This is a genomic window from Pseudomonas sp. MYb2, from assembly GCF_002979955.1.
GTDB lineage: Bacteria > Pseudomonadota > Gammaproteobacteria > Pseudomonadales > Pseudomonadaceae > Aquipseudomonas.
In genome coordinates, this window is the sequence record NZ_PCQC01000027.1 from 1 (window position 1) to 55,341 (window position 55,341).

Here is a 55,341-nt window from a genome sequence, read left to right on the forward strand (position 1 = left end):
TGGGCTGCATTACAACCGGCACCGGTATTACGACCCGCGGTTGGGAAGGTATCTGACGCCGGATCCCATCAAGCTGGGCGGTGGGTTGAATCAGTACCAGTACGTGCCGAATCCGACGGGGTGGGTGGATCCGCTGGGGTTGGCTTGTAATCCATGTCCGGGAGCAATACAAGCTGATGGGCCCTATAGTGAGATAGTGCCGGGGGGTGGACTGAGGGCAAATGATTCTCGGGGCGGGCATGTTTACAAAAAACATGTTGAACGCTCTGAGGCGCAGTTAAGAGATAGGTTAAAAGCAGAGCCAAACATACCCATTGCCTCCACATTTCTCACTAGGACCGAAGCCGAATCCGCCATATCACGCGTGATCAAAAACAATCAGAACAAGATAGATAGCTTTCTCAAAGGTAAAGGAAAAAAGTTTGTTATCAATGAACCTACAACTGCCCCGGCAGGCGTAGGTGTTATTCGGCAGAGCGGAAAATTGGAACCACTATTCAGCATTAGATTGATAATCCAGCGTGAAGAAAAAACACCACTCGGCTATTTTATTTTGACAGGATTCGTAAATGACAAATGATGACCTCCCTGAGCTTTTCCAATTCCTCGGCGCATATTTTCATGAAGATTGGATGTGTGAGTCCGCACTGGCAGACGATATTATCAAGTCGTTCATAGCAGATTCCGAGAAGGCGACACTACTCAATGTAGTAAAAGAAATTGAAGCATTATTGGCATTAAACCTTACGGAAAATGACTTACGAAACTTTCTACTGAAAGAAATAGGGTGTTGTTATTGCTACTGGCACGAATGGCCAAATGGGAACGAATGGCTGGAGCACGTTAAGTTTTTACTGGAAAAACAGGAGTAACCGGTTGATCGTTAGCTTCTGTAGGTCCATTCCGACTAAACAACTTTCGAATCACCACTAATTTCTCAAGGGCCTGAAAAACACAGGCCCAGTAGTGGTCGGTTCAGGTCATCAACAGACGTGACCTGAAAGGCATCTGTTCACTGCTCATCCTCATCCTCTTCATACTCCATATCCGCCTCATCCGAATCATTCAACGGCACCGTCGCATCATCCATCAACGACCCCGGATCCTCATTCCCCGGATCATTGATAAACGGCAGTCCGCTCGGGCCTTTTTCTTCCTTGCCTTCGGTTTCGGGAGTCATGGCATACCTCATCATTTCGGGGGAGTGTATTAAGTTCGAAAAGTCCTACGGCCAATCGTTCCTGAGTCTGACCGGCAAAAACGAAAAACCCGGCACGAGGCCGGGTTTCTGCTGAACCGCTTATCAATGATGGCGGTTCTTGTGTTTGTTCTTGTGCTTGTGGCCGCCCGAATGAGATCCGCCATCGTCACCCAGGTTATTGCCGACCGCACCACCCGCCGCGCCGCCCAATCCTGCACCGACCGCCGAACCGGTTGATCCGCCCAAGCTATTGCCGACCACTGAGCCACCTGCGGCGCCGAGGCCACCGCCAATGGCGGCTTCGGTGCGATTATGTTTATTCGCCCCGACCGCACTGCCAGCCGCGCCACCCACCCCGGCACCGACCGCCGCGCCGGTGCTACCGCCCAACTGTCCGCCGACCACGTTGCCCAGCACGCCGCCGAGTCCACCGCCGACGGCTGCCGAGCCATCTCCGGCAGCCATTGCGCCTTGCGCCACCAGCAATCCGAAAAACAGTGCAGATAATGACAATCGCATATGAACCTCACAGTTCCCGAATCGGGACAGTCCGCCCAAACAAGGGCCTATGTGAGATTGGAGGCACCTTTGGGAAAAACGTTCAGCAACGAAAAAGCCCGGCATCGAGCCGGGCTGTTTCTGCGAGACGATCAGTCTCAGTGACGCTTGTGGCCTTTGGACAGGTTGCTGCCGACTGCGCCGCCGGCTGCACCGCCGAGGCCAGCACCAATGGTCGCGCCGGTCTTGCCGCCGAGGCTGTTGCCAATCACCGAACCGCCCGCCGCACCGACACCACCGCCGATGGCCGCTTTGGTACGGCTTCCCTTGCGCGCCGCCAGTGCGCTGCCCGCCGCGCCCGCGACGCCGGCACCCACTGCGGCACCGGTGCTGCCGCCCATTTTCTGACCGAGCACATTACCCAACGCGCCACCCAGGCCACCGCCCAGCGCAGCCGTGCCATCGCCGGCAGCCAATGCACCTTGAGCAACCAGAAGCCCTAGAACCAGAGCAGGCAGAGTTAAACGCATGACAAAAACCTCAAAAAATGGGATGACAAAATGGGCCGGGATTTAATGCGCTCGGCGCACAAAAGTCCAGACGCAAGCACAGGCTCGCGCGCACTCGGCGCCGATTGGACAGCGATTCTGCGAAAGGTTTTATGACAGGCAAAAAAAAGCCCGCTGGGGAGACGGGCTGGAGACTTGCTTTCTAACGGATGGCTTCACCCTACTTTGCCCGACGTGAAAAGTTTGTGAAAAAAAACCAGCAACAGCTCGATCACCTGTAGGACGCTTCCCAATCCATTCGTCAGACACAAAAAACCCCGCTCAAAGACGGGGTTGTTCGCCAAATGCTTACTTTCTGGCTCTCACGGTAACCTTGGGCAGAAATTTCGCTTTCGGTCCCTTCGGTGGCGTCGATTTGATCTTGCCGGTCAGCACTGGATCCTCACCAAAGCCTGCCTGGTATTCGGTCTGGCCGCACCGCACGCAATTGTTGAAGGAAAATTCAGCGCCATCGTCTTCGATATACGGATCAGTCATACCTTCGCCTCTTCGCCACAGGTCGACACCGGCAAAACCTTTCTGCCTGAAAAATATCGACCTCCCAGGCTTTTGAGACTAGTCGGTCATTCCTGGACTTGTTATTCAGATCCGCTGATGCCCGACGAATGGCCTAGGAAAATTAAACACGGACATGGGCCATTGATCCCACAGGGCTAAAGAATTCCACCGACAGGCCGTTGCCCTTTTTCACACAAATGAATCTCAAGGAGAGAACATGCAAATCAACGGATTTTCAAACCTGCCCGTCGTAAAGCTCACGGACGAACAAATCGCAGCCGGCAAAGCCGGGGCGGAAAAACTCAAGGACAAGATCGCTTCCGGTGAAATAACCATCAAACAACCAGGTCCGGATACGCCGGTTCTACAGCCTGGCGTCATTTACCATCCGAGCCAGCCGGTGCAGCCGGTGCAGCCGGGTCAACCCTCCGACACGCCTGCGCTTGTCGCTATCGACACACCGCTGACCTATGACAATAAAGGGCTGGTGATCCTCAAGCCGCGGGGCTGAGCGCCAACCAAAACAGCCCATTCGATTCTGAATGGGCTCACAGGCCTGATAGCAAATCAGCGCAACTTCACCGCCGTGCCGGTCGCAAATACCACAACCATTCCGCCTTTGCCGCCAGGCATGCTGATCTCGAAATCCACCCCGACCACCGCATCTGCCTGCAGAGCCTGGGCTCGCTCGCGGAGTTCTTCCGTCGCCTGAACGCGAGCTTCCTTTAAAGCCCGCTCCAGGGTCTGCGAACGGCCACCGAAAAAGTCGCGCATACCGGCGAACATATCGCGAATCACATTGACGCCCTGCACCGATTCCGCGCTGACGATGTCCAGGTACGCAGTGATCTGACGGCCTTCAATCGCGTGAGTGGTGGAAATGATCATGGCATGTCGTCCCTTTACTGAAAAATAAGCCCGCGATTGTAATCGGTCACAGCAGACATCACTGCGCAGCCAATAAAATCCAGACGCCAGAAACCACAAAACCCCTGACTTCTTTCGAAATCAGGGGTTTTGTGTACTGAATGTGGCGGTGAAGGAGAGATTCGAACTCTCGATACAGTTTCCTGTATACACACTTTCCAGGCGTGCTCCTTAAGCCACTCGGACACTTCACCGTATCTCTTCAAACATGTTCTGTCTGTCGAGGCGCGCTAATGTAGTCGAAAGCTTTTCCGATGGCAAACTTTTTTTCAGAATTTTCATGCGGTTAAGCGAAAAAGTGGTTTTGGCCGCGGACGGGCCATGGCAAACCGGCCAATCTTTGGTAATGGCGCCTCTTCTATATAGAAGGAGAATGGCGTGCTGCGCCGGGCGGGGTTGAAAACGGTGACTGGCGGGTCAGTCACGGCGCTTTACCTGGCTGGCGTCGGTGGGTAACGTCTGCCCATCTTTCTTACAAGGAATAGCGTCATGAGTGAGTTGATTTCCTACCACCTCGAAGACGGTATCGCGACCCTGACCCTGAGCAATGGCAAGGTCAATGCCATTTCCCCGGACGTGATTGCGGCGTTTAACGCGGCGCTGGATCAGGCGGTGACTGATCGTGCCATCGTGATCATTACCGGTCAGCCGGGAATTCTGTCCGGCGGCTATGACCTGAAAGTGATGACCGCCGGCCCTAAAGAAGCGGTGGCGCTGGTGACTGCCGGTTCGACTCTGGCGCGTCGCCTGCTCTCTCACCCGTTCCCGGTAATTGTCGCTTGCCCGGGCCATGCCGTGGCCAAAGGCGCTTTCATCCTGCTGTCCGCCGATTACCGCATCGGCGTCGATGGCCCGTTCAGCATCGGTCTGAACGAAGTGCAGATCGGCATGACCATGCACCACGCCGGTATTGAGCTGGCCCGTGATCGTCTGCGTCGCTCGGCGTTTCACCGCTCGGTGATCAATGGCGAGATGTTCGATCCGCAAAGCGCCGTGGATGCCGGCTTCCTTGACAAGGTGGTTTCCGCCGAGGAGTTGCAAGGTGCCGCCCTTGCCGCTGCGCGCCAGTTGAAGAAGATCAACATGCTCGCGCACAAGAACACCAAGCTGAAGGTGCGCAAAGCGCTGCTGGAAACCCTGGACAATGCGATCGTTCAGGATCAGGAACATCTGGGTTAATCCCCAAAACTCTGCGGCGAAGAACAGCCCGACCATCGTGTCGGGCTTTTTCTTGCACGCTCGATTGAAAATCGCTGTAGCGGCTCTAGGACGGCACTGACGAGCCGCTTGGAAACATGCGCTTAAACATCGCCTATCTCCGCACTCTATAGCGGCAATTGCCGAAAACAGTGCACATCCGTACACTGCGCCACCTTTTGTCCCGGTGGGGCCTGAAAATGCTGTTCGTGTTTCGTATGTTATTGATGGGCCTGCACTTTATCCTGGCAGGCGTACTCGGGGTGATCCTCGGGATCTGCCGCCCGTTCAACCCGGACAACAGCCGTCTGTGCGCCCGCCTCTACGCATTGCCAGCCATGTGCATTTTGCGCCTGCGGGTGAAAACGGACGTCAGCGGCCTGATGAACAAGCCTGACAGCTGCGTGATCATCGCCAACCATCAGTCCAACTACGATCTGTTCGTGTTCGGCAACGTCGTGCCCCGTCGTACTGTGTGTATCGGCAAGAAGAGCCTGAAGTGGGTGCCTCTGTTCGGCCAACTGTTCTGGCTGGCGGGCAATGTGTTGATCGACCGGGGTAATGCGCAAAAGGCACGGCAGTCCATGCTCACGACAACCAACACTCTGCAGAACGAAGACACCTCGATCTGGGTGTTCCCCGAAGGCACGCGCAATCTCGGCGAAGAGCTGTTGCCGTTCAAGAAAGGCGCGTTCCAGATGGCGATTGCCGCTGGCGTGCCGATCGTTCCGGTATGTGTCAGCAGCTACATCAAACATATGCACTTGAATCGCTGGCGCAGTGGGAAAATCCTCATACGCTCGCTGCCGGCAATTCCTACCGCCGGATTGACGATGGACGACATGCCCATGCTCATCGATCAGTGCCGCGAGCAGATGCGCGAGTGCATCGAATCGATGGATCGGCAGTTGCAAGCTGCCTGAAAATGAAACCCGCCCTGTGCGGGTTTTCTTTTGCCCGCTGAACTGTGCAGATTTCACTGACTCTCAAGCAGCGACACGGCTAAGCTGAAGCCTTGCATTCCCTGCCATCTGCCAAGAAGAAGTGAATCACCACCATGGGTCGAGTTGTTGCTGCTGCGGTGTACAGCGAAGGTAAGAAAGTCACCAATATTTCCCTTGATGAAGGCGCGGCCTGGGCCGCAAAAACCGGCCACTTTGTCTGGATCGGCCTGGAAGAGCCCGACGCGCGCGAGCTGTCCAACCTGCAACGTCAGTTCAACTTGCACGAACTGGCCATCGAGGATGCGCTGGAAAAACACAGTCGGCCAAAGCTGGAAACCTTTGGCGACGCTTTGTTTATCGTCACCTACTCGCCCATCCGTGAAAACGGCGTCCTGCAGTTCATTGAAACGCACATCTTCGCTGGCAAGGGCTACATCATTACGGCGCGCAATGGCCACTCGGCGTCCTACGCCCATGTCCGCCAACGGTGTGAGGCCCGTCCGCTGCTGCTGGAGCATGGGGAAGATTTCGTACTGTATGCGTTGCTGGATTTCGTCATCGAGAATTATCAGCCGGTCGGTGAAGCGATCCATGCCGAGATTGATGAGCTGGAGCGTAACGTGCTGTGTAGCGCATTAAACGAGCGTGACATTCAGAAGCTGCACGGTTTGCGCCGCGACGTTGTGCGCCTGCGCCGGTACGCGGCACCGATGGTGGAGATTGGCGAGGAATTGCAGAAGCTGAGCTTCCCGTTTATCGACAAGAACATGCGCCCGTACTTTCGCGACGTGCAGATCCACGTGACACGGCAGATGGAAGACCTGAGCACCTTGGCCGACATTGCCAGCCAGACCATCGAAATTGGTGTGCTGCTTGAGGCGTCACGCCAGAGCGTGGTGCAGCGCAAGTTCGCTGCCTGGGCGGCAATTCTGGCGTTTCCGACGGCGGTGGCGGGGATTTACGGGATGAACTTCCAGAACATGCCGGAGCTGAGCTGGCATTACGGCTATTTCGGTGTGCTGGGGTTTATTACGGTGGGGTGTGTGAGTTTGTGGGCGAGTTTCAAAAAGTCGGGGTGGCTGTAGAGCAGACCGAGTTGTCTGGAACATTCGCGAGCAGGCTCGCTCCCACATTGATCGGTGGCGCACCGAAAATCTAATGTGGGAGCGAGCCTGCTCGCGAAGCTTTTGGCCTTAAACAGTTTCTGGCTTATGCGCCACAAACCGCATCATCCACTCTGCAACCGTGGCGCCGTGATGCTCCTGCTCCAGGCTCGCCACGCCCTTGCTGTAGATCTGCGCACCCAGCGCTTCCTGACGCAAATCCAGCAAGGCCCGGGAGTAATCGTGGATGAATTCCGGGTGTCCCTGAAAGCACAGCACCTGATCGTTGATGTGATACGCCGCAAACGGGCAGAAATCGCTCGAAGCAATGACCGTAGCGTTTTCCGGCAGCGCAGTGACCTGATCCTGATGGCTGATCAACAGCGTCAGTTCTTCACGCACCGGGCTCATCCACGGCGCCTTGGCAGCCAGTTTGTAATTGTGAGTGCCGACGCCCCAGCCCTGAGTCGCACGCTCGCTCTTGCCACCCAGCAGCAACGCCAGCAATTGATGACCGAAGCACACGCCGAGCAGCTTGTCGCCGCGCTCGTAACGGTTCAGCAGGTATTCCTTGAGGGTCTGGATCCACGGATCGGTGCCAAACGAATCGGCCTTGCTGCCGGTGACCAGGTACGCATCGAAGGTTTGATCGTCGCTCGGGTATTCGCCTTGCATCACGTTGTAGACGGTGAACTCGGCGGCGATCGGCTGCTGCGAGAACAGGCGCTGAAACATCTGCCCGTAACCCTGATATTGATCGACCAGTTCCGGACGCAGGATGTCGGTTTCCAGAATGCAGATGCGTAGCGACATAAAAAATACCTGACACGTGATGGGAATAATGCACACCCCAGAGCCTGCCTTGAAACACCCTGGCAAGGCAAGCCCCGAAGTGCTCGCTCCCCGCTCCCCTTAGAACATTTCACCTTTTGCGGCTTTATCCAGCAGCAGCGCCGGCGGTGTGAAGCGCTCGCCATACTGCTCGGCCAGATACTGCGCCCGGGCGACGAAATCCTTCACCCCATACTGATTGATGAATTGCAGCGCACCGCCAGTCCACGCGGCGAAACCGATACCGAAGATTGAGCCGACGTTGGCGTCCGCCGTCGAGGTCAACACGCCCTCCTCCACGCAGCGCACGGTTTCGATGGCTTGTATAAACAGCAAACGATCACGCACATCCTTCGGCGAGATTTGCCCGTCGGCCCTCTCGAAACGCGCCTTCAGTTCCGGCCACAAATGCTTCTGGCCTCCCGCCGGATAATCGTAGAAACCGACACCTGCGGCCTTGCCCGGACGCTTGTATTCGTTGAGCAGCAAGTCAATCACGGCGAAAGCCGGGTGCTCAATCAGGGGTTTCCCTTCCGCCTGTAGGTCCTTGGCCGTTTGCTTGCGGATATGGCTCATCAGACTGAGGGAAACTTCGTCAGAGATCGCCAGAGGCCCGACCGGCATCCCGGCCTTGCGCGCTTCGGTCTCGATCATCGGCGCGCTCACGCCTTCGCCGAGCATCGCGATGCCTTCATTGGTGAAGGTGCCGAATACGCGTGAGGTAAAGAAGCCGCGACTGTCGTTGACCACGATCGGGGTCTTTTTGATTTGCAGGACGAAATCGAAGCCGCGCGCGAGGGTTTCATCGCTGGTCTGCGCGCCTTTGATGATTTCCACCAGGGGCATTTTTTCCACTGGGCTGAAGAAATGCAGACCGATGAATTTGCTTGGATCCGGCACAGCAGTCGCCAATCCAGTGATCGGCAGTGTCGAGGTGTTTGAAGCGATGACCGCTTGCGCGCCGACAATCTGCTGGGCAGCAGAAGAAACCTTGGCCTTGAGTTCGCGATCCTCAAACACCGCTTCGATGATCAGATCGCATCCGGCCAGATCCGCATCGTTCTCGCAGGGTTTGATCCGTGCCAGCACAGTCTCACGCTGTGAGACTGTCATCTGGCCGCGAGCGACTTTCTTGTCCAGCAACGCCGCCGAATGGGCTTTGCCTTTCTCGGCCGCCGCCAGGTTGATGTCCTTGAGCACCACATCGATACCGGCCGAAGCACTGACGAAAGCGATCCCGGCGCCCATCATCCCGGCACCGAGCACGCCGACCTTCTGCGTTTTATACGGTGCAAGGCCCTGCGGGCGCGAGCCACCGGCGTTGATCTCGTTGAGCTGAAACCAGAACGTGCCAATCAGGTTTTTTGAAATCTGCCCGGTGGTCAGTTCGGTGAAATAACGGGTTTCGATCAAGTGCGCGGTGTCGAAATCGACCTGAGCGCCCTCAACCGCCGCACACAGAATCTTCTCCGGCGCGGGCATCGTGCCTTGGGTCTTGCTACGCAGGATCGACGGCGCAATCGCCAGCATTTGCGCGACTTTCGGGTTCGACGGCGTGCCGCCAGGAAGCTGATAGCCCTTCACATCCCAACGTTGTACCGCTGCCGGATTGGCAACAATCCAGGCGCGAGCCTTGGCCAGCAGTTCATCGCGATCCGCCGCCAGCTCATCGATCAAACCAGCCTGCATCGCCTGCTGCGGACGGACCTTCTTGCCTTCGAGCAGATATGGCAGCGCTTTCTCGATGCCGAGCATGCGCACCATGCGCACCACCCCGCCGCCGCCCGGCAACAAGCCAAGGGTCACTTCCGGCAGACCGAGCTGCACCGCTGCATCATCCAAAGCCACGCGGTGATGACAGGCGAGACAGATTTCCCACCCGCCACCCAGTGCTGCGCCGTTGATCGCCGCGACCACCGGTTTGCCGAGGGTTTCCAGAGTGCGCAACTGACCTTTCAGGGTCAGTACCATGTCGTAGAAGGCTTTGGCTTGCGGCTTGCCGACCTTGATCAGTTCATTGAGGTCGCCGCCGGCAAAGAAGGTTTTTTTCGCTGACGTAATGATCACACCAGCAATAGTGTCTTTTTCGGCGACCAGCCGGGCGACACACCCGGCCATGGCCTCGCGGTACACGGCGTTCATGGTGTTGGCGCTCTGGCCCGGCATGTCGATGGTCAGCACGACGATAGCGTCCTGGCCTTTTTCGTAACGAATGGCTTCGCTCATAACAAGGTTCCTTGAATACGGGGCTCAGAGGCGTTCGATGATGGTGGCAATGCCCATGCCGCCGCCGACGCACAGCGTCGCCAGGCCATAGCGCAGGCGCCGCGCGTCCAGTTCATCGAGCAAGGTGCCGAGGATCGCGCAACCGGTGGCGCCCAGCGGGTGGCCCATGGCGATGGAGCCGCCGTTGACGTTGACCTTCTGCGGGTCAACGGCCATGTCCTTGATGAACTTCAACACCACCGAGGCAAACGCTTCGTTGACTTCGAACAGGTCGATGTCTTCCACGCGCAGGCCAGCCTTGGCCAGCGCTTTGCGCGTGGCAGGCGCAGGGCCGGTGAGCATGATGGTCGGATCGGTGCTGGTGACTGCCGTGGCGACAATTCGCGCCCGAGGTTGCAGGCCCAGCGCGCGGCCCTTGGCTTCGGAACCGATCAGCATCAGCGCCGCACCGTCGACAATCCCGGAACTGTTGCCCGGCGTATGCACGTGATTGATCCGTTCGACGTGGCTGTAGACCCGCAGCGCGGTTGCGTCGAAGCCCATCTGGCCGATCATTTCAAAACTCGGCTTGAGCTTGCCCAAGCCCTCAAGCGTCGATTCGGCACGAATGAACTCATCGTGATCGAGCAGAATAATGCCGTTCTGATCCTGCACTGGCACCAGGGATTTGTTGAACGAACCATCGGCCCGCGCCCGTGCGGCTTTCTGTTGCGAATGCAGCGCGTAGGCATCGACATCCTCGCGGCTGAAGCCTTCGAGTGTAGCGATCAAATCCGCACCGACACCCTGCGGGGTGAAGTGGCTGTGCAGGTTGGTCTGCGGATCCAGCGCCCAGGCGCCGCCATCGCTGCCCATCGGTACCCGCGACATCGACTCGACGCCGCCAACCACCACCAGGTCTTCGAAACCGGAGCGCACTTTCATCGCGCCGAGGTTCACCGCTTCCAGCCCCGAGGCGCAGAAGCGGTTGATTTGTACGCCGGCCACGCTGACGTCCCAGTCGGCCACTTGCACGGCGGTTTTGGCGATATCGGAGCCCTGATCGCCAATCGGCGTGACGCAACCAAGGACCACGTCATCGACCTGACTGGTGTCCAGCGCGGTGCGCGCTTGCAGTGCGGTCAGTAAACCGGCAACCAGGTTCACCGGTTTGACACTGTGCAGGGCACCATCGGCCTTGCCTTTGCCGCGCGGCGTGCGTAACGCATCGAATATCAAAGCTTGGGTCATGACGTCCTCGAACCAGTGCGGTGATTGATTTCCTGTCGCTCCACTCTTGCCCCGAGCAGCCATTGATTCAATGACCACAGCGCTCAATGCGCTTGACCCGCACGCTCAGACGGACGGTCATCATGCCTTGGGTGAACCGGTTCAGGTCGGCGAGTTGTCTAGCAAGCGGGCGGCAAAGAAGCTGGCAATACGCCTCATGCCTTTTTAATCGCAAATGACAACGGCTCCATATGAAATGGATCTAAGCCAAGCGTGACGCGGGCCCTAAGGTAGTACTTGTACGTCAGAGTCGTCGGGTTTTGCCGAGGCCGGCGTCCTTCAACAGGAAGTGCAGCGCTTGCCGTCATGGATATGCAGGCAGGCATCAGGAAATAACAATAAAGGCGGTCAAGCCATGTTCAAACAACCGAAAGTTCGTCAAGCAGGGCTCATTCTTTTCGCCACGACGCTGTTGTTGATTTTGCCGAATTTGACCAAGGTAATCGGCTGAATCGAGCGGCAGGTGCTATCTATCGCCACTGAAAATATGACTGGCCCGCTACCCGGGCCAGCGTGGCTGTGCCAACCTTTGCGCACTCCCACGACATGGACGGCGATCATTTGAAAGCGCTCATTGTGTTCGCGGCCATGCTGCTGAGCATGCCCTTGTCTGCCGCCCAGCTGCAATTGCAGTTGGGCGCAAACAGCCGCACCTGGCAGACCGAGGAATTGCTCAAGCATCCTCAGGTGCAAACCCTCACGATTAAAAACGATGTGTCCTACAAGAAGGACATGACCTATCGCGCCGTGCCCATGGCCGCGCTGCTCACCGGAATCAGACCCGACGATCACCTGCAAGCGGTGGCGCTGGACGGCTTCGCCGCAGAACTGGCCGCTGCGCCGCTACTCAACAGCCAAGGCTCGCGAGCCTGGCTGGCAATCGAAGACCCAGCCCAGCCGTGGCCGCCGTTGTCCGAAGGCAAGCACAGCGCCGGGCCGTTCTATCTGGTGTGGACTGACCCGCAAGCCGGCAATATCAGCCCCGAGCAATGGCCGTTCGAAGTGGCGAGCATCAAGCGCATGGCGCCGGTGGCTGAGCGCTTCCCTGCCCTGTTGCCGGATCCTGCGCTGAAGGCGGATGATCCGGTAAATCTAGGGTTTGCGCTGTTTCAGAAGAATTGTCTGGCGTGTCACCGTTTGAACGGTGCGGGGGATGCCCAGTTCGGGCCGGATTTGAATATTCCGTATAGCCCGACTGAGTATTTCGGGGTGGATTTCTTGAAGCGCTACATTCGTGATCCGCAGAGTTTGCGTCAGTGGCCGCAGGCGAAGATGCCGGGGTTTTCGGTAGAGGTGTTGCCGGAGGGGGATTTGCAGATGTTGATCGGGTATTTGCAGCATATGGCCGGGCGCAAGGTTAAGCCCTGAGCACATTTCCTTGTAGGAGTGAGCCTGCTCGCGATAGCGGAGTGTCAGACACTGATAATTCAACTGTCAGACCGCTATCGCGAGCAGGCTCACTCCTACAAAGGTTTTGTGTGAACCCGTTACTGTTGTTGGACGGAGATGATCGGGGTCGGCGAGACGAACACTTTCGCGTGCATCTGCTCACACCCACCGCCCCGGCGCATGCCGCGCACCGGGCAGGCATCCAGATAATCCAGACCCACCGCCAGCTTCAGATGCCGTTCCGGCCGCGCCAGTTCGTTGGTCACATCAAAGCTGTACCAGGCGTCATCCAGCCAGGCTTCTGCCCAGGCGTGGCTGGCCAGATGTTCGCAATCCTCGCTGTACAAGTATCCCGACACGTAACGCGACGGAATCCCGAGACTACGTGCACAAGCCAGAAACGCGTGAGCGTGATCCTGACAAACACCCGCACGCCCGGCGAAGGCCTCAGCGGCGCTGGTATCGACCTCGGTTGACCCCGGCGTGTAAGTCATGTGCTGATTCAAGCCGTGCATCAAATCAATCAGCGCCGTGCGATCCCGTCGCTGCTTGCAGGATTTCTCGGCGAACGATCGCAGCGCTTCATCGGCCTCGGTCAAGCGGGTAAAGCGCAGGAACGGCAGCGCCGACTGACTCTCATGCTCGGCCTCACGCAATTCGTCGATATCGACCTGACCGCGCGCGCCAATGATGATCGCTTCATGGGGCTCGTCCATGGTCAGCACGTGCAGGATGTTGCCGAACGGATCGAGCTGCGCGCGCACCGGACGCGGCAGGTCGAGCTGCCAGCTCAGCACGTGTTGACGCTCGCTGTCGTGGGGTGTCAGCCGCAGGTACTGGATGCTCGCCCGCACCTGATCTTCGTAGTGATAGGTGGTCTCGTGGCTTATGGAAAGTCTCATGCAGCCTCCAGGTAGGAACTATGAATGGCGTTGCCCAATTGGCGCACCAGCGGGATGAATTCAGTCAGCCAGGCGTGCAGGCCTTCTTCGAGGATTTCGTTGATGCCGGTGTAGCGCAGACGTGCGTCCATTTCTGCCGCCAGACGCTGCGCGGGGCGACCGTTGGCGCCGGGCAACTGCGCGAGGATCTGGTCGATCTCTTCGGTGCAGGCCCTCAGCGAACGCGGAACATCGGCACGTAACAGCAGCAACTCGGCGACGTGACGGGCGCCTGGCGCATCACGGTAGATTTCGGTGTAGGCCTCGAATGACGACAGTGCACGTAACAGCGCACTCCACTGGTAATACGCGTGGGCCGTGCCATCGCTGACCGCTTCGGCTTGATCGCCGGCCATTTCATAACGTGCATCGAGCAGTCGTAGCGTGTTGTCCGCGCGCTCGATAAAGGTGCCGAGGCGAATGAAGCGAAAGGCATCATTGCGCATGATCGTGCCGTAGGACGCACCACGGAACAGGTGCGAACGCTCCTTGATCCACTCGCAGAAACGGCTCATGCCGTAGCGACTCAGGCCCTGCTCGGCGATCCCGCGAATCTCCAGCCACGTCGCGTTGATGTTCTCCCACATGTCCGCGGTGATGCGCCCACGCACTGCATGCGCACTGGCCCGCGCGGCGCCGAGGCAGCTGTAGATGCTCGCCGGATTGGCCGCGTCGAGGGCAAAAAAGTGCAGCAGGCGTTCAGCATGTAACGCGCCATGGCGCTCCAGATAATCGTCGAGAGTGCCGGTGATCAGCAGCGGCATGGCCAATTCGTGCAAACCATCGCCGCGACCGTCCTGCGGCATCAGCGACAGCGAATAACTGATGTCGAGCATCCGTGCGAGGTTTTCCGCCCGCTCCAGGTAACGCGACATCCAATACAGATCCGAGGCAGTTCTACTTAACATGGCAAGCTTCCTTCAATCCTCGACCACCCAGGTGTCCTTGGTTCCGCCACCCTGGGAGGAATTCACCACCAAGGAGCCTTCGCGCAACGCGACGCGGGTCAAACCACCGGGCACCACGCGGGTTTCGCGCCCGGACAAGACAAATGGACGCAAGTCGATATGGCGCGGCGCGATGCCGTTTTCGACAAAGGTCGGACAGGTCGACAGTGACAGCGTCGGTTGCGCAATGTACGCGTGCGGCTTGGCTTTGATCCGTTCGCGGAAGGCATCGATTTCCGCCTTCGTCGACGCCGGTCCCACCAACATCCCGTAACCGCCGGAGCCCTGGGTTTCCTTGACCACCAGATCTGGAAGATTGGCCAGCACGTGGGAAAGTTCAGACGGGTTGCGGCATTGCCAGGTCGGCACGTTTTTCAGAATCGGTTCTTCGTCGAGATAAAACCGGATCATGTCGGTGACAAACGGATAGACCGACTTGTCGTCCGCCACGCCGGTGCCGATGGCATTGGCCAGTACCACATTGCCGGAGCGATAGGACGACAACAGCCCCGGCACGCCGAGCATCGAGTCCGGGTTGAACGCCAGCGGGTCGAGGAATGCGTCGTCGAGCCGGCGGTAGATCACGTCTACCGCTTTCGGCCCGTCGGTGGTGCGCATGAAGACTTTGTCGTCACGCACGAACAGATCCGCGCCTTCGACCAGTTCCACGCCCATTTCCCGGGCAAGAAACGCGTGTTCGAAAAACGCACTGTTGAAGCGCCCGGGCGTCAGTACCACCACGCTCGGGTCATCTATCGGGCTGGAGCTTTTCAGGGTGTCGAGCAGCAGGTTGGGGTAGTGATCGATCGGCGCGATACGCTGGGCGGCGAACAGCTCCGGGAACAGACGCATCATCATCTTGCGGTCTTCGAGCATGTAGCTGACGCCGCTCGGCGTGCGCAGATTGTCTTCGAGCACGTAGTAGGTGCCGTCGCCATCGCGCACCAGATCGACGCCAGAGATGTGCGAATAGATATCGCGGTGCAGATCCAGACCTTGCATCGCCAACTGATACTGCTCGTTGGCCAGCACCTGTTCGGCGGGGATGATCCCGGCCTTGATGATGCGCTGCTCGTGATAGAGGTCGGCGAGGAACATGTTCAACGCCTTGACCCGCTGGATGCAGCCGCGCTCGACGATCCGCCATTCGCTGGCGGGGATGCTGCGCGGGATGGTGTCGAAAGGAATCAGGCGCTCGGTGCCCTGCTCGTCGCCATAGAGCGTGAAGGTGATCCCGGCGCGATGGAACAGCAAGTCAGCCTCGCGTCGCCGTTGGGCCAGCAGCTCGTCAGGCGTGTCGGCCAGCCAGCGGGCGAACTCCCGATAATGCGGGCGAACCTGGCCGCCAGCATCGTACATCTCATCAAAATAGGTGCGGATCATGCCGTACTCCTTGTCACCCGGACATACAGGCCTTCGCAAGGCCCGTGCCATCGGCATAAACGCTTTGATTTCAATCGGTTGGATATTCAATTCGCAGGCACCGCACCATTCCTGTGCGGCAAATGCCCCAACCGGATTGCCCCCGCTTCATTGCGACGCACTGCATCGCCTATCACCAGCATAGTCAGAGTTGATTTCACTGCCCGGCACTGCCTGCGGATAATCCGCGCATTCGCTGCACAACTTCGCCGCGCTCAGCGCCGCGAAGTCGCCAGCTCAACTGATCTGGACTGCCCTCGCAGCCCGTCCCGCTGTAACCCTGACCGGTTTCCTCTCCTTATCGGTCTTCCCTTTTAGCCACCCTCTCCGGTGGCTTTTTTTTGCCTTTTGGAAATGTTTTGAAAGCAAAAGCAAAAGATCGCAGCCCCCGACAGCGCCTACACCGATCACCTGTAGGAGCTGCCGAAGGCTGCGATCTTTCGATCTTCTATCTATCGACTCAATTCAACCGGTGGCGGCTACGCACCTCCTGTTTCACCCCCCACCCCTCGATTATCCCGCCCAAGGGCTCGACCACTGCCGAAAAGCCCTGCTCGAAATCGCCAATATCGTCATACGTCGCGTACATCACTTTGCTCAATTCCAGCGCCCACGCACCGTCATCACGCACGCTGACCTGGGCATTGATGGATTCACCGCGAAATTTGCCTGCCGCCCTGCGCGCCCGCTCCTCGTCCGGGAAAATGGCGTAGAACTCGATGGGATGGAACCGGGAAAAATCGAAACCGCCTTCTTTCATGCGGCGCAGAACATTGCTGCTGATGTCTTCTTGATAGGCTGTGCTCATGAATCGTCCCCCTCGCATAGATGGATAGACTTTCCGTATTCCCGCCCCGGGCCTTTGGCCTAAGTACTACGGCAACGTGGTTGCACGCGGGAAACAAGCATGTAGCTGACAAGACCAGACCTTAGCGATCCGTTCGCTGATCTCGCTTGCAGAGTAGCCCCAAGTTAGAGCCGCTGCCAAGGTCTGGTGTGAAAGGTGACAGGAAGAATGTCAGACGGGAGTGATGCTGCGGATTTCGATGCTGTTCTGGGTTTTCAGACTTTTCACGCCAGCATCGGCGGTGCGCCCTTCCAGATCGTTCAGGTCCAGTTCGGCGGCAACGGGCAAAAGCCGTGCCTTGATCAATCGAGCGGCCTCATCGTCGCTGGGGCATTCCGCGCGCTCGAACACCTCATCGACAATTTCACCATGATCGTCCACGAAAGTGACTTTCCACTTTTGCATCGGTGCCTCCTCGATCAAACCCGCAAATGGGCTTACACCTATCTCGACTTATACGCCGGGGGTTGGTTCAAAAGGATTACAGCGGACGAAGATGAAAAAAACGACATCTGTCACTGTAGGAGCTGCCGCAGGCTGCGATCTTTTGATCTTGTTTTTAAGATCAGAATCAAAAGATCGCAGCCTGCGGCAGCTCCTACAGGTTTGATATCAGTCGTTGCTTGGTTTGTTGATCGCCTGCAGCACGTACTGTGGCAAGGCGAACGCGCCGATGTGGATTTCCGGGTTGTAGTAACGGGTGACGATGCCGCTGCCGATGAAGCGCTGTTGCAGGGTTTCACGGCTGAGCTTGCGGTAGGCCGGGTTGGTCGAGCCCCAGGCGAAAGTCATCGAACCGCCGATGTAGGTCGGCACGGCTGCCTGGTAGAAGTGCCAGTCCGGGAACAGGCTATTGAGGCGACCAGCGGTGGTTTTCACTTCGTCGATCTGCATGAACGGCGTGCCGTTCTGGGTCACGAGGATGCCGCCTTCATTCAGGCAGCGATGGCACGCCTGATAGAAGTTCTCCGAGAACAGCACTTCGCCCGGGCCGATCGGGTCGGTGGAGTCGGAGATGATCACGTCGAATTTTTCCGTGGTGGTGGCGACGAAACGCATGCCGTCGTCGATCACCAGGTTCAGACGCGGGTCGTCGTAGGCGCCGCTGGAGTGGTTCGGCAAAAATTCTTTGCACATGTCGACCACGGTGCCGTCGATCTCGACCATGGTGATGTGCTCGACACCAGCATGCTTGGTCACTTCACGAAGCATGCCGCCGTCACCGCCGCCGATGATCAGCACGCGCTTGGCGCTGCCGTGGGCGAGGATCGGCACGTGGGTGAGCATTTCGTGGTAGATGAATTCGTCGGCTTCGGTGGTCTGGATCACGCCGTCCAGCGCCATGACACGGCCCATGCGCGGGTTCTGGAAGATCACCAGGTGCTGGTGTTCGGTGCGCACTTCGTGCAGCAGTTTTTCCATGCGAAAACGCTGGCCGTAGCCTTCGTAGAGGGTTTCCAGGTACTCGCTGGTCTTGGTGACGGTCATGGTGAAGTGCTCCGATGAATGCGCGGGCGTCAATCGTGGGGACGATTGCCCGGGAAAGGCGCGCATTCTACGTTGCCGAAGATGACAGGTCGAACCTCACTTCATCGGCAAACCACAATCCTTGTAGGAGCTGCCGAAGGCTGCGATCGTTTGACGTTTATTTTTTAAAGCAAGATCAAAAGATCGCAGCCTTCGGCAGCTCCTACAGGGGTATTGCGGTGTTAGCTGATTCAGATCCGCACGTTGCCCCGCGGCCCGGCAATTGCCCAGATGATCAGGCCCAGTACCGGCAGGAGGATAATCAGCAGCACCCAGACGATTTTCATCCCGGTGGTGGCGCCGCTTTTCAGCACATTGATGATGGCCCAGATGTCGAGGGCGAGGATGATCAGGCCGATCAGACCGTTGAACGTGGAACCCATGGTGTCGCTCCAGAATAGTGGCATGCACTTTTAGGATAGACGGTCGGGCGCAGGGTTCCCTTTTATTGCGTTCAGACGTGAACGGCGATCTTCAAGGCTTCCAGCGATGGCGCGGCGGCGATGCCGACTTCGGCGCACAGTTCCAGCACGCGTGGCACGTCGTTGCCGTAAACCAGCACCATTTGCAGTTCGTCGTCGAGCAACTGGCTGAAGTTCATCAGCGTGTAGCCGCCGTTTTCCTTGTTCATGCTGCTCATCTGCACCTGGATGCGGTTGAGCGCGGTCAGCGCTTCGGTCTTGGCCAGTTGCTTGGGCTTGAGGTTGAAATCCACGCCAGGGCCGAACGAGGCAACGATCTGTGCAAACAGATCGACGTAGGTGTCGGCCTGGAACAGCACGGTTTCCGGCAAGCTGCCAACCACCACCCACTCGCCCAACGGGATCGGGAAGCTGTCGTCGTAGTTGATGTCCGGATTGGCGGTCAGAAAGGCGTCGGTATCGGCGTAGGCCTGCGCCGCTTCGTCGGCCACGTTCAGGATCTCGTCCTCGCCCATGCAGCCGGAGCTGATTTTGCTGATGAGTTCGACGAGTGCGGCTTTCATGAGGGCAGATCCTGTGGATTTGAATTTTGAGGGCGCGGAGGATAGCGCACAAAGCAAAAGATCGCAGCCTGCGGCAGCTCCTACAAGGGATCAGTGCAGGAGCTGCCGCAGGCTGCGATCTTTTGACCTTATCAGGCCTGGAGTTTTTCCAGTTGAGCGGTGGTATCGACGGCCCCCATGGTGCGCGCCGCATCCAGTGCGGTCACGCCATTGGCGTCCTTGGCCTGCGCATTGGCACCCTTGCTGATCAGGTAATCAACGATTTCAACACGGTTGAACATCGCCGCCATCATCAGCGCAGTCCGGCCATCGAACGACGAGCCTTCAATCTCGGCGCCCGCCTCGACCAGCGCCTTGACCACCGCCAGATCGCCTTTGAACGCCGCACCGGCAATCGGGCTCTGGCCGTTGCCATTGCGCATTTCCGGGTCGGCGTTGTGCTTGAGCAGTACCTGCACCGCATCGACATGGCCATAGTAGCTGGCGAGCATCAGCAGCGTGTCGCCTTTGCTGTTCTTCAAGTTCACCGGCAAACCGGCCGTGACCAGGCGATCGAGCATCTCGGCATCACCGTCACGCGCCTTGTTGAAAACCTGCTCGGTGAATTCAGCAGCTTCCTCAGGGGTCATCTGGCGGCTTTGGTCGGACATGGGGCAACTCCACTTTCGGTCAATCGGAAAGCCGACAGTTTCCCGAGCGCGACGGACGCTGTCACCCCCTTTCTCTCAAGTCCAGCCATAGCCAGAATCAATAACGGTATTTGCCTTGATGAATGTCGGCCAACACTACATCGGTGACCTGCACGTAGGTTTCGCTGCCCGGCAGCCAGGCGAAGATCGGATCATCCCCCGTCTGGCCGGGGTCGAAACCTTCTTTTTTAAGGCGGGTTTTCTGATACTTGAAGGTGCCGGTGGTTTCCATCTTCACCTTGACCCGCAGAAACAACGGCACCGCGTAAGCCGGCATACGCTGGCGCGCAAAACTCAACAATTCCGCAAAATCCAGAGTGGCCAGAGATTCCGCCGGCGTGATCGCGGCCATGCCGGCGCGCCCGTTGGTATTGTGCACTTCCACGCCGTAAGCCACGGCCTCGGAAATGAGCGGGTGTTGCAGCAGCAGGTTTTCCACTTCCGTGGTGGAGACGTTCTCGCCTTTCCAGCGGTAGGTATCGCCAAGGCGATCAACAAATTGCGCATGACCGAAACCAATGTTGCGCAACAGATCGCCGGTGTTGAAGAAACGGTCGCCTTTGCTAAACACGTCGTGAAGGACAACCTTGGCGGTTTTCTGTGGATCGGTGTAGCCATCCAGCGGCGCTTTCTCATCGATCCGCGCCAGCAACAGGCCCTGTTCGCCCTTGCCGACCTTGCGCATGAAGCCGTCCTCGCTGCGCAGCGGCTCGCCGCTGTCGTGATCGTAAGCCACCAGCTCCCAGGCCATCAGCGAGAAACCGATGGTGTTGTCGAAGTTGAGGATGTTGGTGAAACCGATGTTGCCGTCGCTCGCCGCGTACAGCTCACAGATGTGATCCACCGCGAAGCGCGTCTTGAACTGCGCCCACGCACCGGGGCGCAAGCCGTTGCCGATCATCTTGCGCACGTCGTGGCGGTTGTCGTCGGCACTGGCCGGTTGATCGACCAGATACCGGCACAACTCGCCGACGTAGCCGATGGTCGTCGCGCGATAGCGGCGCACGTCGTTCCAGAACTGGCTGGCGCTGAACTTGCGGCGGATCGCGAAGCCCGAAGCGCCGTTAACCGCCGAGCCCCAACACACGCACAGACCGGTGGCGTGATACAGCGGCAAGGTGCAGTAGACGACGTCTTCGGGTCCCATATTGAGGGCGATCATGCCGAAACTGGCGGAACTGCGCATCCAGCGCCCGTGCTTGAATACCCCGGCCTTGGGCAGGCCGGTGGTGCCGGAGGTGTAAATGTAGAAACACGGATCGTCGAAGAAGATCTGCTGGCTGCTCGACGGATTCTCACTGGCTGCGTCGGCGCTGACGCTGATCAGATTGACGTAGCCTTCGGGCGCAATGCCCGGATGACTGTAGGTGTCCTGATCGGCGACAAACCAGGTGCGCGCTGCCGTGATCGCCACTTGATCGCGAATTGCCGCATAAGCCGGAACCAATTCTTCGCCAACGACAATCGCTACCGGCGCCACCAGATTCACACTGTGGATCAATGTGTCGCGGGTTTGTGAGGTATTGAGTAGCGCGCTGACCGCACCGACCTTGGCCAGCGCCAGGATGGTCACCAGCAATTCCGGGCGGTTTTCGATGAACACCGCGACCACATCGCCCTTGCCGATGCCCTGCCCGTTCAGATAGTGGGCGATGCGGTTCGCCCATTGGTTGACCTGCGAATAGGTCAGCGCCACGTCACCGTGCAATAACGCCGGCCCGTCGGGATTGCGCAGCGTCGCTTGCTCGAATGTAAAGCCAAGGCCACAGCTTTGGGTCGGATCCGTGACGTTGGCCACCTTCATGCCCTTGACCACCCGCGGGATGGCCTTGGCAATCATCGGCAGTTTGCGGAGCATCATGCTCCAGGTAATCGTGTCGCTTGGCGCGTGACGCATGGAAGCTCCCCGTTCGACCTTGGCGTGCAGGCCGATGTTTTTATTTTTCGGGCTTTGGCTTGAAGCAACCGACGCATCCGAGCGCAGGTCGAGATCGAAAATACGTCAGCGCTTCTCGGGCTGTACACGCGGTTTTTGCAATGTTTTGTATCCGCCGACCTGCCGGGACTCGCGGTGATCCTCAACAGAACGATTGGTTCCGCAGGATCGACCACAATCCCTCAAAATGCAGGATGCACGATGGCCATTCATGCAGATTGCACGACACCCTGAATTTTAATAGTTTTTAAACCGTTGATTTATAACGATAATTTTATTATCAAATGCTGGCACAATCGCTGCAACCTCCTCTGCATGCTTGCCATTCAAGTGCATACGGAGCTGAAAGACATGAGCCTGATCCAAGAAAAATTTACCTCGCTGTTCTCCAACTTCGACGTCACCACTGCGCCACGTCCCGATGGCGGGATTCTGCTGACTCTGCGCAGCAGCGACGGCAAAGTGTTCAAGCGCGCACTGACTTATCAACAACTGCATGCCGGCGACCAACTGTCGTGGGCGATCAGTGCAATTCGCCGTGACCTGGCTGAACAAGCCAGTGAACTGCCGCAAATTGCCATGCTGCAGAGCCAGCAGCGTTTTGCGCTGCCGACTTATCACTCGCTGTAACGCTTAAACCGCTTTAAACGAAACAGGCCGTGGAGCATGCGCTTCACGGCCTGTTTTTTTGTGCGCGATTTCTATCGTGATCGCAAACTCTTTGCAGGAGCTGCGGAACGCTGCGATCTTTTGATCTTGTTTTTGAAGATCAGGATCAAAAGATCGCAGCGTTCCGCAGCTCCTACCGGGATTGTGTGGGTTAGAAGGCTTCGGGTTCTATGCCGGTGAAGGTGTCGACGGTGATGTGGCTGCCCAGTTCGCCGCCTTCACGGGCGAGGCCGCAGGTTTGCAGGCCGGCTGCTTGCGCGGCGTCGAGTTCTTCGACGATATCCGAGAGGAACAGGATTTTTTCGGGTTCGACGCCAATGGCTTTCTGGATATTGATGTACGACTGCGCCTCACGCTTGGGCCCCGACGTGGTGTCGAAGTAACCGTTGAACAGCGGCGTCAGATCCCCCGCCTCGGAGCAGCCGAAAATCAGCTTCTGCGCCTGAATAGATCCCGACGAATACACAAACAATTGATAACCGGCAGCATGCCAGCGTCGCAGCGCTTCCACGGCATCCGGGTAAACATGCCCTTTCAACTGCCCGGCGTGATAACCCTGGGCCCAGACCATGCCTTGCAAGGCCTTGAGCGGCGTGGCTTTGCGATCTTCCTCGATCCAGCTCAAGAGAATCTCGACGACCCGCTCAACATCGGCCTGCGGCGCATTGCTGTCACGGCGTACGGCGTCGAGTTGCTCGGCAACATCGGTGCGTTCGGCGTTTTGGCGCACGAAGTCCGGCAGGTGTTTGGCCGCATACGGAAACAGCACGTCGAAGACGAAGCTCACCGCGCTGGTGGTGCCTTCGATGTCAGTGACAATGGCTTTGATCGACATCGAATCAGTCCTCCAGACGCGGGAAACGACCGGCGATGTCTTCGCCGGTGAAATTGGCAACCCAGCCTTCAGGGTTGTTGAACAGGCGGATCGCGACGAAGTGCGGATGCTCGCCCATGTCGAACCAGTGCTTGGTGCCGGCCGGTACCGAGATCAAATCGTTCTTCTCGCACAGTACGGCGTAGACGTAATCGTCGATGTGCAGGGTAAACAAGCCACGGCCGGCGACGAAGAATCGTACTTCGTCTTCGCCATGCCGATGTTCTTCGAGAAACTTGGCGCGCAGTTCGGCTTTTTGCGGATGGTCGCTATTAAGGCTGATGACGTCGACGGTGATGTAACCGCGTTCGGTCATCAGTCGGTCGATCTGCTCTTTATAAGCGCTGATCACTTCTTCCTGGGTGGCGCCGGGCTGAATCTTCGCCGTGGCTTGCCAGCGGTCAAAGCGCACGCCCTGCTCGGCCAGGGTCGAGGCGATGTCTTCAAAGTGGGTCAGCACCTTGTTGGGAATATCGGGGCTGGAAACGTGATAGACGGACAGGCTGCTCATTGGGGCAATTCCTCGGTATCGGCCTTGCCGTCCGGTTCTTGCAGACCGGTCGGGCACAGCATTTCATCAGGCAAATGGGCTACTTCTGGTGAAGTCAGCCTTGGCGGTTCATGACGCTGCGGGTTTTCAACTCGCATTCAAACAGAAATTCAAAGGCCTCGATCTGCCGCAACGCGTCGTTCATCTGCGCGCCCCAGGTGTAGAGGCCGTGGCCGCGAATCAGATAACCGACGCAATCAGGGTGGGCGTCGAGCCAAGGCTGCACCTTGGCGGCGAGGCGTGCAATGTCCTGATCGTTGTCGAAAATCGGCACGCGCACCCGCGATTCGTGGGTGGAGATGCCGCTGAAGGCTTTCTGCAGTTCGTAATCTTCGAACTCGATAAAGTCTTCCGGGGTCAGGCGCGACAGCACCGTGGCGTTGACCGAATGGGTGTGCAGCACCGCGCCGATCTCCGGCCGCCAGCTATACAGCTGGGTGTGCAGCAGGGTTTCGGCGGACGGTTTTTTGCCCGGTTCCAGGCTGTTGCCCGACAGATCGGTGGCGAGCACATCGTCCAGGCCCAATTGGCCCTTGTGCTTGCCCGATACGGTCAGCAGCGCTTCACTCGGCGACAGGCGCGTCGAATAGTTGCTGCTGGTGGCCGGCGACCAGCCGCGTCCATACAGAAAACGCCCGGCGTCGACGATTTGCTGGGCGAGTTGTTCACGCGTAAGGCTCATGGCCTGTCCTCTTGCATACGTGTGGCAATGATAACGGCAGCAGCGAGCGCCGCGAGACTGGCAATACTAAAGGTCAATGTCGCGCCGAGGGCATTCCAGCTGTAACCGGAATACAACGCGCCCATGGCGCCGCCGGTGCCGGCCAGTGCTGCATACAAAGCCTGGCCCTGCCCTTGCTGGCGGGCGCCGAAGCTACGTTGCACGAAGGCGATGGCCGCGGCGTGAAAACTGCCGAAGGTCGCCGCGTGCAGCACCTGCGCGAACAACAGCACCCACAGGAACTCGGCGAACGAACCTAGCAGCAACCAGCGCAGCGCCGCCAGCAGAAAACTCGCCATCAACACCCGGCGCAGGGAAAACCGCGCAAGAATCCGGCTCATCGCCATGAACATCAGCACTTCGGCGACGACACCCACGGCCCAGAGCATGCCGATGGTGCCGCGTGTGTAGCCAAGTCGTTCCAGGTGCAAGGTCAGAAAGGTGTAATACGGGCCGTGGCTCATTTGCATCAGCGCGACGCAGCCGTAAAACGCCAGCACGCCGGGATTGCGCAGTTGCTTGAGGAAGCCCTCGCCGGTCGGTCGATTGCCTTGCGGCGGTTGCGCGTTCGGCACCCACAGACTGCTGAGGACGATGCCGGCCATGATCAACACCAGCGCCGCCGGGTAGATGTCGAGGCTGAGCCATTCGAACAGACGACCGAGCGCGACCACGGTGATGATGAAACCGATCGAGCCCCACAAACGAATCTGGCTGTAACGCGAGGTCTGCCCTTGCAAATGCGCCAGCGTAATCACTTCAAATTGCGGCAATACCGCGTGCCAGAAAAACGCGTGCAGCGCCATGACCATCGCCAGCCAGGCATAGGTCTTGCTGACGAAAATCAACGAGAAGGTCAGCAGCGTGCACACCGCGCCGAAGCGCACGATGGCCAGGCGTTTGCCGGTGTAATCACCGAGCCAGCCCCAGATGTTCGGCGCCACGCAGCGCATCAGCATCGGGATCGCGACCAGTTCACCGATCCGCGCCGGAGTGAAGCCGAGATGATCGAAGTACAGCGCCAGAAACGGCGCTGTCGAACCGAGCAAGGCGAAATAGAACAGATAGAAACTGGACAGCCGCCAGTAAGGGAGCGCCGCCACGGTTATGCCGCGACGGCTTCAGGGCCCGCCATCAAAGCTGACCCAGCACCGGGGTGCTCACGCGCACATCGGCGTTCTGGCCACGGTGACGCAGCAGGTGATCCATCAACACGATGGCCATCATCGCTTCGGCAATCGGCGTGGCGCGGATGCCGACGCACGGGTCGTGACGGCCCTTGGTGATGACGTCCACAGGGTTGCCGTGGATGTCGATCGAACGGCCCGGCGTGGTGATGCTCGACGTTGGCTTCAGGGCCAGATGGGCAACGATTGGCTGACCGGACGAGATGCCGCCGAGGATGCCGCCGGCGTTATTGCTGAGGAAACCTTGCGGGGTCATTTCATCGCGGTGTTCGGTGCCGCGCTGGGCAACCGAGGCGAATCCGGCACCGATTTCCACGCCTTTGACCGCGTTGATGCTCATCAGCGCATGGGCCAGTTCGGCGTCGAGGCGGTCAAAAATCGGCTCGCCGAGACCTGGCATCACGCCTTCGGCAACCACGGTGATTTTTGCGCCGACCGAATCTTGGTCGCGACGCAATTGGTCCATGTAGGCTTCCAGCTCAGGGACTTTGTCCGGATCCGGGCTGAAGAAAGCGTTCTCTTCCACCGAGTCCCAGGTCTTGAACGGAATTTCGATCGGGCCGAGCTGGCTCATGTAGCCACGAATGACGATGCCTTGGCTGGCCAGGTATTTCTTGGCGATTGCACCGGCGGCCACGCGCATCGCAGTTTCGCGCGCCGAGCTGCGGCCACCACCACGGTAGTCGCGCTCACCGTATTTGTGGTGGTAGGTGTAGTCGGCGTGGGCCGGGCGGAACAGATCCTTGATCGCCGAGTAGTCCTTGGACTTCTGGTCGGTGTTGCGGATCAGCAGGCCGATCGAGCAACCGGTGGTGCGCCCTTCGAACACGCCGGAGAGGATTTCGACTTCGTCGGCTTCCTGACGCTGGGTGGTGTGGCGGCTGGTGCCGGGCTTGCGGCGATCGAGGTCGCGCTGCAGGTCTTCGAGGGAAATCTCCAGGCCCGGCGGGCAGCCGTCGACAATGGCGACCAACGCCGGACCATGGCTTTCGCCCGCGGTGGTGACAGTGAACAACTTGCCGTAGGTATTGCCGGACATGCAGGACGCTCCGTGAAATCAAACCCAAATTCGTGATGCGCGCCAGTATACGCAGGCTAACCGAGTAGTTCATCCTCGAACCTTAGCGGTGTTGGCGAGTCCAACCGGCACCTTGACCAATGATGGCGTGATGATGCTGCGAGTTTTGCTCTTGAGTCTTACCCTCTTTACGGGCTTTGCCCAAGCGACGGTCCTACAACGCCCGGTAACTTTGGATACCGGCACCGGCGAGCTTTTCGGCTCGCTGTTGCTGCCAAAGTCCGACAACCCGGTGCCGGTTGTCCTGATCATTTCTGGCTCGGGTCCTACGGATCGTGACGGAAACAACCCCGACGGTGGGCGCAACGACAGCCTCAAGCGCCTGGCGTGGGTCTTGGCCAAACACAATATCGCCAGCGTGCGCTACGACAAGCGCGGCGTGGCCGCGAGCCTGGCGGCGACGCCGGATGAGCGCAATTTGTCGGTCGAAGCCTATGTCGCCGATGCGCAGGCCTGGGCGCGCAAGCTCAAGGCTGATCCGCGTTTCGGCAAGTTGATTCTGCTGGGCCACAGCGAAGGCGCGATGATTGCCACGCTGGCGGCACCGACGGCAGATGCGGCAGCAGTGATTTCCCTCTCTGGCAGCGCCCGTCCCGTCGATCAGGTGATCCGCGAACAACTGGCCCGCAGCCTGCCGCCACCCTTGATGCTGCGCAGCAACGAACTGCTCGACAGCCTCAAGGCCGGCCACACCGATGACAATGTGCCGCAACCATTGCAGGTGATTTTCCGCCCGAGTGTGCAGCCGTATCTGATTTCGCTGTTCCGTCAGGATCCGGCCAAGGCTTTCGCGCAACTGAAGATGCCAGCGCTGATTGTTCAAGGCAGTAACGACATTCAGGTCGGCGTGGATGACGCGAAGCTGCTCAAGGCTGCCAAACCGGACGCCGAACTGGTGGTGATCGAAGGCATGAACCATGTCATGCGCATTGTGCACAACGACATGAAGCGGCAACTGGCCTCCTACAAGGATCCGAATTTGCCACTGGCTGCAGAGCTCGGCGCGAAGATCATCGAGTTTATTGACGGACTTCGCACCTGATAAGCGCCGTTTACCCTCTAGTCCTGAAAGAAACGGCCGATAAGCCTTTGTCGCCAGCGCAATGGCTAGCGACAAGCAGGGCTTGGACAGGATCTCGCCGTTATGACTGATACCCAGACTTCACCCGACACCACCGCGGAAAAAGACGCACCGCCAGCGGTCGAGCTGCCGTGGGCGGATGTCCACGTCGAGCACCACAAGATGCTCCGCCTGGCCCCGCTGCAGACCGATCGCAACACGGGCGGGAGGCCGTTGCGCTTCGTCGAATTCGGTTACGCCGAGCGCAACAGCAAAGAAAAAAGCCTGATGCGCATGGCGATCAAACTGCCCGGCCAGCGCGTACGCAAAGAGCAGAATCAGCTGGATGTGTGGGTTGATCACACGACCAAGCGTGTTCACTTCGGCCCCGACAGCGGCTTGCAGATCGAACCGATGAACCGTGGCATCGGCCGCTACATGGCCGCCCAAGGCGTCAATTGGGTGAAAAAGCGTTGGCCGACCTACACCGTCGACGGCATGGACCTGAACAACAAGGACGCGCTGAACGAAGACACCCGTCTGCGTCGCGATCATTTCCTGCGTGTGCATGGTTTTGATGTGGTCTATGCCGATGCCCAGCATTTGAAGGGCAGCGTCAAGGAAGTGCAGGTTGGCGATTTGCTCGGCGACTGGAACAGCGAAAAGCTGCAGATCGTCGAGATTCTTGAAGCGGCGCAAATGCTTCAACAGGCCGAGCAGAATCTGGCCGAGCAGGAAGTGAAGCTGAAGAAGCAGGAAGACAAGGTCAGCAAGTTCAAGCGTGAAGACGCTGGCTTGCGTTTCACCATTACCTGTCTGGTGGCGTTTGCGGTGTTTCAGGCAGGGCTGTTGATCTGGATTGCTACGCACCGGTAGATCAAAAGATCGCAGCCTTCGGCAGCTCCTACATTGGAATGCGGTAATCCCTGTAGGAGCTGCCGAAGGCTGCGATCTTTTGCTTTTAACGGGTCAGACGCGGGAGGCGAACAGGGCTTGGTGGTTGCGGCACTGCTCTGCGGTCAACATGAACACACCATGCCCGCCGCGCTCGAAGTCGAGCCAGGCAAAATCGACTTCCGGGTACAGCGCTTCAACGTGCACCTGGCTGTTGCCCACCTCAACGATCAACAACCCCTTCTCGGTCAAGTGATCCGCCGCTTCGGCAAGCATGCGTCGAACCAGATTCAAACCATCATCGCCACACGCCAGGCCCAGCTCGGGCTCGTGCTGATATTCGTCGGGCATGTCGGCGAAATCTTCCGCATCCACATAAGGCGGGTTCGACACGATCAAATCGAAACGCTGACCCGGCAAGCCATCGAAACCATCGCCCTGCACGGTGTACACGCGCTCATCGACGCCATGACGCTCAATGTTCTGGTTGGCCACTTCCAGCGCTTCGAACGAAAGGTCCGCCAGCACCACTTCGGCGTTCTGGAACTCGTAGGCGCAGGCGATGCCGATGCAGCCGGAACCGGTGCACAGGTCGAGAATCCGCGCCGGTTCGGTGCCGATCCACGGCGCAAAATGGTTTTCGATCAGTTCGCCGATAGGTGAACGCGGAATCAACACGCGCTCATCGACGATGAACGACATGCCGCAGAACCACGCCTCGCCCAACAGGTAAGCGGTCGGAATGCGTTCCTCGATACGACGCTTGAGCAGGCGTTGCAGATTGACCAACTCATCGTCTTCCAGCGCGCAGTCGAGGTAGCTGTCGGCGATTTCCCATGGCAGGTGCAACGCTCCCAGCACGAGCTGCCGGGCTTCGTCCCAGGCGTTGTCGGTGCCATGGCCGAAAAACAGATCCTCCCCATGGAAGCGGCTGACGGCCCAACGGATGTGGTCGCGCAGGGTACGAAGTCGGGAAGTGATCACGGGCAAAACTCCTGAAAAAACGACTGGCGATTCTACCAGCCAAAACGCATGACGACGACGCAGGAAAATCATCCGGGCGACGGTAGGAGTTTTCTGTTTTTTGCACCAGCCGTTGAACAGAACGTGTAACGTGACAAGGCTGCAGGCCAATAACGACGGTGCCTACGATGGTAGCGATTCACAGAACCGCTCAGCCAGAGGACAATGTCGCAAAAGCCCCACCCCAAGGAGCCCCAGAATGTCCGTTCCAAAAACGATGTTTCAACTCAGCGGTCGCGGTTACGCAGCGGCCACACTGAGCCATGCCACCGTGGTCATCATCGATGCCCAGAAAGAATATCTCAGTGGCCCGCTGGCACTGAGCGGCATGGACGCGGCCGTCGCGAACATCAAACAAGTGGTTGCCGCAGCCCGTGCAGCCGGTCGGCCGATCGTGCACGTGCGTCATCTCGGCACCGTCGGTGGCCTGTTCGACCCGCAGGGCGAACGCGGCGAATTCATCCCGGGCCTGGAGCCACAAGGTGATGAAACCATTATCGGCAAACTGCTGCCGAGCGCCTTCCATGGCACCGAATTGCTCGATCGTCTGCAAAACCTTGGCTCGCTGGACCTGATCGTCTGCGGTTTCATGAGCCATTCCAGCGTCAGCACCACCGTGCGTGCGGCGAAGAACCTGGGTTTCCGCTGCACCCTGGTGGAAGACGCCTGCGCCACCCGTGATCTGCCATTCAAGGGCCGCGTGCTCAGCGCCGCCGTGGTGCAGGAAGCCGAAATGGCGATCATGGCGGACAACTTCGCCACCCTCGCGCTGACTCAAGACCTGATCTGATCTGCTTTGATGAGCGGCTCACGGCGCCGCTCATCCGCAAAACCCTCTCATTTGCCGCAAATACCATAGCCTCAGGAACAACCCGGTCAACTCCCGGTCGAAGGGCCGATACCCATTGAGGAAGGTCGGAATGAAGTTATCCGATGGATTTGACGCACGCCGCTTGCGGCCCAAAGGCCAAAGCAACTGGCGTTTTCGATTCGGCGCAGCGATCGCCGCCATTCTGGCGACGTTCGGTGTGCTGCTGGCGATGGCCGGGGCGGCCAGCCTGCTCGGGCGCCCACCGGCACTCGGTGACTTGAACGCCACGCCGATGGGCTCGGCGATCATTCTGGCGGTCGGTTTGCTGTTTCTGTATTTCGGTGTTGCCTTGTGGCGCCGCTGCCGCCGTCGCGCACGGCAATCGCGGGAACTGAACATGTCCCCGCACCTGATGAAAAAACACGACTGACTCACCGGCCTGGCTTTTTGCCGGGCCGTTTTGTTTCGACTTGGGTAAACTGGCCGCCCTTCGCGGAGGCTGACATGCAAGACGACGATTTTTCCCTGTTCAAAAACGAGTTGCGCGGCGTCAAGCCGATCAAACACGACCGCGCCGACACCGGCAAACCCAAGGCTGACCGCGCGCAGATCGCCAAGCTGCGCCAGTCCGCCACCGTGCGCACTGACACCGCTACCGTTGATGGTCTGTCCGATCAGTTTGTGATCGACGTCGGCCCGGAAGACGAGTTGATGTGGGCGCGTGACGGCGTGCAGGAAAGTCAGATGCGCAAGCTCAAGGTCGGCCAGATCCCGTTCGAAGGCAGCCTCGACCTGCATGGCATGAGCGTCGAGAAAGCTCGCGAAACCCTCTGGGCCTTTCTCGCTGAAGCGACCCGATTCGAAATCCGCTGCGTGCGCGTCACCCACGGCAAGGCTGTGCGCCTGGACGGCAAGCGGCCGATGATCAAAAGCCACGTCAACACCTGGCTGCGTCAACATGCGCAGGTCCTGGGTTTCTGCTCGTGCCAGGCCAAACATGGCGGTGCCGGTGCGGTTTACGTGATGCTTAAACGCACGATGATGGAAGGTCGCGACGAATAATCCCGTTACACCGAACTTGCAGGGTTGTGTCCGCCACCGTACCCTTGCCCTTTGCGAAAATCCCCACAGGTAGTTTCATGTCCCTGGAACAGAATTACACCGCGATTCTCGGCCAATTGGGCGAGGACGTGTCCCGCGAGGGCCTGCTCGACACGCCAAAGCGTGCCGCCAAAGCCATGCAGTACCTCTGCCGCGGTTATGAACAGACGCTCGAAGAGGTCACCAACGGTGCCCTGTTCAGCTCCGACAACAGCGAAATGGTGCTGGTCAAGGACATCGAGTTGTACTCGTTGTGCGAACACCACCTGCTGCCGTTTATCGGCAAGGCGCACGTTGCGTACATCCCGAGCGGCAAAGTGCTGGGCCTGTCCAAGGTCGCGCGGATCGTCGACATGTACGCCCGTCGCCTGCAGATTCAGGAAAACCTCAGCCGTCAGATCGCCGACGCTGTGCAACAAGTTACCGGCGCGCTGGGCGTGGCGGTGGTGATCGAGGCCAAGCACATGTGCATGATGATGCGCGGTGTCGAGAAACAGAATTCGTCGATGATCACTTCGGTGATGCTCGGTGAGTTCCGCGAAAATGCCGCGACTCGCAGCGAGTTTCTCAGCCTGATCAAGTAATTTGCTGTACGAAGAAAACCGGCATTCATCGCCGGTTTTTTTTCGTCCGTGAAAAATCGGGTAAGCTGCGCGCCTTTCTTTATTTGCACCGTGAGGCTTTCAACGTGTTCGTCAAAGCGCTTCGTGTCGGCCTCGGCCAACTGGTTATCTTCATCGACTTCATCACCCGTCCGGGCAAGAAAAAACGCTCCGCCGCTGCTCAGGCTCAGGTGGATGCCGCTGCAAAAGACCTGACCTTGTATCAGTTCCACGCCTGCCCGTTCTGCGTGAAAACCCGCCGCACGCTGCGTCGCCTGAATGTGCCGGTGGCGCTGAAGGATGCGAAGAATAACGAGCAGGATCGTCAGGCACTGCTGGAACAGGGTGGCCGGATCAAGGTGCCTTGCTTGCGCATTGACGAGAATGGACAGACCACCTGGATGTATGAGTCGAAGGTGATTATTGATTATCTGGATAAGCGCTTCGCTGCGGTCTGATGATTCTGTATTGGGGCTGATGGCCCCTTCGCGAGCAGGCTCACTCCTACATTTGGAATGCGTTCCCTTGTAGGAGTGAGCCTGCTCGCGATGAGGCCATTCCAGGCACCAAAAATCCCAGACAAAAATAAACCGGCCCTCGAGCCGGTTTATTTGTTTTCAGGCCGCTTTATCGATCTGCGCCTGTCGTATCACTGCCGCCAATCGCTTGAGCCCTTCATCCAGCCGCGCCGGATCGATATGGCTGAAATTCAAGCGCAAATGCCCATGATGATTATCCGGCTCGGGAAAAAACGGCTCCCCCGGCATAAACGCCACATCATTGGCCAACGCTCCATTGAGTAATGTTCGCGTATCCAGCGGTTGCTTCAACGTCAGCCAGAAAAACAGCCCACCCTGGGGCATGTTCCAGTCGGCCAGATCAGCAAAATGCGTTTCCAGCGCCGCTTGAAACGCATCCCGACGCTGCCGATAGAAGCCACGCAATTCGCTCAAGTGCTGCTGATATTTCTCAGTGCCGATCCACTGCAACGCCTGCCACTGACCGATGCGGTTGGTGTGAAGATCCGCTGACTGCTTGAGTTTGAGCAAATGCGGAAACAGGTCCGGGCTGGCGATCAGGTAGCCGACGCGCAAACCCGGCAGCAAGGTTTTCGACACCGTGCCGGTGTAGATCCAGCTGGATTTCTGCAGGCGTCCGGCAATCGGCTTGGCGCTGCCGCCATCGAAAGTCAGTTCGCGGTAAGGCTCGTCTTCGATCAGGGTGACGCCGAATTCATCGAGCAATGCCGCAACGGCGGCGCGTTTGGCTTCGCTGTAGCGCACGGCTGACGGGTTCTGGAACGTCGGGATCAGATAGATAAACGCCGGACGATGCTGCTCCAGACGACTGCGCAACTGCACCAGGTTCGGACCATCGGACTCTTGCGGAACGGTCAGGCAATCGGCGCCGAACAATTGGAAAATTTGCAGGGCGGCGAGATAGGTCGGCGCTTCGAGCAGGATTTCCGTGCCCTTGTCGATGTACAGCTTGGCCGCCAGATCGAGGGTTTGCTGGGAGCCGCTGACCACCAGCACCTGACTCGCCTGACATTCCAGCCCCAGTGCCCTCGCCTCCGCCGCCAGAGCCTCGCGCAATGCCGGCTCGCCTTCGCTCATGCCGTATTGACCGAGCGACAGCGGCATGTCGGCCCACTCAACCTTGGGCAACATGGCTTCAGCAGGCAAGCCACCGGCGAACGACATCACCTCCGGGCGCTGGGCGGCGGCAAGGATTTCACGGATCAAAGAACTTTTAAGGCGCGAGACACGTTCGGAAAAAGCCATGGGGGTCACCGGTAGCGAGGCGGACGAAAAATGAGTCAAACTAGTTGACTGAAATTACGACAGCTTGAGCGAGTACGTCAACATGCTTGACCTTAAAAACCCTGCAAGCCAACAACAGGCGATGGAAGCGTTTTTCTTTGGCTATCAGGCGTTCACCGCCAAGGCTGATGAAATGCTTGAGCGCCGCGGCCTCTCGCGGGTGCATCAGCGCATTGTGTTTTTCATCGCGCGGTATCCGAATTTGAGCGTGAAGGAATTGCTCGGCTTGCTCGGTGTGAGCAAGCAGGCGCTGAACATGCCATTGCGGCAGTTGCAGGAAATGCATCTGGTGGACAGCGTGGCGTCCGAGGCCGACAAGCGTAAACGCCTGCTGGAACTGACGACGGAAGGTGCAAAGTTTGAACAGACGTTGCGCCGTGAGCAGGTGAAATTGCTGGAGCGGGTGTTTGCCGAGGCTGGGGAGGCGGCGGTGAATGGCTGGTTGGCGGTGAATCTGGCGCTGGGGAACAGTCAGGCAGTTCTCGATTGACTGTTCGGGCCTCATCGCTGGCAAGCCAGCTCCCACATGTTTTGTGTACGCCACAGATCAATGTGGGAGCTGGCTTGCCAGCGATGGGGCCCTGAAGGGCGATATATCGCTATCGACGGAACTTCCGTAAACAAAACCAAAAACAATATTTGCTTTATTTGTACACAAAAGCATAATCCACAGCGTGCGAGTTCCTGACCGCATGGTCAACAAATTCGCAAGTGCCTCAAAGGGCCGCTGCCACCCCTCATGGGTCCGGCCCTGGAAATAACAATAAAACTCTTGAGGAGTACTCGCTGTGGAAAGCCGCAAATCCGAAGCATCGCCGCTGGATCTCTCGCCACCGTTACGCAGTGGCTTGCTGGAACGTCTGTTCAAACTCAGCTTGCATGGCACCACGGTGAAGACCGAGCTGATTGCCGGTCTGACAACCTTCATCACCATGGCTTACATCATCTTCGTCAACCCGAACATCATGGCCGATGCCGGGATCGATCACGGTGCAGCCTTCGTCGCCACCTGTATCGCCGCTGCGCTGGGCTGCCTGTTGATGGGTCTGTACGCCAACTGGCCGGTGGGTCTGGCGCCGGGCATGGGCCTCAATGCGTTCTTCACCTACACCGTGGTCGGCACCATGGGCTACAACTGGGAAACCGCGCTCGGTGCGGTGTTTGTGTCCGGTGTGTTGTTCATGATCCTGACCTTCTCGCGGATTCGCGAGTGGCTGCTCAACAGTATTCCCGTCAGCCTGCGTTTTGCGATGGGTGCCGGTGTCGGCCTGTTCCTTGGTCTGATCGGTCTGAAAACTGCGGGCATCGTCGTCGATAGCCCGGCAACCCTGATCAAACTCGGCTCTCTGCGAGAACCCGGCCCGCTGCTCGCCGCCATCTGCTTCCTGATGATTGCGATCCTCAGCTACCACCGCGTGTTCGGCGCGATCCTGATCAGCATCATCACCGTGACGCTGGCGGGTTGGGGCCTCGGCCTCGTTCACTACGAAGGCATCATGTCCGCGCCGCCAAGCCTGGCACCGACCTGGATGGCGATGAACGTGGCCGGCGTATTCAACGTCAGCATGATCAGCGTGGTCCTGGCGTTCCTCTTTGTGCACATGTTCGATACCGCCGGCACCCTGATGGGCGTTGCCCAGCGCGCCAATCTGGTCAACGCTGACGGTCGTATCGAAAACCTTTCCCGCGCGATGAAAGCCGACAGTGCGTCCAGCGTTTTCGGTGCTGTGGTCGGTGTTCCACCTGTCACCAGCTATGTAGAAAGTGCCGCCGGTGTGGCCGCTGGTGGTCGGACTGGTCTTACCGCAGTGACCGTAGGTGTGCTATTTATAGCGGCAATGTTTTTCGCACCGCTGGCCGGCATGATTCCGGCTTACGCCACCGCCGGTGCACTGATCTACGTAGCGATGCTGATGATGGGCGGCATGGCCCACATCGAGTGGGACGAAGCCACTGATGCCATCCCGGCAATCGTCACCGCCATCATGATGCCGCTGACCTTCTCGGTCGCCGACGGTATCGCACTGGGCTTCATCACCTACGTGGCGCTGAAGGCCGGTACGGGCAAGTACAAGGAAATCTCCGTGAGCCTGTGGGTGCTCTGCGCGATCTTCATCGCCAAGTTCATCTTCCTGTAAGCGCTACGCGGTTCAGGCTTCAAAACGGCCTCACCCTCACGGGTGGGGCTTTTGTGCATTTTTCAGTACAACAAAAAGGAGGAAAATGATGAGTCTGGAAACCTGGTTGCTGTTCAGCGGCGCTGCATTGGTGGTGATCCTGATTCCGGGACCACTGTCGCTGCTGATGATCAGCAACAGTCTGAACTTCGGTCTGCGCCGGTCGTACCCGGCGTTTCTCGGTGGCGTGATTGCGTCGATCTGTTTGCTCAGTGCGTCGGCATTGGGGCTTGGCGCCCTGCTACTGGCATCTGAGCAGCTGTTCAGCGCGCTGAAAATCGTTGGTGCGCTGTATCTGTTCTATCTCGCCTGGCAGAGCTGGCAGCAATCGCGTCAGCCGTCGGTGGGCGCAGAAGTGCCTCAGGCTGCACCGACACCGCGCTTTCGTACGCTGTTCGGGCGCGCGTTTGTGTTGGGCGCGAGCAATCCGAAAGACATCCTCTTCTTTGCTGCGTTTCTGCCGCAGTTTCTCAGCGCGCAGCAGCCGTTCCTGCCGCAGTTGTTGATCATGATTGCGACGTGGGTGGTGCTCGATCTGTGCTGCAAACTGGCTTACGGGCTGGGTGCGCATGGCGCGGCGCGGTATTTGCGCAGTGGCAAGGGGCAGAGTTGGTTCAACCGGGTGAGTGCCGGGTTGTTCAGTGGTGCGGGTGCTGCGTCCCTGTTGAGCCGTTAAGAGCAAAAGATCGCAGCCTGCGGCAAGCTCCTACATGGGATTGCACGTCAATCTGTAGGAGCTGCCGCAGGCTGCGATCTTTTGACTTTAAGACAGGCAAAAAAAAGCCCGCAGTGTGAGCGGGCGAAAGACCAAAGAAGCTATATGCGCAGTCGCTTCCCGGTGGGGGCAGCTGCTTGGGGGTCAGCTGCCCCGGTACGTGGAGTAGCTGTAAGGCGAAATCAGCAAAGGCACGTGGTAGTGATCCTGTTCGGCAGAGATGCCGAAACGCAGCACAACCACGTCCAGAAATGCCGGTTCCGGCAACTGCACGCCACGGGCGCGGTAGTAATCGCCCGCGTGGAACTGAACCTGATAAACGCCGGTTCGATAGTCATCGCCTTGCAGCAGCGGTGCATCGACCCGGCCATCGCTGTTGGTGACGGCACTGGCGACCAATTCCAGTTGCGAACCTTCAACGCGGTACAGCTCGACCTTGATCGAACTGCCCGGGCAACCGTGTGCAGCGTCCAAAACGTGTGTTGTCAAACGTCCCATTGATTCTGCGCGCCTGCCTGCGTGGAAGCAGTCAGACCTCGCGCCTCCCGAAGTCAGTTGAAAAGGAGACCGCACCGATTCGGAGCACGAAAAGCTGCGGCGAGCGATTGATTAAGACACTTTTCAAAAAAATTGTACACAATAAAAACGACATTTTTTCCTGCACCCCCGCTACCCGGGCCTTTACCCCCGATCTGCCAGCACAGTGCCTGAACATTGAACTTTCAATCCATTAGCTGACTGATCAGGCAGGTTTCTTGCAGGCTCACGCCATTAACAGCAAAAGATGACAGTCGGTGAAAAATGCGAAAATTCAGGCTTACAAATTGCGATTAAAGTTGTATACAATCAGCCCATCGCTGTGACGCAAGCCTGCCAGGCCGCCACACCCATCTGTCAACGAACAAGAAGGAAGACTGCAGTGAGCGCTGACTACCCACGCGACCTGATCGGTTACGGCAGTAACCCTCCTCACCCACACTGGCCGGGCAATGCCCGCATCGCGCTGTCCTTCGTGCTCAATTACGAAGAAGGCGGCGAGCGCAACATTCTGCACGGCGACAAAGAATCCGAAGCGTTCCTGTCTGAAATGGTTGCTGCTCAGCCGCTGCAAGGCGCGCGCAACATGAGCATGGAATCGCTTTACGAGTATGGCAGCCGTGCCGGCGTCTGGCGGATCCTGAAACTGTTCAAGGAATTCGACATCCCGTTGACCATCTTCGCCGTCGCCATGGCCGCTCAGCGCCACCCGGATGTGATCCGTGCGATGGTCGATGCCGGCCACGAGATCTGCAGCCACGGTTACCGTTGGATCGACTACCAGTACATGGACGAAGCGCAGGAACGCGAGCACATGCTCGAAGCGATCCGCATCCTCACCGAAATCACCGGCGAGCGCCCACTGGGCTGGTATACCGGCCGCACCGGGCCGAACACCCGTCGCTTGGTCATGGAAGAAGGTGGTTTCCTCTACGACTGCGACACCTACGACGACGACCTGCCCTACTGGGAACCGAACAACCCGACCGGCAAGCCGCATCTGGTGATCCCGTACACCCTCGACACCAACGACATGCGCTTCACCCAAGTGCAAGGTTTCAACAAGGGTGACGACTTCTTCGAATACCTCAAAGACGCGTTCGACGTGCTCTACGCCGAAGGCGCTGACGCACCGAAGATGCTCTCGATCGGTCTGCACTGCCGCTTGATCGGCCGTCCGGGTCGCATCGCCTCGCTCAAACGCTTTATCGAATACGCCAAAAGTCATGAACAGGTGTGGTTCAGCCGTCGCGTCGACATCGCGCGTCACTGGCACGAAACCCAGCCGTACCAAGGGGCCGCCAAATGAGCCGCTTTCAAACCCTGCAACCGTCGACCCTGAGCCGCGACGCTTTCGTCAACGCTTTCGCCGACATCTACGAACATTCGCCATGGGTAGCCGAGAAGGCCTACGACCTGGGCGCGGACGCTTCGATCGACGAGATCGAAACCCTGCACCAGCGCATGAGCGACATCCTGTTGAGCGCCGATCACGCCAGTCAACTGGCACTGATCAACGCTCACCCGGACCTGGCCGGCAAAGCTGCCGTCCAGGGCCAACTGACCGAAGCCAGCACCAATGAACAAGCTGGCGCCGGTATTCACCAATGCACGGCCGAAGAGTTCCAGCGCTTCACCGAGCTGAACGACGCCTACAAAGCCAAGTTCAAGTTTCCCTTCATCATGGCGGTAAAAGGCAGCAACCGGCATCAGATCCTCGCGGCGTTCGAAACGCGCATTCACAACTCGCAAGACACCGAGTTCAAATGCGCGCTGGCGGAGATCAACAAGATCGCCCTGTTCCGTTTACTGACTCTTTAGCAAGCCTGGCCCGAGCATGTCAGACGCGGAGAATGTCCAGGGCCTCGCAAGCATCCCCAGCCACTTATTTAAAGGCAGACAAGAAGAATGAAAGCTTACGCCGTACCTTTCGAAAAATTCGTCAACCTGGCCGATGCCCGTCTGGGCACCAAAATCATCTCGGTCACCGATGACTGGTTCGCAGACGCCAATCGTCTGTTCCAACCGACCCCGGCCGTATGGAAGGAGGGCGTGTTCGATGACAACGGCAAGTGGATGGACGGCTGGGAATCGCGCCGCAAGCGCTTCGAAGGCTTCGACAGCGCAGTGATCCGTCTGGGCGTACCGGGCTCGATCAAAGGCGTGGACATCGACACTTCATTCTTCACCGGCAACTTCCCGCCATCGGCCTCTCTGGAGGCGTGCTTCCTGGCCTCGGGCGAGCCTGATGAAAACACCCAGTGGACTGAAGTGCTGTCGGCCGTCGAGCTGCAGGGCAACAGCCACCACTACCACGAAATCAGCAACGACAAAGCGTTCAGCCACCTGCGCTTCAACATCTACCCGGACGGTGGTGTGGCCCGTCTGCGCGTGTACGGCATTCCGTTCCGCGACTGGTCGGCGGTTGGCGACAACGAGCAAGTCGATCTGGCAGCAGCCCTCAATGGTGGCCGCGCCCTCGCCTGCTCCGACGAACACTTCGGCCGCATGAGCAACATCCTCAACCCGGGCCGTGGCATCAACATGGGCGACGGCTGGGAAACTGCACGTCGTCGCACGCCGGGCAATGACTGGGTGATCGTCGCGCTGGGTCATCCGGGCGAGATCGAGAAGATCGTCGTCGACACCCTGCACTTCAAAGGCAACTACCCGGACACTTGCTCGATCCAGGGCGCGTTCGTGAAAGGTGGTACTGACAGCCAGATCGAAACCCAGTCGCTGTTCTGGCGCGATCTGCTGCCAAGCCAGAAGCTGGAAATGCACGCCGAACACACCTTCGTCGAGCAGATCAAGGCGCTGGGCCCGATCACCCACATCCGCCTGAACGTGTTCCCGGACGGTGGTGTGAGCCGCCTGCGCGTTCTCGGCAAGGTCGCTAAATAACACCGCAATGATCGTTCCCACGCTCTGCGTGGGAACGCATCACTGGACGCTCTGCGTCCGTTCTGGATGTGACGCGGAGCGTCACGGGCTGCATTTCCACGCGGAGCGTGGGAACGATCACTCAACGAAAAGAAGAACAGCATGCGCACACTAACGATTGAACCGCTGAGCAAAGAAGCCTTCGCCCCTTTCGGTGACGTCATCGAAACCGACGGCAGCGATCACTTCATGATCAACAACGGTTCGACCATGCGCTTCCACAAACTGGCGACGGTCGAAACCGCTCAGCCTGAGGACAACGCGATCATCAGCATCTTCCGCGCCGACGCGCAGGACATGCCGTTGACCGTTTGCATGCTGGAACGCCATCCGCTGGGCAGCCAGGCTTTCATACCGCTGCTCGGCAACCCCTTTCTGATCGTGGTCGCGCCAGTTGGCGATGAACCTGTATCAGGCTTGGTCCGCGCCTTCGTCACCAACGGCAGGCAGGGCATCAATTACCATCGCGGCGTTTGGCACCATCCGGTGCTGACGATCGAAAAGCGGGATGACTTCCTGGTGGTTGATCGCAGTGGCACAGGCAATAACTGCGATGAGCATTTTTTCAAAGAGGATGAGCGTTTGATCCTCGCCCCCCACCAATAAGAGAAGGTCTGATCACTCGACAACAAGAGTGACAGGCGAGAGGTAAAGACTGTGGAAGCACATCTGTTGGAATGGCTGAACCTGAGCGTGCGCTGGGTTCACATGATTACTGGCGTGGCCTGGATCGGCGCGTCGTTCTACTTCGTCTGGCTGGAGAACAACCTCAACCGCGTCAACCCGAAAACCGGTCTGGCCGGTGACCTGTGGGCGATCCACGGTGGCGGTATCTATCACCTGGAAAAATACAAACTGGCCCCGCCGGCAATGCCGGAGAACCTGCACTGGTTCAAATGGGAAGCCTACTTCACCTGGATGTCGGGTATTGCGCTGCTGTGCGTGGTGTTCTACTCCAACCCAACGCTCTACCTGCTGGCTCCGGGCAGCACACTGAGCGGCCCTGAAGGCGTGGCCATCGGTATCGGCTCGCTGTTCCTCGGCTGGTTCATCTACTCCTTCCTCTGTGATTCGGCCTTGGGCAAACGCCCTGCTCTGCTCGGCTTCATTCTGTTCGTGCTGATCATCGGCGCGGCGTATGGCTTCAGCAAAGTGTTCAGCGGTCGTGGTGCGTACCTGCACGTTGGCGCGATCATCGGCACCATCATGGTCGGTAACGTGTTCCGCATCATCATGCCGGCGCAGCGTGCACTGGTGGCGGCGATTGCCGAGAACCGCACGCCGGATCCGGCGCTGCCGGCCAAAGGCTTGTTGCGTTCGCGTCACAACAACTACTTCACCCTGCCGGTGCTGTTCATCATGATCAGCAACCACTTCCCGAGCACCTATGGCAGCCAGTACAACTGGTTGATCCTCGCCGGGATTGCAGTGTTGGCGGTGTTGGTGCGTCACTACTTCAACACCCGTCACGACAGCCACAAGTTTGCCTGGACCCTGCCAGTGGCAGCGGTAGGCATGATCACGCTGGCGTACGTCACCGGCCCAACGCCGATGTCGACCGCTCCGGAAGTGGCCAAGGCGCCAGCCAAAATCGAGTATCAACCGCTGCCGGAGACGGCACTGGGCGGTGGCGCGAAACCGGCTGAAGCGGCGGCACCTGCTGCACCCGCAGACGCACCTGCAGCAGCGCCGGCGCAAGCCTCCAACGCAGGTCCGGCCTTCGACAAAGTGCACAACGTGATTCAAGAACGCTGCGCAGTTTGCCACTCGGCCAAACCGACCAGTCCGTTGTTCAGCGCAGCTCCGGCGGGTGTGATGCTCGACACCCCTGAGCAGATCCGCCAGAACGCGGCGCGCATCCAGGCGCAAGCCATCACCACGCAGATCATGCCGCTGGGCAACATCACGCAGATGACCCAGCAGGAACGTGACCTGATCGGTGCATGGATCGCCCAGGGAGCACAGACCAACTAAGCAACAAAGCTTCGCGAGCAGGCTCGCTCCCACAGAGATCGCGCATTTCCTGTGGGAGCGAGCCTGCTCGCGAATCGCCTTAGCGCGGTTTTACCTGATGCAAAGAAACAGCTGTGAGCAACCCGGCAGCTGTTAATCACAAGAATAAAAAGATCCGAGGTGTTGCATGTCCGAGCTGTCCAAAGCGCGCATCCCCGACGCACCCGCCATTCAGCGATTGCCCCTTTTGCAACTGATCCTGGTCGGTTTGCAACATGTTCTGCTGATGTACGGTGGCGCCATCGCGGTGCCGCTGATCATTGGACAGGCCGCTGGCCTGAGTCGTGAAGAAATTGCCTTCCTGATCAACGCCGACCTGCTGGTCGCCGGTGTCGCCACCATCGTGCAGTCCATGGGCATTGGTCCGATGGGCATTCGCATGCCGGTGATGATGGGCGCCAGTTTTGCCGCAGTCGGCAGCATGGTCGCCATGGCCGGCATGCCCGGTATCGGCCTGCAAGGCATCTTCGGCGCGACGATCGCCGCCGGTTTCTTCGGCATGCTCATCGCGCCGTTCATGTCCAAGGTCGTACGCTTCTTCCCACCCCTGGTGACCGGCACGGTCATCACCTCGATCGGTTTGTCGCTGTTCCCCGTGGCCGTGAATTGGGCCGGTGGCGGTGCCGCCGCCGCACAATTCGGCTCACCGATTTATCTGGCCATTGCCGCACTGGTGTTAGGCACCATTCTGCTGATCCACCGCTTCATGCGCGGTTTCTGGGTCAACATCTCCGTACTGATCGGCATGTGCATCGGCTACGTGCTGTGCGGCGCAATCGGCATGGTCGATCTGAGCGGCATGGCCAACGCGCCATGGATTCAGTTCGTCACCCCGCTGCATTTCGGCATGCCGAAATTCGAACTGGCGCCGATCCTGTCGATGTGTCTGGTGGTGGTGATCATCTTCGTCGAGTCCACCGGTATGTTCCTCGCGCTGGGCAAAATAACCGATCAGGAAGTCTGCCCGCGCATGCTGCGTCGCGGTTTGCTGTGTGATGCCGGCGCCTCGTTTGTCGCCGGTTTCTTCAACACCTTCACCCATTCCTCGTTCGCGCAGAACATCGGTCTGGTGCAGATGACCGGCGTGCGCTGCCGTTCGGTGACCATCGTTGCCGGTGGTTTGCTGATCGTCCTGAGCCTGCTGCCGAAAGCGGCATTCCTCGTCGCCTCGATTCCGCCAGCCGTACTGGGTGGCGCGGCGATTGCGATGTTCGGCATGGTCGCCGCGACCGGGATCAAGATTCTCCAGGAAGCCGACATCGGTGACCGTCGCAACCAGTTGCTGGTCGCGGTGAGCATCGGCATGGGCCTGATCCCGGTGGTGCGTCCGGAGTTCTTCGCGCACCTGCCGCTGTGGATGAGCCCGATTACCCACAGTGGCATCGCCATGGCAACGCTCAGCGCGCTGACGCTGAACCTGCTGTTCAACATTCTCGGCGGTAAAGAGCGCGCAGCGATCAACGACTGCCATGCGCACCAGCACTGACAGCAACACCGATGCCCCCTGTAGGAGTGAGCCTGCTCGCGATAGCGTTTTTTCAGTCAACTGATGTGTTGAATGTCACACCGCGATCGCGAGCAGGCTCACTCCTACAAAGGGCAAAAAAAGCTCTGCGCCTCAAACAATAAAAACAAGAGGGAGCAATAGATGATTCGCACGCAAACCAATGTGTTGTTGAGCGGCGGCCTGCTGGCCGCGAGTCAGGCCATGGCCGGCGATCTCCTGCTGTGGCAGACCAATAGCCTCAGCTATCTGTACGGCAAGAATTTCGCGATCAACCCGTCGATCCAGCAAACGCTCACCTTCGAGCACGCCGACAAGTGGAAGTACGGCGACAACTTCCTGTTCGTCGACAAGATCTTCTACAACGGCAAAGAAGATGCGAACAAAGGCCCGCACGCCTTCTACGGCGAATTCACCCCGCGCTTCTCCTTCGGCAAGATCTTCGACCAGAAGCTCGAATTCGGCCCGATCAAAGACGTCTTGCTCGCCATGACCTACGAATACGGTGAAGGCGACAGTGAGGCCTACCTGATCGGCCCCGGCTTCGACCTCAAGGTGCCCGGCTTCAACTACGTCACCCTGAACATTTTCCGCCGCCAGACCGAAGGCCCGCGTCCCGGCGACGGCGTCTGGCAGATCACCCCCGGCTGGTCGTACAGCTTTCCCCTGGGCAATTCCGATGTGCTGATCGACGGCTACCTCGACTGGGTCGTCGACAACGACGAGAACGCGCGTGGCACCTATCACGCCAACCTGCACATCAATCCACAGATCAAATATGACCTCGGCAAAGCCCTGGGCTGGAGCCAGAAGCAGTTGTATGTCGGCACCGAATACAGCTACTGGAAGAACAAGTACGGTGTCGAAAATACGCACAACTTCGACACCAATCAGAACACCGCCAGCCTGCTGGTGAAGGTGCACTTTTAAGATGGCCCGCAACCGTGCCCCATACCTGTCGTCGGTGCTCTGTTGCGGGGCACTTGAGAGCTGGCCGAGGAGTCAGTATTCTCCGCGGCCTCTTGAATTCGGTCTAAAAAAAAGCCCGGATTTAATTCCTGACCGACGGGCCAACTTATCCCGGCCCCGGTCAGTACCGAGGCATCCCGAAAACACGCTCAATCGACTGTTTTTCAGCAGCCGACGGGCGTTTTTTTGCTTTTCGAAAAGCCTTGGCCCAGCTCTTGCTAACAGCATGAAAGCTGACCAATCGGATGACTTTTGCAGCAACGAAAAAAGGCGCCACACCAGAGCGCCGATCTTAAAAAAATAAACGTGGAACACCTACTTTGGGAGCAACCGAATGAAACGTATGTGCACCAGCCTGATGCTTGCGGGATCAATGTTAGCCGGGGGCCAGGCCATGGCCGAAGGCCTGCTGCAATGGCAGAACAACAGCCTGACCTACCTCTATGGCAAGGACTTCCAGGTCAACCCGCGCATCCAGCAGACCGTCACCTTCGAACACGCCGATGCGTGGACGTACGGCGACAACTTCTTCTTCATCGACAAGATCTTCTACAACGGTGACAAGGACTTCAACAACGGTCCGAACACCTATTACGGCGAGTTCCAGCCACGCATCTCGCTGGGCAAGGTGCTCAACCAGAAGATCGAATTCGGCCCGATCAAAGACGTTCTGCTGGCGATGACCTACGAGTTCGGCGAAGGTGATACCGAGTCCTACCTGATCGGCCCTGGCTTCGACCTGGCCATCCCGGGCTTCGACTACTTCCAGTTGAACTTCTACCAGCGCCACACCGAAGGTTCGCGTGCCGGTGACAACGTCTGGCAGATCACCCCGGTCTGGTCCTACACCATTCCCGTGGGCAACTCGAACATCCTGATCGACGGCTACATGGACTGGGTGACCGACAACGATTCCAACTCTAAAGGCGATTACCACGCCAACCTGCACTTCAACCCACAGGTCAAATACGACCTGGGCAAGGCGCTGAGTTTTGGCGAGAAGCAGTTGTATGTCGGTGTTGAATACGACTACTGGAAAGACAAGTACGGCATCGACGACACCGGTGCCTTCAAGACCAATCAGAGCGTGACCAACTTCCTGGTGAAGTTCCACTTCTGATAAAAATCAAAAGATCGCAGGCTTCGCCAGCTCCTACAGGGATAGCGCATTCCAATGTAGGAGCTGCCGCAGGCTGCGATCTTTTGCTTTAAAATGGCAATCCCAAAAACCGGCACAACTCCTCGCGCTTGGCCAACGCATCGCGCCGTCCGAGATCAATCAACTCGCTGCAATACCCCGCCTCGAACAGCAAATAACTCAACACCCCCGCCCCACTCGTCTTCGTCGCCCCCGGTCCGCGCAAGAACAAACGCAACGCCGCCGGCAATTCCTGACGATGCCGCGCCGCGATCTCGTCGATCGGCTGACTCGGCGAGATCACCAAGACGTCCACCGGCGCCACACCCAGCTCGCGGGTCGGCGTGCCAGCAGGCATCAGATGGCTGAACTGGTTGAGACGCTGCAGCAACTCGATATCGCTCTCCAGACTGTCAATGAACGTGCTGTTGAGCATGTGCCCGCCGATCTGCGCGAGTGTCGGTTGCTGCCCCGTGTAAGTGCGCTCCAGCGGCTGCTGCGGATCAAAGCCGCGCGGGTTGCCACTGACACCCACCACCAGCACGCGACTGGCGCCCAGGTGCAACGCCGGACTGATCGGCGCTGATTGCCGCACCGCGCCGTCACCGAAATATTCATCACCGATCTTCACCGGCGCAAACAGTAACGGAATCGCCGAACTGGCCAGCAAGTGATCGACCGACAATTGCGTCGGCACGCCAATGCGCCGATGGCGCAGCCACGAATCAATCGTGCCGCCCCCTTGATAGAACGTCACCGCTTGCCCCGATTCATACCCGAACGCGGTCACCGCCACTGCGTGCAATTGCTTGCGCGCGATGGATTCGGCGATGCCGGGCATGTGCAGCTTTTCATTGAGCAGTTCGCGCAGCGGCGAACTGTTGAGCAACGCGACCGGCATTTGTCGCCCCATACCGAGCAGGCTGTGGCTGACAAAACGACTGGCCTGGTGAATAACGCCGGACCAGTCGCTGCGCAACACCCGGTGGCTGCGAAAGCCCTGCCAGAACAGCGTCAGCCGTTCGATGGCGGCGCGAAAATCCGTGGCACCGCTGGCGAGGCTCACCGCGTTGATCGCGCCTGCGGAAGTGCCGACGATCACCGGAAACGGATTGTCCGCGCCCACCGGCAACAATTCGGCAATCGCTGCCAGCACGCCCACCTGATACGCCGCCCGAGCCCCGCCGCCGGAAAGAATCAAACCTGTTACCGGTTCAGCTGGGCTCATCGCAACACTCCATGGTGCTCAAGGGGATCGATCAATCAACCACGTTTGGCGTACAGCTTCGGCTCGCCGGGTGGCCGGCTCTTGAAGCGTCGATGCGCCCACAGATATTGCTCCGGGCAATCGCGCAAAACGCCTTCGACCCACTGGTTGATGCGGATGCAGTCAGCCTCTTCGGTCTCGCCCGGGAAGTCCTCCAGCGGCGGATGCACGACCAGACGATAGCCGCTGCCGTCGGCCAGACGCTCCTGCGTGAACGGCACCACCAGTGCTTTACCCAAACGGGCAAATTTGGTGGTCGCGGTCACGGTCGCGGCCTGAATGCCGAACAGCGGCACGAAGATACTTTGCTTGGCGCCGTAATCCTGATCCGGCGCGTACCAGATCGCCCGACCGGAACGCAGCAATTTGAGCATGCCGCGCACGTCGTCACGTTCCACCGCCAGCGAATCGAGATTGTGCCGCTCGCGGCCCTGACGCTGGATGAAGTCGAACAACGGGTTTTTGTGTTCGCGGTACATGCCGTCGATGGTGTGCTGTTGGCCGAGCAACGCCGCGCCGATCTCCAGAGTGGTGAAATGCACTGCCATCAGAATCACGCCTTTGCCTTCGCGCTGGGCTTTTTGCAAATGCTCAAGGCCTTCCACATGGGCCAGCTTCGCCAGGCGCTCACGCGACCACCACCAGCTCATCGCCATCTCAAAAAACGCGATACCGGTGGAGGCGAAGTTTTCCTTGAGCAGGCGTTTGCGTTCGGCGGCGGATTTTTCCGGGAAGCACAGTTCAAGATTGCGCTTGGCGATGCGCCGTCGGTCGCCAGCGAGGCGATACATCAACGCACCCAAAACTCGACCGATGGTCAGCAAGGCCGGATACGGCAGCTGCACGATCAGCCATAAAAGCCCCAAGCCGCACCAGAGCGGCCAGAAGCGCGGAGCAAGAAATGCTTTTCGAAAACGCGGGCGATCCATTAAAGCTTCCGTAAATACAGTGGCCGCGCATTCTACATCGTTCGACCCGGCTTGCGGCCTGCGGGCGTTCTCGTTATAAGTCTCGGCACTTTTAGTGACAAGCCGTTGTATGCCGACATGAGCAAAACCGAACCGTTAGACCAAGATCCCGTGTTCCAGTTGAAGGGCAGCATGCTGGCCATTACCGTGCTGGAACTGGCCCGTAACGACCTCGACAGCCTCGATCGGCAATTGGCCGCCAAAGTTGCGCAGGCGCCGAATTTCTTCAGCAACGCGCCGCTGGTTCTGGCGCTGGACAAATTGCCGCCGGGCGAAGGCGCTGTCGATCTGCCGGGCCTGATGCGCGTGTGCCGTCAACATGGCCTGCGCACCCTGGCGATTCGCGCCAGCCGCATTGAAGACATCGCCGCCGCCATCGCCATCGACATCCCGGTGTTGCCGCCCTCCGGCGCCCGCGAACGACCGCTGGAAATGGCCGAAGCCGAAGTCAAAAAGAAGCCGGAAAAGCCGCCTGAACCGACCGTCAAACAGACCCGCGTCATCACCACGCCAGTACGTGGTGGCCAACAGATATATGCCCAGGGTGGCGATTTGGTGGTGGTGTCTTCGGTCAGTCCGGGGGCGGAACTTCTCGCCGATGGCAACATCCATGTATACGGCCCGATGCGTGGTCGGGCGCTGGCCGGCGTGAAGGGTGATACCAAGGCACGGATTTTCTGTCAGCAATTGAGCGCTGAACTGATCTCCATCGCCGGTCATTACAAGGTTTCCGAAGATTTGCGTCGCGACCCAATGTGGGGCTCGGGCGTACAGGTCAGCCTGTCGGGCGACGTGTTGAACATCATTCGGCTTTAACGGATACTGCCGCATTTTCCAAGCATCTCTAAAACGTAGCGAAAACGGCTCAAACGAAGTAGGAAAAAGGCCTAAAGCCAAATTCCAGCCAAGGCTGTCCGACTGCAGTAGTTTTCAAGAGATGTTTTTCAGGGGCTAAAAAGTCCTTCTTCCTTAGGGGTGAAACACCTTGGCCAAGATTCTCGTGGTTACATCCGGCAAGGGTGGTGTGGGTAAGACCACCACCAGCGCCGCTATCGGTACCGGTCTCGCTCTGCGCGGCCACAAAACAGTGATCGTCGACTTCGACGTGGGCTTGCGTAACCTTGACCTGATCATGGGTTGCGAGCGCCGCGTGGTGTATGACTTCGTCAACGTGGTCAACGGCGAAGCCAACCTGCAACAGGCACTGATCAAAGACAAGCGCCTGGAAAACCTCTACGTACTGGCCGCCAGTCAGACCCGCGACAAAGACGCGCTGACCGTCGAAGGCGTGGAAAAAGTCCTGATGGAGCTCAAGGAACAATTCGAGTTCGTCGTCTGCGACTCCCCGGCAGGCATCGAGAAAGGTGCGCACCTGGCCATGTACTTCGCTGACGAAGCGATCGTCGTGACCAACCCGGAAGTGTCCTCGGTACGAGATTCGGACCGTATGCTCGGCCTGCTGGCGAGCAAATCGCGTCGCGCCGAACGTGGCGAAGACCCGATCAAGGAACACCTGTTGATCACCCGCTACCATCCAGAGCGTGTTGAAAAAGGCGAGATGCTGGGCGTTGAAGACGTCAAGGAAATCCTCTCGGTCACCCTGCTCGGCGTGATCCCGGAATCCCAGGCGGTGCTCAAGGCATCCAACCAGGGCGTCCCGGTGATTCTCGACGACCAGAGCGATGCCGGTCAGGCTTACAGCGATACCGTCGACCGCTTGCTGGGCAAAGAAAAAGCCCACCGTTTCCTCGATGTCGAGAAGAAGGGATTCTTCGAGCGCCTGTTTGGAGGTAGGTAATGAACCTTTTTGACTTCTTTCGTGCCAACAAAAAGCCAAGTACCGCCTCGGTAGCGAAAGAGCGTCTACAGATCATCGTGGCGCATGAGCGCGGCCAGCGCAGCACGCCGGATTACTTGCCAGCCTTGCAGAAGGAACTGGTCGACGTGATCCGCAAGTACGTCAACATCGGCAACGACGATGTACATGTTGCACTGGAAAGCCAGGGCAGTTGCTCGATTCTGGAACTCAACATCACCCTGCCTGATCGCTGAGTCGATTTGGCAGTCGCTACGGCGGCTCGGACTATTGATGCTTGTGTAGGAGCTGCCGAAGGCTGCGATCTTTTGATCTTCAACGTCAAAAGATTGCAGCCTTCGGCAGTTCCTACAGGGTTATCAGCAGTTCCGAGCCGCCGTTGGCATTTGTTACGAGGCTGTTTTAATGCCGTTGTCCAACATCCGCATCATCCATCAGGACGCCGCCGTACTGGTGGTCGACAAACCGACGTTGCTGCTCTCGGTGCCCGGTCGCGCCGACGACAATAAGGATTGCCTGATTACCCGTTTGCAGGAAAACGGCTACCCGGAAGCGCGCATCGTCCATCGTCTGGACTGGGAAACCTCCGGCATCATTCTGCTCGCGCGTGACGCCGACACTCACCGCGAACTGTCGCGCCAGTTTCACGACCGTGAAACAGAGAAGGCCTACACTGCCCTGGCTTGGGGTCAACCGGAACTGGACAGCGGCAGCATCGACTTGCCCCTGCGCTACGATCCGCCGACCAAACCGCGTCACGTGGTCGATCACGAATTCGGCAAACATGCGCTGACCTTCTGGCGCGTGCTCGAACGTTGCGGCGACTGGTGCCGCGTCGAGCTGACACCGATCACCGGGCGTTCGCACCAGTTACGCGTGCACATGCTGTCGATCGGGCATCCGCTGCTGGGTGACGGGCTCTATGCCCATGAACAAGCCCTCGCAGCCTGGCCACGGCTGTGCCTGCACGCGAGCATGCTCAGCTTCACCCACCCGCAAACCGGCGAACGCCTGCGTTTCGAGTGCCCCGCGCCGTTCTGACCGCCACTGCAGACCCCTTGTAGGAGTGAGCCTGCTCGCGATAGCGGTGTGTCAGACAAAAATTACTTAATGACATACCGCTATCGCGAGCAGGCTCACTCCTACACGGATCCGGTGCAGATTCAATTCCCCGGCCGATGCGTTAAACTCCCGCCCATTGCTGTCTGGAGTTTCTTATGCGCGAAGAGTTGAACCAAGGCCTGATCGACTTCCTCAAGGCCTCCCCTACCCCGTTCCACGCCACCGCCAGTCTTGTTCAGCGTCTGGAGGCTGCCGGTTTCGTGCGCCTCGACGAACGTGAGCCATGGACCACCGAGCCGAACGGCCGCTATTACGTCACCCGCAACGACTCCTCGATTGTCGCGATCAAAATGGGCCGCACTTCGCCCCTGCACGGCGGTATCCGCCTGGTCGGCGCGCACACCGACAGCCCGTGCCTGCGGGTCAAGCCGCAACCGGAACTGCAGCGTCAAGGCTTCTGGCAACTGGGCGTTGAAGTCTACGGCGGCGCGCTGCTGGCACCGTGGTTCGACCGCGATCTGTCGCTGGCCGGCCGCGTGACCTTCCGCCGCGACGGCAAGGTCGAGAGCCAGTTGATCGACTTCAAGGCACCGATCGCGATCATTCCCAACCTGGCCATTCACCTTAACCGTGAAGCCAATCAAGGCTGGGCGATCAATGCGCAGACCGAACTGCCGCCGATCCTCGCGCAATTCGCCGGCGACGAGCGCGTCGATTTCCGCGCCGTGCTCACCGAGCAACTGGCCCGCGAACACGGCTTGAATGCCGACGTCGTGCTGGATTACGAGTTGAGTTTCTACGATACGCAAAGTGCCGCCGTCATCGGTTTGAATGGCGACTTCATTGCCGGCGCGCGCCTCGACAACCTGCTGTCGTGCTACGCCGGTCTGCAAGCATTGCTGACTGCCGAAACCGACGAAACCTGCGTGCTGGTGTGCAACGACCACGAAGAAGTCGGCTCCTGCTCGGCTTGCGGTGCCGACGGCCCGATGCTCGAACAAACCCTGCGCCGCCTGCTGCCGGAAGGTGATGAATTCGTCCGCACCATCCAGAAGTCCCTGCTGGTCTCGGCCGACAACGCCCACGGCGTGCACCCCAACTATGCAGAAAAGCACGACGCCAACCACGGCCCGAAACTCAATGCCGGCCCGGTGATCAAGGTCAACAGCAACCAGCGCTACGCCACCAACAGCGAAACCGCCGGCTTCTTCCGCCATCTGTGCATGGCCGAAGAAGTCCCTGTGCAAAGTTTCGTGGTGCGCAGCGACATGGGCTGTGGCTCGACCATCGGCCCGATCACCGCCAGCCACCTGGGCGTGCGCACCGTCGACATCGGCCTGCCGACCTTCGCCATGCACTCGATCCGCGAACTGTGCGGCAGCCATGACCTGGCGCACCTGGTCAAAGTGCTGAGCGCGTTCTACGCCTGCCGCGAGTTGCCTTAAAAGCTTCGGCAAAATGCGATTCAATGTAGGAGCTGCCGAAGGCTGCGATCTTTTGATCTTGAAAACAAAATCAAAAGATCGCAGCCTGCGGCAACTCCTACTCAGATCAATACCGGCCGGCAGAAACCGACCTAGACTTACATCATTCATTTCGACAAGGCAGTCCCCATGATCTCGATGTCTTCGTTTCACGCCATGCTCATTCCGATTCTGAGCGGAATGATCCTGCTGGCCATCGGCTTCAACTTCCGCGACAAGAACGCCGGTGTGTTCGCCATGTGGATCGGCATGCTCACGATCCTCGCCACCGTGGTCTACAAGATCCTCGCCAAACTCAACGAATAAATCCGCGCCCGGCTCGCATTGACGGGGTTGGCCTCGTACACTCCAGCGAATCCGCCCCTTGCGAGGTTGACCGCCTAGTGTTCGCTCGTCTTTTTGCTTTGCCCAGTCTGTTCCTCGTCTGCCTGATGACGCTGCTGCCGCTGGCGCCCGCCCATGCGGTCGGTTTGCCCGGTCTGCTCAACACCAACAAGGCGCAGCCCGAAGCCCAGGAACCGCTCGGCCAGTCCCTCGACGAAGTCATCAAGTCGCTGGAAAACGACAAGCAACGCGCACAGTTGCTGACCGATCTGAAAAAGCTGCGCGACGCTACGAAAAAAGCCCAGACCACACCGGAAGAAGGCGTGCTCGGCCTGATCGGCGGCACCCTGGCCAATTTCGAAAAACAGTTTTCCGGTGCCGACAGCCCGATTACCCGTTGGTCCAACGAGTTCGACCTGGCCAAGGAGGAACTCAGCGGCATGATGCTGCCGGCTAACGAATGGCTGCCGATCATCTTCGGTTTCGCCATGATCCTCGCGGTGTGGAGCCTGCTCGCCGCCGCCCTGATCTGGCTCGGCCATCGAGTGCGCATGCGCTTCGGCCTGACCGAAGAGCTGCCACAACACCCCAAAGCCCTCGACATGCTGCGCTTCGCTTTGCGCAAGCTCGGGCCATGGTTGATCGCGCTGGTGATGACCGTTTACATGTCCTACGCTTTGCCATCTTCGCTGGGCAAAAGCCTGGCGATGGTACTGGCCTACGCACTGGTGGTCGGAACGTGTTTCTCGGCGATCTGCGTGATCGCGTTTTCCCTGCTCGATGGCCCGCACCGCCATCGCGCGCTGTATATCCTGCGTCATCAAGCATTTCGACCGCTGTGGCTGATCGGCAGCTTCGCCGCGTTTGGTGAAGCGCTGAACGACCCACGCCTGATCGAAAGCCTCGGCGTGCACCTGGCGCACTCCGCCGCCACTATCGCCAATGTCCTCGCGGCACTCTCTACCGGTCTGTTTATCCTGCGTTTCCGCCGACCGATCGCGCACCTGATCCGCAACCAGCCGCTGTCCCGACGCCTGACCCGCCGCGCCCTCAGCGACACCATCGAAATCCTCGGAACGTTCTGGTACGTGCCGGCGCTGGTGCTGGTCGGCATCTCGCTGTTCGCCACGTTCGTTTCCGCCGGCGACACCAGCACCGCCTTGCGCCAGTCGCTGATCTGCACCGTGTTGCTGGTGTTGTGCATGGTGATCAACGGCCTCGTGCGTCGCCATTCACTGAAACCGCAGCGCGGGGCGAGACGTCACGCCTTGTACTCGGAGCGCCTGAAAAACTTCTTCTACACCCTCGCGCATCTGCTGGTGTGGCTGGCATTCATCGAGCTGGGCCTGCGCGTCTGGGGCAAATCGTTGATCGGTTTCGCCGAGGGCGATGGGCATGACGTCAGCGTCAAACTGTTCAGCCTGGCCGGTACGTTGATTTTTTCCTGGCTGATCTGGATTCTCGCCGACACCGCCGTGCACCACGCCCTCACCCGCTCGCGTAAAGGCCTGGCCAACGCCCGCGCGCAAACGATGATGCCGCTGATCCGCAACGTGCTGTTCGTGGCGATTTTCATCATCGCGCTGATCGTCGCACTGGCGAACATGGGCATGAACGTCACGCCATTGCTGGCCGGTGCCGGTGTAATCGGTCTGGCCATCGGTTTCGGTGCGCAGTCGCTGGTTGCCGACTTGATCACCGGCCTGTTCATCATCATCGAAGACTCGCTGGCCATCGATGACTACGTCGACGTCGGCGGCCACCTCGGCACCGTCGAAGGCCTGACCATCCGCACCGTGCGTCTGCGCGACATCGACGGCATCGTTCACACCATCCCGTTCAGCGAAATCAAAAGCATCAAGAACTACTCGCGGGAGTTCGGCTACGCGATCTTCCGCGTCGCCGTGCCGTACAACATGGAAATCGACGACGCGATCAAACTGATGCGCGAAGTCGGGCAGAAGATGCGTACCGATCCGTTGCAGCGACGCAACATCTGGTCGCCGCTGGAGATTCAGGGGGTCGAAAGTTTCGAGTCCGGCAGCGCGATTCTGCGCGCGCGATTCAAGACCGCGCCGATCAAAC

Annotated in this window: 61 protein-coding genes and 1 tRNA gene (1 of these 62 only partly in view); 33 read left to right on the forward strand and 29 right to left on the reverse strand. The window is 58.8% G+C overall.

Annotated elements, in window-relative coordinates; genetic code table 11:
- The coding region (locus CQ009_RS27715) for an RNase A-like domain-containing protein (protein ID WP_146117575.1) at positions 1-580 on the forward strand (580 nt) is incomplete at its 5' end.
- A complete protein-coding gene (locus CQ009_RS27720) occupies positions 570-872 on the forward strand; it encodes a contact-dependent growth inhibition system immunity protein (RefSeq protein WP_105709312.1) in 303 nt (100 codons plus the stop codon). The genes CQ009_RS27715 and CQ009_RS27720, both read left to right, overlap by 11 nt.
- A gap of 140 nt (positions 873-1,012) precedes the next feature.
- Here the strand turns inward: CQ009_RS27720 and CQ009_RS30120 are convergent, their stop codons facing one another.
- The 4 genes from CQ009_RS30120 to CQ009_RS27735 form a co-directional block, all read right to left on the reverse strand.
- On the reverse strand, positions 1,013-1,180 hold the full coding sequence (locus tag CQ009_RS30120) for a hypothetical protein (RefSeq protein ID WP_163005296.1): 168 nt from the start codon (positions 1,178-1,180) through the stop codon (positions 1,013-1,015).
- A gap of 123 nt (positions 1,181-1,303) precedes the next feature.
- Complete coding sequence (locus tag CQ009_RS27725; RefSeq protein ID WP_064391240.1) at positions 1,304-1,720, reverse strand: YMGG-like glycine zipper-containing protein; 417 nt, start codon at positions 1,718-1,720, stop codon at positions 1,304-1,306.
- Positions 1,721-1,857: 137 nt separating this feature from the next.
- Positions 1,858-2,229, reverse strand: coding sequence for a glycine zipper domain-containing protein (locus tag CQ009_RS27730; RefSeq protein WP_064391239.1), 372 nt, complete (start codon positions 2,227-2,229; stop codon positions 1,858-1,860).
- Positions 2,230-2,556: 327 nt separating this feature from the next.
- The gene (locus CQ009_RS27735) at positions 2,557-2,745 is read right to left on the reverse strand and encodes a hypothetical protein (protein ID WP_064391238.1); all 189 of its coding nucleotides are present in this window, start codon (positions 2,743-2,745) and stop codon (positions 2,557-2,559) included.
- 238 nt (positions 2,746-2,983) lie between these two features.
- Between CQ009_RS27735 and CQ009_RS27740 the strand changes: the two genes are divergently transcribed.
- Positions 2,984-3,277: a hypothetical protein gene (locus tag CQ009_RS27740; protein WP_105709313.1), complete on the forward strand. Its 294-nt coding sequence runs from the start codon at positions 2,984-2,986 to the stop codon at positions 3,275-3,277.
- Between the two features lie 56 nt (positions 3,278-3,333).
- On the opposite strand, the gene CQ009_RS27745 is transcribed toward CQ009_RS27740, so the two are convergent.
- On the reverse strand, positions 3,334-3,654 hold the full coding sequence (locus CQ009_RS27745) for a YbjQ family protein (protein WP_064391236.1): 321 nt from the start codon (positions 3,652-3,654) through the stop codon (positions 3,334-3,336).
- Positions 3,655-3,797: 143 nt separating this feature from the next.
- Positions 3,798-3,887, reverse strand: a tRNA-Ser gene (locus CQ009_RS27750).
- Between the two features lie 295 nt (positions 3,888-4,182).
- Here CQ009_RS27750 and CQ009_RS27755 point away from each other — a divergent pair.
- From CQ009_RS27755 to CQ009_RS27765, 3 genes are all read left to right on the forward strand, one after another.
- The gene (locus CQ009_RS27755; protein WP_064391219.1) at positions 4,183-4,872 is read left to right on the forward strand and encodes a crotonase/enoyl-CoA hydratase family protein; all 690 of its coding nucleotides are present in this window, start codon (positions 4,183-4,185) and stop codon (positions 4,870-4,872) included.
- A 218-nt stretch (positions 4,873-5,090) separates the two neighbouring features.
- Positions 5,091-5,813, forward strand: a complete 723-nt coding sequence (locus CQ009_RS27760) for a 1-acyl-sn-glycerol-3-phosphate acyltransferase (RefSeq protein ID WP_064391218.1) — start codon at positions 5,091-5,093, stop codon at positions 5,811-5,813.
- Positions 5,814-5,947: 134 nt separating this feature from the next.
- Positions 5,948-6,919, forward strand: a complete 972-nt coding sequence (locus tag CQ009_RS27765) for a magnesium and cobalt transport protein CorA (RefSeq protein ID WP_064391217.1) — start codon at positions 5,948-5,950, stop codon at positions 6,917-6,919.
- 108 nt (positions 6,920-7,027) lie between these two features.
- On the opposite strand, the gene CQ009_RS27770 is transcribed toward CQ009_RS27765, so the two are convergent.
- From CQ009_RS27770 to CQ009_RS27780, 3 genes are all read right to left on the reverse strand, one after another.
- A complete protein-coding gene (locus tag CQ009_RS27770) occupies positions 7,028-7,750 on the reverse strand; it encodes an amidotransferase (RefSeq protein ID WP_064391216.1) in 723 nt (240 codons plus the stop codon).
- Positions 7,751-7,849: 99 nt separating this feature from the next.
- Entirely contained in the window at positions 7,850-9,994 is a 2,145-nt protein-coding gene (locus CQ009_RS27775) for a 3-hydroxyacyl-CoA dehydrogenase NAD-binding domain-containing protein (RefSeq protein ID WP_105709314.1), read from the reverse strand.
- 24 nt (positions 9,995-10,018) lie between these two features.
- Positions 10,019-11,224: an acetyl-CoA C-acetyltransferase gene (locus CQ009_RS27780; protein WP_105709315.1), complete on the reverse strand. Its 1,206-nt coding sequence runs from the start codon at positions 11,222-11,224 to the stop codon at positions 10,019-10,021.
- A gap of 585 nt (positions 11,225-11,809) precedes the next feature.
- Here CQ009_RS27780 and CQ009_RS27785 point away from each other — a divergent pair.
- Positions 11,810-12,631: a cytochrome c gene (locus CQ009_RS27785; RefSeq protein ID WP_064391213.1), complete on the forward strand. Its 822-nt coding sequence runs from the start codon at positions 11,810-11,812 to the stop codon at positions 12,629-12,631.
- A gap of 119 nt (positions 12,632-12,750) precedes the next feature.
- Here CQ009_RS27785 and CQ009_RS27790 read toward each other — a convergent pair whose 3' ends face one another.
- From CQ009_RS27790 to CQ009_RS27840, 10 genes are all read right to left on the reverse strand, one after another.
- Positions 12,751-13,554, reverse strand: a complete 804-nt coding sequence (locus CQ009_RS27790; RefSeq protein ID WP_105709316.1) for a transglutaminase family protein — start codon at positions 13,552-13,554, stop codon at positions 12,751-12,753.
- The gene (locus CQ009_RS27795) at positions 13,551-14,501 is read right to left on the reverse strand and encodes an alpha-E domain-containing protein (RefSeq protein ID WP_007914063.1); all 951 of its coding nucleotides are present in this window, start codon (positions 14,499-14,501) and stop codon (positions 13,551-13,553) included. The genes CQ009_RS27790 and CQ009_RS27795 overlap by 4 nt, the downstream gene beginning before the upstream one ends.
- 12 nt (positions 14,502-14,513) lie before the next feature.
- Positions 14,514-15,923, reverse strand: a complete 1,410-nt coding sequence (locus CQ009_RS27800; protein WP_007914061.1) for a circularly permuted type 2 ATP-grasp protein — start codon at positions 15,921-15,923, stop codon at positions 14,514-14,516.
- 499 nt (positions 15,924-16,422) lie between these two features.
- On the reverse strand, positions 16,423-16,770 hold the full coding sequence (locus tag CQ009_RS27805; RefSeq protein WP_008080948.1) for a ribonuclease E inhibitor RraB: 348 nt from the start codon (positions 16,768-16,770) through the stop codon (positions 16,423-16,425).
- Positions 16,771-16,980: 210 nt separating this feature from the next.
- Positions 16,981-17,214, reverse strand: a complete 234-nt coding sequence (locus CQ009_RS27810) for a hypothetical protein (RefSeq protein ID WP_064391211.1) — start codon at positions 17,212-17,214, stop codon at positions 16,981-16,983.
- 207 nt (positions 17,215-17,421) lie between these two features.
- A complete protein-coding gene (gene speE, locus CQ009_RS27815) occupies positions 17,422-18,297 on the reverse strand; it encodes a polyamine aminopropyltransferase (protein WP_016982904.1) in 876 nt (291 codons plus the stop codon).
- A 230-nt stretch (positions 18,298-18,527) separates the two neighbouring features.
- Positions 18,528-18,719, reverse strand: a complete 192-nt coding sequence (locus CQ009_RS27825) for a PLDc N-terminal domain-containing protein (protein ID WP_007914053.1) — start codon at positions 18,717-18,719, stop codon at positions 18,528-18,530.
- Between the two features lie 71 nt (positions 18,720-18,790).
- A complete protein-coding gene (locus CQ009_RS27830) occupies positions 18,791-19,321 on the reverse strand; it encodes a hypothetical protein (protein WP_105709317.1) in 531 nt (176 codons plus the stop codon).
- 131 nt (positions 19,322-19,452) lie between these two features.
- Positions 19,453-19,971: an ankyrin repeat domain-containing protein gene (locus tag CQ009_RS27835; RefSeq protein ID WP_064391209.1), complete on the reverse strand. Its 519-nt coding sequence runs from the start codon at positions 19,969-19,971 to the stop codon at positions 19,453-19,455.
- 97 nt (positions 19,972-20,068) lie between these two features.
- Positions 20,069-21,907: a long-chain-acyl-CoA synthetase gene (locus tag CQ009_RS27840; RefSeq protein ID WP_105709318.1), complete on the reverse strand. Its 1,839-nt coding sequence runs from the start codon at positions 21,905-21,907 to the stop codon at positions 20,069-20,071.
- A gap of 390 nt (positions 21,908-22,297) precedes the next feature.
- On the opposite strand from CQ009_RS27840, the gene CQ009_RS27845 reads away from it, so the two are divergent.
- Complete coding sequence (locus CQ009_RS27845; RefSeq protein WP_008080936.1) at positions 22,298-22,576, forward strand: DUF3509 domain-containing protein; 279 nt, start codon at positions 22,298-22,300, stop codon at positions 22,574-22,576.
- A 190-nt stretch (positions 22,577-22,766) separates the two neighbouring features.
- Here CQ009_RS27845 and mtnC read toward each other — a convergent pair whose 3' ends face one another.
- The 5 genes from mtnC to aroC all read right to left on the reverse strand — a co-directional run bounded on the left by mtnC (position 22,767) and on the right by aroC (position 26,986).
- A complete protein-coding gene (gene mtnC / locus CQ009_RS27850) occupies positions 22,767-23,450 on the reverse strand; it encodes an acireductone synthase (RefSeq protein ID WP_105709319.1) in 684 nt (227 codons plus the stop codon).
- 4 nt (positions 23,451-23,454) lie between these two features.
- Positions 23,455-24,000 (reverse strand): acireductone dioxygenase, encoded by a 546-nt coding sequence (locus CQ009_RS27855; protein ID WP_105709320.1) that lies wholly within the window; start codon positions 23,998-24,000, stop codon positions 23,455-23,457.
- Positions 24,001-24,094: 94 nt separating this feature from the next.
- Positions 24,095-24,721, reverse strand: a complete 627-nt coding sequence (locus CQ009_RS27860) for a methylthioribulose 1-phosphate dehydratase (RefSeq protein WP_034151739.1) — start codon at positions 24,719-24,721, stop codon at positions 24,095-24,097.
- A complete protein-coding gene (locus CQ009_RS27865) occupies positions 24,718-25,863 on the reverse strand; it encodes an MFS transporter (RefSeq protein WP_105709321.1) in 1,146 nt (381 codons plus the stop codon). The genes CQ009_RS27860 and CQ009_RS27865 overlap by 4 nt, the downstream gene beginning before the upstream one ends.
- A 31-nt stretch (positions 25,864-25,894) precedes the next feature.
- Positions 25,895-26,986: a chorismate synthase gene (gene aroC / locus CQ009_RS27870; protein WP_008080929.1), complete on the reverse strand. Its 1,092-nt coding sequence runs from the start codon at positions 26,984-26,986 to the stop codon at positions 25,895-25,897.
- Positions 26,987-27,116: 130 nt separating this feature from the next.
- On the opposite strand from aroC, the gene CQ009_RS27875 reads away from it, so the two are divergent.
- Positions 27,117-28,067 carry an alpha/beta hydrolase gene (locus CQ009_RS27875; RefSeq protein ID WP_105709338.1) on the forward strand — a complete coding sequence of 317 codons (951 nt, stop codon included), beginning with the start codon at positions 27,117-27,119 and terminating at the stop codon, positions 28,065-28,067.
- Between the two features lie 102 nt (positions 28,068-28,169).
- Positions 28,170-28,961: a hypothetical protein gene (locus tag CQ009_RS27880; protein ID WP_105709322.1), complete on the forward strand. Its 792-nt coding sequence runs from the start codon at positions 28,170-28,172 to the stop codon at positions 28,959-28,961.
- A 93-nt stretch (positions 28,962-29,054) separates the two neighbouring features.
- Here CQ009_RS27880 and prmB read toward each other — a convergent pair whose 3' ends face one another.
- Complete coding sequence (gene prmB, locus CQ009_RS27885) at positions 29,055-29,963, reverse strand: 50S ribosomal protein L3 N(5)-glutamine methyltransferase (RefSeq protein ID WP_105709323.1); 909 nt, start codon at positions 29,961-29,963, stop codon at positions 29,055-29,057.
- A gap of 238 nt (positions 29,964-30,201) precedes the next feature.
- Between prmB and CQ009_RS27890 the strand changes: the two genes are divergently transcribed.
- From CQ009_RS27890 to CQ009_RS27910, 5 genes are all read left to right on the forward strand, one after another.
- On the forward strand, positions 30,202-30,792 hold the full coding sequence (locus CQ009_RS27890; protein ID WP_007914026.1) for a cysteine hydrolase family protein: 591 nt from the start codon (positions 30,202-30,204) through the stop codon (positions 30,790-30,792).
- 130 nt (positions 30,793-30,922) lie between these two features.
- Positions 30,923-31,243 carry a hypothetical protein gene (locus CQ009_RS27895; RefSeq protein ID WP_007914024.1) on the forward strand — a complete coding sequence of 107 codons (321 nt, stop codon included), beginning with the start codon at positions 30,923-30,925 and terminating at the stop codon, positions 31,241-31,243.
- Positions 31,244-31,317: 74 nt separating this feature from the next.
- On the forward strand, positions 31,318-31,875 hold the full coding sequence (locus tag CQ009_RS27900) for a Smr/MutS family protein (protein WP_064391202.1): 558 nt from the start codon (positions 31,318-31,320) through the stop codon (positions 31,873-31,875).
- 77 nt (positions 31,876-31,952) lie between these two features.
- Entirely contained in the window at positions 31,953-32,498 is a 546-nt protein-coding gene (folE, locus tag CQ009_RS27905) for a GTP cyclohydrolase I FolE (protein ID WP_003204506.1), read from the forward strand.
- A gap of 104 nt (positions 32,499-32,602) precedes the next feature.
- The gene (locus CQ009_RS27910) at positions 32,603-32,974 is read left to right on the forward strand and encodes a glutathione S-transferase N-terminal domain-containing protein (protein WP_105709339.1); all 372 of its coding nucleotides are present in this window, start codon (positions 32,603-32,605) and stop codon (positions 32,972-32,974) included.
- Between the two features lie 159 nt (positions 32,975-33,133).
- Here the strand turns inward: CQ009_RS27910 and CQ009_RS27915 are convergent, their stop codons facing one another.
- Positions 33,134-34,300 carry a PLP-dependent aminotransferase family protein gene (locus tag CQ009_RS27915; RefSeq protein WP_105709324.1) on the reverse strand — a complete coding sequence of 389 codons (1,167 nt, stop codon included), beginning with the start codon at positions 34,298-34,300 and terminating at the stop codon, positions 33,134-33,136.
- An 82-nt stretch (positions 34,301-34,382) separates the two neighbouring features.
- Here CQ009_RS27915 and CQ009_RS27920 point away from each other — a divergent pair, with 82 nt between their 5' ends.
- The 3 genes from CQ009_RS27920 to CQ009_RS27930 all read left to right on the forward strand — a co-directional run bounded on the left by CQ009_RS27920 (position 34,383) and on the right by CQ009_RS27930 (position 37,192).
- Positions 34,383-34,829: a MarR family winged helix-turn-helix transcriptional regulator gene (locus CQ009_RS27920; protein ID WP_105709340.1), complete on the forward strand. Its 447-nt coding sequence runs from the start codon at positions 34,383-34,385 to the stop codon at positions 34,827-34,829.
- A gap of 298 nt (positions 34,830-35,127) precedes the next feature.
- Positions 35,128-36,477: an NCS2 family permease gene (locus tag CQ009_RS27925; RefSeq protein ID WP_064391199.1), complete on the forward strand. Its 1,350-nt coding sequence runs from the start codon at positions 35,128-35,130 to the stop codon at positions 36,475-36,477.
- An 88-nt stretch (positions 36,478-36,565) separates the two neighbouring features.
- Complete coding sequence (locus CQ009_RS27930; protein WP_064391198.1) at positions 36,566-37,192, forward strand: LysE family translocator; 627 nt, start codon at positions 36,566-36,568, stop codon at positions 37,190-37,192.
- A 183-nt stretch (positions 37,193-37,375) separates the two neighbouring features.
- On the opposite strand, the gene uraH is transcribed toward CQ009_RS27930, so the two are convergent.
- Positions 37,376-37,729, reverse strand: coding sequence for a hydroxyisourate hydrolase (uraH, locus tag CQ009_RS27935; protein WP_008080901.1), 354 nt, complete (start codon positions 37,727-37,729; stop codon positions 37,376-37,378).
- Between the two features lie 421 nt (positions 37,730-38,150).
- On the opposite strand from uraH, the gene puuE reads away from it, so the two are divergent.
- The 8 genes from puuE (at position 38,151) to CQ009_RS27980 (ending at position 46,317) form a co-directional block, all read left to right on the forward strand.
- Positions 38,151-39,077 (forward strand): allantoinase PuuE, encoded by a 927-nt coding sequence (gene puuE, locus CQ009_RS27945; RefSeq protein ID WP_105709326.1) that lies wholly within the window; start codon positions 38,151-38,153, stop codon positions 39,075-39,077.
- Positions 39,074-39,589, forward strand: coding sequence for a 2-oxo-4-hydroxy-4-carboxy-5-ureidoimidazoline decarboxylase (gene uraD / locus CQ009_RS27950; protein ID WP_064391195.1), 516 nt, complete (start codon positions 39,074-39,076; stop codon positions 39,587-39,589). Before puuE ends, uraD begins: the two co-directional genes overlap by 4 nt.
- An 87-nt stretch (positions 39,590-39,676) precedes the next feature.
- Positions 39,677-40,672, forward strand: coding sequence for an allantoicase (gene alc / locus CQ009_RS27955; RefSeq protein ID WP_105709327.1), 996 nt, complete (start codon positions 39,677-39,679; stop codon positions 40,670-40,672).
- A 141-nt stretch (positions 40,673-40,813) separates the two neighbouring features.
- Positions 40,814-41,317 (forward strand): ureidoglycolate lyase, encoded by a 504-nt coding sequence (locus tag CQ009_RS27960; RefSeq protein ID WP_034151759.1) that lies wholly within the window; start codon positions 40,814-40,816, stop codon positions 41,315-41,317.
- Between the two features lie 51 nt (positions 41,318-41,368).
- Entirely contained in the window at positions 41,369-42,685 is a 1,317-nt protein-coding gene (locus CQ009_RS27965; RefSeq protein WP_064391193.1) for a urate hydroxylase PuuD, read from the forward strand.
- Between the two features lie 166 nt (positions 42,686-42,851).
- The gene (locus tag CQ009_RS27970) at positions 42,852-44,210 is read left to right on the forward strand and encodes a nucleobase:cation symporter-2 family protein (RefSeq protein WP_064391192.1); all 1,359 of its coding nucleotides are present in this window, start codon (positions 42,852-42,854) and stop codon (positions 44,208-44,210) included.
- 162 nt (positions 44,211-44,372) lie between these two features.
- Positions 44,373-45,158, forward strand: coding sequence for an outer membrane protein OmpK (locus CQ009_RS27975; RefSeq protein ID WP_064391191.1), 786 nt, complete (start codon positions 44,373-44,375; stop codon positions 45,156-45,158).
- A gap of 373 nt (positions 45,159-45,531) precedes the next feature.
- Positions 45,532-46,317: an outer membrane protein OmpK gene (locus CQ009_RS27980; protein WP_064391190.1), complete on the forward strand. Its 786-nt coding sequence runs from the start codon at positions 45,532-45,534 to the stop codon at positions 46,315-46,317.
- An 88-nt stretch (positions 46,318-46,405) separates the two neighbouring features.
- Here the strand turns inward: CQ009_RS27980 and CQ009_RS27985 are convergent, their stop codons facing one another.
- Both CQ009_RS27985 and CQ009_RS27990 read right to left on the reverse strand, forming a co-directional pair.
- Positions 46,406-47,563 (reverse strand): patatin-like phospholipase family protein, encoded by a 1,158-nt coding sequence (locus CQ009_RS27985; RefSeq protein WP_105709328.1) that lies wholly within the window; start codon positions 47,561-47,563, stop codon positions 46,406-46,408.
- 35 nt (positions 47,564-47,598) lie between these two features.
- Positions 47,599-48,531 carry a lipid A biosynthesis lauroyl acyltransferase gene (locus CQ009_RS27990; RefSeq protein WP_064391188.1) on the reverse strand — a complete coding sequence of 311 codons (933 nt, stop codon included), beginning with the start codon at positions 48,529-48,531 and terminating at the stop codon, positions 47,599-47,601.
- Between the two features lie 117 nt (positions 48,532-48,648).
- Here CQ009_RS27990 and minC point away from each other — a divergent pair, with 117 nt between their 5' ends.
- The 7 genes from minC to CQ009_RS28025 all read left to right on the forward strand — a co-directional run.
- The gene (minC, locus tag CQ009_RS27995) at positions 48,649-49,386 is read left to right on the forward strand and encodes a septum site-determining protein MinC (protein WP_064391243.1); all 738 of its coding nucleotides are present in this window, start codon (positions 48,649-48,651) and stop codon (positions 49,384-49,386) included.
- A gap of 169 nt (positions 49,387-49,555) precedes the next feature.
- Positions 49,556-50,368, forward strand: a complete 813-nt coding sequence (minD, locus tag CQ009_RS28000; RefSeq protein WP_007913953.1) for a septum site-determining protein MinD — start codon at positions 49,556-49,558, stop codon at positions 50,366-50,368.
- A complete protein-coding gene (gene minE, locus CQ009_RS28005) occupies positions 50,368-50,622 on the forward strand; it encodes a cell division topological specificity factor MinE (RefSeq protein ID WP_003223146.1) in 255 nt (84 codons plus the stop codon). The genes minD and minE overlap by 1 nt, the downstream gene beginning before the upstream one ends.
- A gap of 169 nt (positions 50,623-50,791) precedes the next feature.
- A complete protein-coding gene (locus CQ009_RS28015; RefSeq protein WP_007960625.1) occupies positions 50,792-51,427 on the forward strand; it encodes an RluA family pseudouridine synthase in 636 nt (211 codons plus the stop codon).
- Between the two features lie 176 nt (positions 51,428-51,603).
- Positions 51,604-52,893, forward strand: coding sequence for a M18 family aminopeptidase (locus CQ009_RS28020; protein WP_105709329.1), 1,290 nt, complete (start codon positions 51,604-51,606; stop codon positions 52,891-52,893).
- Between the two features lie 168 nt (positions 52,894-53,061).
- Complete coding sequence (locus CQ009_RS30125) at positions 53,062-53,238, forward strand: hypothetical protein (RefSeq protein ID WP_163004785.1); 177 nt, start codon at positions 53,062-53,064, stop codon at positions 53,236-53,238.
- A 77-nt stretch (positions 53,239-53,315) separates the two neighbouring features.
- A protein-coding gene (locus CQ009_RS28025; protein ID WP_064391187.1) for a mechanosensitive ion channel family protein crosses the window boundary here: on the forward strand, positions 53,316-55,341 show its 5' portion. Its footprint extends 128 nt past the window's final position; only the first 2,026 of its 2,154 coding nucleotides appear in the window; its start codon is at positions 53,316-53,318; its stop codon lies off the right edge, out of view.

Excerpts from the sequence above, each read along its gene's own strand:
- CQ009_RS27720 (WP_105709312.1), top strand. The coding sequence starts at position 570 with ATGACAAATGATGACCTCCCTGAGCTTTTCCAATTCCTCGGCGCATAT.
- CQ009_RS30120 (WP_163005296.1), bottom strand. The coding sequence starts at position 1,180 with ATGACTCCCGAAACCGAAGGCAAGGAAGAAAAAGGCCCGAGCGGACTG.
- CQ009_RS27725 (WP_064391240.1), bottom strand. The coding sequence starts at position 1,720 with ATGCGATTGTCATTATCTGCACTGTTTTTCGGATTGCTGGTGGCGCAA.
- CQ009_RS27730 (WP_064391239.1), bottom strand. The coding sequence starts at position 2,229 with ATGCGTTTAACTCTGCCTGCTCTGGTTCTAGGGCTTCTGGTTGCTCAA.
- CQ009_RS27735 (WP_064391238.1), bottom strand. The coding sequence starts at position 2,745 with ATGACTGATCCGTATATCGAAGACGATGGCGCTGAATTTTCCTTCAAC.
- CQ009_RS27740 (WP_105709313.1), top strand. The coding sequence starts at position 2,984 with ATGCAAATCAACGGATTTTCAAACCTGCCCGTCGTAAAGCTCACGGAC.
- CQ009_RS27745 (WP_064391236.1), bottom strand. The coding sequence starts at position 3,654 with ATGATCATTTCCACCACTCACGCGATTGAAGGCCGTCAGATCACTGCG.
- CQ009_RS27755 (WP_064391219.1), top strand. The coding sequence starts at position 4,183 with ATGAGTGAGTTGATTTCCTACCACCTCGAAGACGGTATCGCGACCCTG.
- CQ009_RS27760 (WP_064391218.1), top strand. The coding sequence starts at position 5,091 with ATGCTGTTCGTGTTTCGTATGTTATTGATGGGCCTGCACTTTATCCTG.
- CQ009_RS27765 (WP_064391217.1), top strand. The coding sequence starts at position 5,948 with ATGGGTCGAGTTGTTGCTGCTGCGGTGTACAGCGAAGGTAAGAAAGTC.
- CQ009_RS27770 (WP_064391216.1), bottom strand. The coding sequence starts at position 7,750 with ATGTCGCTACGCATCTGCATTCTGGAAACCGACATCCTGCGTCCGGAA.
- CQ009_RS27775 (WP_105709314.1), bottom strand. The coding sequence starts at position 9,994 with ATGAGCGAAGCCATTCGTTACGAAAAAGGCCAGGACGCTATCGTCGTG.
- CQ009_RS27780 (WP_105709315.1), bottom strand. The coding sequence starts at position 11,224 with ATGACCCAAGCTTTGATATTCGATGCGTTACGCACGCCGCGCGGCAAA.
- CQ009_RS27785 (WP_064391213.1), top strand. The coding sequence starts at position 11,810 with ATGGACGGCGATCATTTGAAAGCGCTCATTGTGTTCGCGGCCATGCTG.
- CQ009_RS27790 (WP_105709316.1), bottom strand. The coding sequence starts at position 13,554 with ATGAGACTTTCCATAAGCCACGAGACCACCTATCACTACGAAGATCAG.
- CQ009_RS27795 (WP_007914063.1), bottom strand. The coding sequence starts at position 14,501 with ATGTTAAGTAGAACTGCCTCGGATCTGTATTGGATGTCGCGTTACCTG.
- CQ009_RS27800 (WP_007914061.1), bottom strand. The coding sequence starts at position 15,923 with ATGATCCGCACCTATTTTGATGAGATGTACGATGCTGGCGGCCAGGTT.
- CQ009_RS27805 (WP_008080948.1), bottom strand. The coding sequence starts at position 16,770 with ATGAGCACAGCCTATCAAGAAGACATCAGCAGCAATGTTCTGCGCCGC.
- CQ009_RS27810 (WP_064391211.1), bottom strand. The coding sequence starts at position 17,214 with ATGCAAAAGTGGAAAGTCACTTTCGTGGACGATCATGGTGAAATTGTC.
- speE (WP_016982904.1), bottom strand. The coding sequence starts at position 18,297 with ATGACCGTCACCAAGACCAGCGAGTACCTGGAAACCCTCTACGAAGGC.
- CQ009_RS27825 (WP_007914053.1), bottom strand. The coding sequence starts at position 18,719 with ATGGGTTCCACGTTCAACGGTCTGATCGGCCTGATCATCCTCGCCCTC.
- CQ009_RS27830 (WP_105709317.1), bottom strand. The coding sequence starts at position 19,321 with ATGAAAGCCGCACTCGTCGAACTCATCAGCAAAATCAGCTCCGGCTGC.
- CQ009_RS27835 (WP_064391209.1), bottom strand. The coding sequence starts at position 19,971 with ATGTCCGACCAAAGCCGCCAGATGACCCCTGAGGAAGCTGCTGAATTC.
- CQ009_RS27840 (WP_105709318.1), bottom strand. The coding sequence starts at position 21,907 with ATGCGTCACGCGCCAAGCGACACGATTACCTGGAGCATGATGCTCCGC.
- CQ009_RS27845 (WP_008080936.1), top strand. The coding sequence starts at position 22,298 with ATGAGCCTGATCCAAGAAAAATTTACCTCGCTGTTCTCCAACTTCGAC.
- mtnC (WP_105709319.1), bottom strand. The coding sequence starts at position 23,450 with ATGTCGATCAAAGCCATTGTCACTGACATCGAAGGCACCACCAGCGCG.
- CQ009_RS27855 (WP_105709320.1), bottom strand. The coding sequence starts at position 24,000 with ATGAGCAGCCTGTCCGTCTATCACGTTTCCAGCCCCGATATTCCCAAC.
- CQ009_RS27860 (WP_034151739.1), bottom strand. The coding sequence starts at position 24,721 with ATGAGCCTTACGCGTGAACAACTCGCCCAGCAAATCGTCGACGCCGGG.
- aroC (WP_008080929.1), bottom strand. The coding sequence starts at position 26,986 with ATGTCCGGCAATACCTACGGCAAGTTGTTCACTGTCACCACCGCGGGC.
- CQ009_RS27875 (WP_105709338.1), top strand. The coding sequence starts at position 27,117 with ATGATGCTGCGAGTTTTGCTCTTGAGTCTTACCCTCTTTACGGGCTTT.
- CQ009_RS27880 (WP_105709322.1), top strand. The coding sequence starts at position 28,170 with ATGACTGATACCCAGACTTCACCCGACACCACCGCGGAAAAAGACGCA.
- CQ009_RS27890 (WP_007914026.1), top strand. The coding sequence starts at position 30,202 with ATGTCCGTTCCAAAAACGATGTTTCAACTCAGCGGTCGCGGTTACGCA.
- CQ009_RS27895 (WP_007914024.1), top strand. The coding sequence starts at position 30,923 with ATGAAGTTATCCGATGGATTTGACGCACGCCGCTTGCGGCCCAAAGGC.
- CQ009_RS27900 (WP_064391202.1), top strand. The coding sequence starts at position 31,318 with ATGCAAGACGACGATTTTTCCCTGTTCAAAAACGAGTTGCGCGGCGTC.
- folE (WP_003204506.1), top strand. The coding sequence starts at position 31,953 with ATGTCCCTGGAACAGAATTACACCGCGATTCTCGGCCAATTGGGCGAG.
- CQ009_RS27915 (WP_105709324.1), bottom strand. The coding sequence starts at position 34,300 with ATGGCTTTTTCCGAACGTGTCTCGCGCCTTAAAAGTTCTTTGATCCGT.
- CQ009_RS27920 (WP_105709340.1), top strand. The coding sequence starts at position 34,383 with ATGCTTGACCTTAAAAACCCTGCAAGCCAACAACAGGCGATGGAAGCG.
- CQ009_RS27930 (WP_064391198.1), top strand. The coding sequence starts at position 36,566 with ATGAGTCTGGAAACCTGGTTGCTGTTCAGCGGCGCTGCATTGGTGGTG.
- uraH (WP_008080901.1), bottom strand. The coding sequence starts at position 37,729 with ATGGGACGTTTGACAACACACGTTTTGGACGCTGCACACGGTTGCCCG.
- uraD (WP_064391195.1), top strand. The coding sequence starts at position 39,074 with ATGAGCCGCTTTCAAACCCTGCAACCGTCGACCCTGAGCCGCGACGCT.
- alc (WP_105709327.1), top strand. The coding sequence starts at position 39,677 with ATGAAAGCTTACGCCGTACCTTTCGAAAAATTCGTCAACCTGGCCGAT.
- CQ009_RS27960 (WP_034151759.1), top strand. The coding sequence starts at position 40,814 with ATGCGCACACTAACGATTGAACCGCTGAGCAAAGAAGCCTTCGCCCCT.
- CQ009_RS27970 (WP_064391192.1), top strand. The coding sequence starts at position 42,852 with ATGTCCGAGCTGTCCAAAGCGCGCATCCCCGACGCACCCGCCATTCAG.
- CQ009_RS27975 (WP_064391191.1), top strand. The coding sequence starts at position 44,373 with ATGATTCGCACGCAAACCAATGTGTTGTTGAGCGGCGGCCTGCTGGCC.
- CQ009_RS27980 (WP_064391190.1), top strand. The coding sequence starts at position 45,532 with ATGAAACGTATGTGCACCAGCCTGATGCTTGCGGGATCAATGTTAGCC.
- CQ009_RS27985 (WP_105709328.1), bottom strand. The coding sequence starts at position 47,563 with ATGAGCCCAGCTGAACCGGTAACAGGTTTGATTCTTTCCGGCGGCGGG.
- CQ009_RS27990 (WP_064391188.1), bottom strand. The coding sequence starts at position 48,531 with ATGGATCGCCCGCGTTTTCGAAAAGCATTTCTTGCTCCGCGCTTCTGG.
- minC (WP_064391243.1), top strand. The coding sequence starts at position 48,649 with ATGAGCAAAACCGAACCGTTAGACCAAGATCCCGTGTTCCAGTTGAAG.
- minE (WP_003223146.1), top strand. The coding sequence starts at position 50,368 with ATGAACCTTTTTGACTTCTTTCGTGCCAACAAAAAGCCAAGTACCGCC.
- CQ009_RS28015 (WP_007960625.1), top strand. The coding sequence starts at position 50,792 with ATGCCGTTGTCCAACATCCGCATCATCCATCAGGACGCCGCCGTACTG.
- CQ009_RS28020 (WP_105709329.1), top strand. The coding sequence starts at position 51,604 with ATGCGCGAAGAGTTGAACCAAGGCCTGATCGACTTCCTCAAGGCCTCC.
- CQ009_RS30125 (WP_163004785.1), top strand. The coding sequence starts at position 53,062 with ATGATCTCGATGTCTTCGTTTCACGCCATGCTCATTCCGATTCTGAGC.